A 57,671-nucleotide genomic window follows, 5' to 3' on the forward strand; every position below is an offset into this window, starting at 1 on the left:
AAGCACCGCCTTTTTCGTTGCTTTCAGCTTTTTTTCTCGCCACTTTTAAGCATCGTGTTCTGAATAATAATATTAAACAGGGAAAGCAGAATGCTCGCTAGAAGGCTCATGCCAAAGCTTGAAATTTCAAAGCTGTCTCCCATTAGACGATCTGTTAATGAGAGTGTGATCGCATTGATCACAAATAAAAACAAACCTAACGAAAGTATTGTTACAGGGAGTGTCAATAAAATCAGGATAGGCTTCACCACAATATTAAGCAATGACAAAATGATACTAGCCCCAATTGCAGCTCCTATGCCTGACAGATAGAAAGAATCTTTGAACAAACCCGCCAATGCAATAAAAAACACGGCATTTATAACAATACCTAACAACCACTTCATATTTTCCTACACCTCATTTGGAAGAACAAATGTCATAATCAAATAAATCAGCACTAGCGAAAAGCCAGTTGGAATCAGTGCTAGAAGAAAGATTCCTCGCAACAGATTTGCATTAATATTGATACTTTCTGCAAGTCCGCCGATTACTCCTGCCAGTTTCCGATTATTTGTTGAGCGCATCAATTTCTTCATTTTATCTCCTTTCGAAGATTACTGTTGCTCCCGTTTCTTAATTTTGATGGAACCTGTTTTTGTGTTCGCTTCTATTCTTGTTCGTTTATCCAACGATTGAATAGACTGAAATTCCATCACTTTTTGGAGCACATCATTTTTTTCTTCTATTATTTGTATACCCTCAAGTTCAACATTAAATCCGCCAAAATTAGTCTTTAAGCTACCTGTTACGGCAAGCTCCTCTGGAAGCTGAACTTCAATGCTGCCTGTTGTCCCTTTTAACTCAAGCACCTCAATTTCTTCCGAATGGTCGATGCAAAGGATATTGCCATTAAAGGATTGAAGATCAACTTTTTTGAAAAAGCCTTCAGCCTTTATAGCTCCATTCAATGTTTCCCCGTCCAGCTCTTGAATCACACTGTTTTCAATTACTATACCGCCGTTTGCTGAATCTGCTTCCAGCTTTTCACTTTGCCCGGCATTTATTGTAATTTTCCCGTTTGCTGTTTTCGCATAAACCTGATCTGCGAAAAGATCATATGTTTTAATGGATCCGGTAAACAGTCTTACTTTTGCGATGTGGTACGTATTTTTTGGAACATATAGCTTCGTCTGCAGCTTCATCCATTTATGGTTCACCTTTATCTCTAGAGCATCTTCTTTCGCCTTTACTTTTACCTCTTTTAAAAATAAATCCTTCGCCTGCTCACTGGAATCGACCCTGTAGATTTTCGCTTTGCATTCAATCCGAATCTCCTGCTGATCCCAAGGAATAAGCTCTACTTCACCGTTTGGAATGTCAACATCGATATTTTTCGGGAATACCTCTGTAAACTGAAAAATATGCGATACTTCTTCATGTCTCGTAATATTTAACTGATCGAGATCCACTTCCTTAACCTTCTTTACGGCAGTATCTACAAAATCAAACAGTTTATCTTTAGCTGACTGGAATTTAAATGCCGATTGCTGATATGGTTCTTTTTTCTTTTCCTGAAATACAGACTCATCAAAACTCTCATCGTCGGTTTTTAGTGTTTTAGCTAAATCTGCTTCCTCTGCCTTTTCTATTAGCGACAGCGCCTCATCAATTGTCAGCTTGCCTTCCTCTAAAAGCTGCAGTATTCTTCTTTTTTCATCCGCCATTAATATTGCCTCCATTCTATCCCTAAGTGGTATATGTTTCCCTACTTGAGTAAAACTTTAAGCATAGCTATAAATGCAGCTGCTTTTTTCTGTCTGTGTATTTCTGTTTAGAACGTTAAGTAAATGTAAAACTAAGGAAAGCTGTGATACCTCTTGTTCTTCCCTTTCCTATTATTACGAATGAAACAATCTTAAAGTTTCATCTAAGCTGGGAATTGAGCATTTCTTTCTATCGTATGAGCATTATATAAAATTAAGAATAATGTCCACCTGGAAGTTAAGTATTAAAAAACCGGCCTCTGGAGTAATATCCAAAAGCCGGTAGGGCAGGATGCCTTATCCTGTTGTTATTTCCTCTGCATCTTTAATGCTTTGCTTCATACGCAGACAGTCTCTTTCCAGAATTGGTTTTAAATACTTTCCTGTATAGGAGCCTTCAAGCTCAGCGATCTTTTCTGGTGTGCCGCTTCCCAAAATAGTGCCGCCTTTGTCTCCTCCTTCTGGACCAAGGTCGATAATATAATCTGTCGCTTTAATAACGTCAAGATTATGCTCAATTACAAGCACAGTATCTCCATTGTCGACAAGACGCTGCAGGACACCTAGCAGCCTTGATATATCATCAACATGCAAGCCTGTTGTCGGCTCATCCAATATATAGAAGGTTTTACCCGATGATCTTTTGTGCAACTCAGAAGCAAGCTTAACCCTTTGAGCTTCACCGCCTGACAGTGTTGTTGCTGGCTGTCCTAATTTGATATATCCTAACCCTACATCGACAATCGTTTGCAGCTTGCGGTGAATTTTCGGGATATTTTCAAAGAAGGAAACAGCATCCTCGACTGTCATGTCAAGCACATCGGAAATATTTTTCCCTTTGTACTGCACTTCTAGCGTTTCCCTGTTATATCGTTTTCCATGACAGACTTCACATGGGACGTACACATCTGGCAGGAAGTGCATTTCAATCTTGATGATTCCATCTCCGCGGCAAGCCTCGCATCTTCCGCCTTTAACATTGAAGCTGAATCTGCCCTTTTTATAACCGCGAACTTTCGCTTCATTCGTTGTAGCATAAACATCCCGGATATCATCGAATACGCCAGTATATGTGGCAGGATTGGATCTAGGTGTGCGGCCGATAGGAGATTGGTCGATATCAATTACTTTTTCAAGCTGCTCAATTCCTTTTATTTCTTTATGCTCACCCGGTTTTGCCTTTGCCCTGTTCAATTTTTGGGCAAGGCTTTTATGAAGAATTTCGTTTACGAGCGTGCTTTTTCCCGATCCGGAAACGCCTGTGACTGCTGTAAACACCCCTAACGGTATTTTCACACTGACATTTTTGAGATTGTTTTCTTTTGCTCCGATAATTTCCAGAACCCTGCCGTCATTTTTTCTGCGCTCAAGCGGCAGTGGAATAAACTTTTTACCTGATAAATATTGACCGGTTATGGAATTATCATCTTCCATTACTTCCTGTGGAGTTCCCGTTGAAATTATTTGTCCGCCGTGAACCCCTGCTCCCGGACCGACATCGATTAAATAATCTGCTTCCATCATTGTATCTTCATCATGCTCTACAACAATTAGCGTATTTCCGATGTCCCTCATATGCTTCAATGTATCAATCAATTTGTCATTATCTCTTTGATGTAGCCCAATAGACGGTTCATCTAGTATATAAAGTACGCCTGTCAGCCGTGAACCGATTTGCGTAGCAAGTCTGATTCGCTGCGCTTCTCCGCCGGATAAAGTTCCTGCAGCTCTGCTAAGTGTCAAGTAATCCAAACCAACATTATTAAGGAAACCAAGACGCTCTGAGATTTCCCGCAGAATTAGATTGGCTATTTGTTGTTCCTTTTGTGTTAAAGTAAGATTTTCGAAGAAGTTCTTCCCTTCAAGGACGGATTTTTCCGTCACTTGGCCGATGTGCAAGCCGTTCACAAATACTGCCTGAGCTTCCCTTTTTAAACGGTAGCCTTTACAAGTAGGACAATCTTGCTGCCCCATATACTTCTCCATTTGTTCCCGGATGAAATCGGAGCTTGTTTCCTTATATCGTCTTTCCACATTGCGAATAACACCTTCAAACTGGATATCATTTTCCCTTACTTGGCCAAAATCATTTTCATAACGGAAATGGATTTTTTCTTTGCCTGAGCCGTAAAGAATTTTATCCAGCATTGGTTTCGGAATATCTTTAACAGGTATATTCATGTCAATGCCATAATGGTTGCAGATACTTTCCAAAAGCTGCGGATAATATTGGGAACTGATAGATTCCCATGGTGCTATCGCGTTTTCCTTTAATGTGAGATTCGGATTAGGAATAACCAGTTCAACATCCACCTCTAACCTCGATCCAAGACCGTCACATTCAGGACATGCCCCAAACGGACTGTTGAAGGAGAATAATCTCGGTTCCAGCTCTCCGATGGAAAAACCGCAGATTGGGCAGGCATGATGCTCGCTGAACAGGAGCTCTTCCTCTCCAATCACGTCAATAATTACTTTTCCGCCGCCAAACTGAAGAGCAGATTCAAGGGAATCAGCAAGACGCTGAGAGATCCCTTCTTTAACGACAAGGCGGTCAATTACCACTTCAATATTGTGCTTTTTATTCTTCTCAAGCTCAATATCATCGCTCAGCTCATGCATTTCTCCATCTATTCTGACACGAACATAACCTTGCTTCTTAATATCCTCCAGCACTTTCACATGTGCGCCTTTTCTGCCGGAAATGACAGGTGCAAGCACTTGAAGTCTGGTTCTCTCAGGGTATTCCAATATGCGGTCAACCATTTGTTCTATTGTTTGCGAAGTGATTTCAACCCCGTGCTCCGGACAAACCGGCCTGCCGATTCTGGCATACAGCAACCGCAAATAGTCGTATATTTCTGTAACCGTGCCGACAGTTGACCGCGGATTTCGGCTCGTTGTCTTTTGGTCAATGGAAATGGCAGGAGACAAACCTTCAATTGAATCAACATCCGGTTTATCCATCTGCCCAAGGAATTGGCGTGCATATGCTGATAAAGACTCAACATAGCGCCTTTGTCCTTCTGCATAGATAGTATCAAAAGCAAGAGAGGATTTCCCTGAGCCTGACAGTCCTGTGATTACAACAAGCTTATCTCTTGGTATAGTAATATCAATATTTTTCAGATTATGTGCCCTTGCACCTTTAACAATCAATTTATCTTTTGCCATTTCAGCCTTCACCCCTCTGCCTTAAGCTCAAGCAGCAAATCGCGGAGTTCTGCAGCTCTTTCGAAGTTGAGAGCTTTTGCAGCTTCCTTCATTTCTGCTTCCATTTGTGCAATCATTGCTTCTTTGTCTTTTTTCGTCAACTTTTCCAGCTTAGCAGATGCTGTATACTCTTCCGGCTCCTCTGCCGCCTGTGTTGCTCTTATTGTGGCTCTGATTCCTTTTTGGATCGTCTGTGGCGTAATGCCGTGCTTTTCATTATATTCTTCTTGGATAGCGCGGCGCCGTTTTGTTTCATTTATCGCTATTTCCATCGAGTTTGTCATTTTATCTGCATACATAATGACATGGCCATTCGAATTTCTCGCCGCACGGCCGATTGTTTGAATCAATGAACGCTCAGAACGGAGGAAGCCCTCTTTATCTGCATCCAGAATAGTAACAAGAGATACTTCCGGTATGTCCAGTCCTTCCCGCAACAGGTTGATTCCGACAAGTACATCATATTTGCCTAAACGAAGCTCCCGGATAATTTCAATCCGCTCTAAGGTCTTTACCTCAGAATGGAGATATTGAACCTTTATGCCGATTTCCTTCAAATAATCCGTCAAGTCTTCGGACATTTTTTTCGTTAAGGTAGTTACAAGTACCCTTTCGTTCTTTTTAATGCGTTCCTGAATTTCACCAATCAGATCATCTATCTGTCCTTCAATCGGTCGGATATCAATCGTCGGATCAAGCAAGCCAGTCGGTCTGATAATCTGCTCAATCATTTCCGGAGTATGCTCCAGCTCATATGGTCCCGGAGTTGCTGAAACACAAATCATCTGATTGATATGCTCCTCGAATTCACCAAACTTTAATGGCCTGTTGTCCATGGCTGACGGCAGTCGGAATCCATGTTCAACAAGCACACCTTTGCGCGCTTGGTCTCCGTTATACATCCCTCTGATTTGCGGCAATGTAACATGGGACTCGTCAATAACTAGCAAGAAGTCCTTCGGAAAGAAGTCTAATAATGTATATGGTGTCGAGCCTGGAGGTCTTAATGTTAAATGACGGGAGTAGTTTTCAATTCCCGAACAGAAGCCCATTTCCCTCATCATTTCCAAATCATATCTGCAGCGTTGTTCAAGTCGCTGTGCCTCTAACAGCTTATTGTCCTCCCGGAGCTTTTCAAGCTGCTCTTCCAGCTCTTTTTCAATATTTTCTATTGCTATTCTCATTTTCTCTTCTCGTGTAACGAAGTGGGAAGCTGGGAAAATGGAAACATGATTTCTTTCTCCAAAAATCTCTCCTGTCAATGCATCCACTTCACGGATGCGATCGATTTCATCTCCAAAAAACTCCACTCTAATGCAGCGCTCGTCACGGGATGCTGGGAAGATTTCGACGACATCTCCCCTTACGCGGAACGTTCCCCGCTTAAAGTCAATGTCATTACGGTCATACTGGATATCAACGAGCCTGCGAAGGAGCTGATTGCGTTCAATCTCCATACCTGCTCTCAGAGACACCACCATTTCCTTATACTCTTCAGGAGAACCTAAGCCATAGATGCAGGAAACACTAGCAATGATGATGACATCTTCCCTCTCAAACAGCGAGGCAGTCGCTGAGTGACGAAGCTTATCAATCTCATCGTTTATGCTGGCATCCTTTTCTATGAAAGTATCTGTGCTCGGCACATATGCTTCAGGCTGATAATAATCATAATAGCTGACAAAATACTCAACCGCATTGTTCGGAAAAAACTCCTTGAATTCACTGTAAAGCTGACCTGCCAATGTCTTGTTATGTGCAATGATCAATGTCGGCTTTTTTACTTCCTTAATAACATTGCTGACAGTAAATGTTTTTCCTGTCCCTGTTGCACCAAGGAGTGTTTGGATTTTTTTGCCCGAATTTATTCCAGAAACGAGCTGTTTAATTGCCTCGGGCTGGTCCCCATCAGGGGAATATTTAGAAACTAATTCGAATTCTTGGGTCACTGTAATCCTCCTGTTTCTTCCTTCTGTACTATAGGTTTCATTGATTTTCCTAATGATTAATAGGGGCTGTATATGTAAATGTAATTCAAAAATCTATTTAAGACACATCTTATAAACTATCCAAATTTAAGATTTGATATATCACCATTCTACCACAAACTTCCCTATTCAAACCAATAATATGCGAACGAATATTCCCCTTTTTTTATTTTTTGTTGTTTTTTAAATAAAAAAAGAATGCCCTTCCTTAGGATGATTCTCCACGAAGGAAACATTCACCTGTTTAAAGAAGGTCATTCTTTTCATTATTTATTCAGCGGCTTTAGCACTCTGTTTTTTCAGTCTGCCGCTAAGCCAAAACCCCACAGTCAGGGAAAATGCATCAATCACAATCAGCAAAAAGGAATTCGTATATCCCTTATACGCGGAGGCAGCGATCAACGCAACCGTAAGCACTAAAGCAACTACTCGATTGTAAGCCACCCTTGTAAAAAGCATAACTAATAATCCGGGAAAAATAAGTGCAGCTAAATAGATCATCTTATATTGATACACCTCTTTTTTGCTTGAGCGTTATTATCCTTCAATAACCGTAATGCCAAGTCTGGATAAAGCACTGGCAAGATTATTAAAGATTGGAATCCTGCTGAAGTCTACACCGAGCTGAATCGCAGTCTGTGCCACTTCTGGACGCAGGCCTGAAAGGTAAGCTGTAACACCAATCAGGTTTAAAGCATGGATAACATGAAAAATTTGCTGTGCTACCATTGTATCAATAATTGGTACGCCAGATAAGTCAATGAACAGCTTTTCCATATTATTATTATTACACTGCTTCAATGTAGTTTCCATAATAATATTAGCTCTTTGCGTATCGATATCCCCTAACAACGGCAGCACTCCAATTCCCTTTGTAATCGGGATGACAGGGCTGCTCAGTTCATAGATGGTCTCCTGCTGTGCAGAAAGCTGCTGATGCTTAAATTTATCGTAGTATTCTATAAAAATATTTGTAAAAATATCAAAGGCATAATTTGTTAAACGCAACCAATTGAACATGTTGCTGATACTGAAATTCTCTTGAGACTCCTCTGCGAATTTCTGAATATATTTAATTAAGATAGATTTGACGCATGTCAGCTGTTCAATCGACTCTAGTATCGGTACAGCGTCCTGAGATCTTTGTTTGGCGACCTTTACAGCCCACTCCGAAATACTTGCTTTATAAACAGTTTCCTCCGAATGAAAGACATGCAGTACATTCTTTACAAGCGTATGATAGCTGTTAACCAGCTCCTCTTTAATCGGCTGGCCCTCTTCAATCCTGTAGAATGCTGATTTATTTGTACTTAACGTCTTTAGCCATTCCTCTGCCATACTTTCTATCTGTTCATTTAAATAATTATATAATTCTTTTTTGCAGTCAGACACGTAATTCTCCTCCTAAAGGTAAGCGACAGTTCAATCTCTCAAAATAACAAGCTTTTAATTCCGCCAGTTTCATAGCAGCCTGTGCATTCACTATGTGGAAGGATATAACCAATAGCAATTGTACTATATATGGGCAGTATCTAACAGCAAAGCAGCTTGACTATCAATGAATCAAATGGCAGCTTTATTAAGCTATTGACCAAACTATTAGAAAGGGAATCCCTAGAATGCAGCTTGCAGCTTTATATCAAACAGGTAGGTTATGTGGAACTATTTTTCCAAAAGACCTGTCTTTAGTTTTTTATCAGTCCAGTGGCAATTACTTGAAAAAGAGGCTTCACGGACGAAGATCTTTTTTTGGCATTGCTCACCATCACAATTATTTCATTCAATTCTTGCGGAGTAAGTTCTTCTATGATCCATTCCGCCAATTCATGATGGCTTATAGATATATTCTTATACGGAATTTTAATTGTCCGACATTGCATTAACTCTTTCCTCAGAATATTTACATGATATTCATATCTTGATAATCCACTTTGTCTAGTATTCATCCCTTGTGTCCAATCCTCTTTATACATAGTTGCACCTCACTTTAGTTACAAACACTTGCAGACCTTCAAAATTAGAAACTTTTTATTTAAGTGTAAATATATCTACTTGATTAGTAGAGGTCAATCACGAAAGGCATTATCCTCCTATTATGGAAGGAAATTAGGAACAATGTCGTATACATGCTAGGGAAATAGTCTATTCCACTTCCCCGTTTTGTAAGGTAAAATTTACTACATAATGTATATACAAATATTTACCCCGTTTCCCATTTCATACACTGCTAAATGCTTCGTGATTTACTATGAGGAGGAATCAATATGGATATTGAAAAAATAAAAGCACAATATATCGGAACCCAATTAAAAGAAGATATCTTTTCAAATTCCATCGAAGGTCTTTTGCTGCTAAAAAAAGGCGCTGTTTTGGAAGATACCCATATTGATCTTCTTTTAAACCACAAAGTTGATGTTTCTAGTTTGACTTCTATTTCCGAAACTAGTGAGGCTTTGTCTGCTGAACAAGCTTACTTTGCTATTTTTACACAAGTGGAAGAAACTTTTGCCTCATTAATCAACAAAAGTGAAGAAGGTCTTGAGGAGTTACTCTCTGACTATAGGATTCTTATCGACCTTGCCTTACATGACATTACCATTTTAGACTTTATTCTCGATGATACGCATACCAGCAACTCTATCTACAAGCACAGTATCAATGTCGGCATTATTTCCGCGCTCATTGGACAAATACTAGGCTATTCTAATAGAAACTGTCACTTACTAAGCCAAATGGGTTTATTTCACGATATTGGAATGCTCCTAATCAAAGATGAAATTCTTAATAAGAAGACAAAGCTGACTCATTCAGAATATAAAGAAATCCAAAAACATACGACTTTAGGAAAAAGTATTCTATTCTCGATTAACTCATTAGATATCATCATCTCAAGAACAGCTCTGCTTCATCATGAAAAAATAAATGGCAAAGGATACCCACTTAACCGGCAAGAAAAGGATATACCATTTATGATTCAAATTATTTCCGTTGCCGACATCTTTAATAGTATGTGCTCAAGTACGTGGCATCAAAAGAAAAAGACATATTTCGAGGCCATCAATGAGCTAATTGATGAGGCCCATGGAAATGCCATCAATCCCGCAATCGTCATTCCTTTTGTTTCGTATCTTATGCGAAAGCAGCTCTTTAAAAAGGTGAAACTAAATACAGAGCAAACAGCGGAGATTATCTTTATTCATCCAAATGAGCCCCATTTACCTCTTGTCCGTATTGAGGATGACTATTTGGATTTGCGTAAATCAGCTTCTACTAAAATAATAGATAGGCAGGCATAACAAAAGACCACAGATAAGCTGTGGTCTTTTGTCTTTACTTATACTCCTTTATACGCTTTTCGATAAATATCGGCCAAGTCTGCAACTAATGGCAGCTTAGGATTTGCTGTTGTACATTGATCTTCAAAGGCTCGATCTGCCAAATAGTCCACCTTTTCTTCAAAGGCTTTTGCATCAACTCCATTAGCAGCAATGCTCATTGGGATATGGAGCTCTTTTGCCAAACGGATGACTGCTTTAACAAAGCTGTCTACTCCTTGTTCTGTTGTGTTGGCAGGAAGCCCAAGTATTCTTGCCAATTCAGCATAGCGCTCATCTGCCTTGAAATGCTCATATTTAGGAAATGCTGTGAATTTTTTTGGTTTTTCCGCATTATAGCGAATAACATGCGGCATTAGTATCGCATTTGAACGGCCATGGGCAATGTGGAACTCTGCCCCCAGCTTATGGGCTAGGCTGTGGTTTATTCCTAAAAATGCATTTGCAAACGCCATGCCCGCAATGGTAGAGGCATTATGAACCTTTTCACGCGCTTCCTCGTCAGATCCGTTGCGATAAGCTCTTGGCAAGTATTCAAAAATTAATTGCACCGCCTTAACAGCCAATCCATCTGTGTAGTCATTAGCCATATTGGAAACATAAGCCTCTACCGCATGTGTCAGTACATCCATGCCTGTATCTGCTGTAACAGCAGGAGGAACTGTCATTACAAATTGCGGGTCAACGATGGCAACATCTGGTGTTAACTCATAATCTGCCAGCGGATATTTAATATTATTTTCTTTGTCTGTAATAACGGCAAAGGACGTGACCTCAGAGCCTGTTCCAGATGTTGTCGGTATCGCTACAAATTTTGATTTGCCTTCAAGACTTGGATACTTGTAAACTCTTTTTCTTATATCAAGGAATTTCTGCTTAAGTCCGAAGAAATCCTCATCGGGATGTTCATAGAACAGCCACATTCCTTTAGCCGCATCCATCGGTGAACCTCCGCCTAATGCAATGATGCAGTCAGGCTGGAATTTAGCCATCATTTCCGTTCCTCTGACAACAGTATCTAAAGATGGATCTGGTTCAACATCAGAGAATACTTCGACTTGAACAAGGTCTGATCTTTGTCTTAAATGATGAAGCACCTTATCCACATAGCCGAATTTGACCATATAGGGGTCTGTTACGATAAAGACACGTGAGATATCCTTCATTTTTTGTAAATACTGAACAGCATTTTTTTCAAAATATATCTTTGGCGGAATTTTAAACCACTGCATATTCACATTCCTTTTAGCAAGTTTTTTTACATTCAATAAATGCACATCTGTTACATTAGTGGCAATTGAGTTTTTCCCATATGATCCGCATCCCAGCGTTAAGGACGGCATAAACGCATTGTATATATCCCCGATTGCTCCTTGGGAAGATGGCGCATTGCAAATTATGCGGCATGCCTTCATTCTTAAGGCAAACTCTTTCGTTACATCTTCATCCTCTGAATGAATGACAGCAGAATGCCCTAATCCGCCGAACTCAAGCATCTCTTCAGCTCGCTTCAGTCCCTCTTCTGTTGATTCAGCTTTATAGCATGCAAGGACAGGACTTAGTTTTTCTCGGGAAAGAGGATATGCTGGTCCGACTCCTTCCAGTTCAGCGATTAAAATCTTTGTATCTTTATGAACTTGCACTCCAGCCATTGCTGCAATTTCATAGGCAGGCTTGCCAACAATATCCGGGTTTACTGCACATGTATTTACATTGATAACTAGGTTTTCTACCTTCTTTTGCTCTTCTGGATTTAAGAAGTGGCAGCCATTTTGGATAAGCTGACCTTTCACTTCCTCATAAATTTCCTGATCGACGATAACCGCCTGTTCAGATGCACAAATCATTCCATTGTCGAAAGTTTTGGATAAGATTAAATCATTGACTGCTCGTTTTACTTTAGCTGTTTTCTCTATATAGCAAGGTACATTCCCAGCTCCAACACCTAAAGCTGGTTTTCCGCAGCTGTATGCGGACTTAACCATGCCTGGTCCGCCTGTTGCTAATATCATAGAAATTCCTGGATGATTCATTAATGCCTTTGTCGTTTCAATGGATGGTTTTTCAATCCATTGGATGCAATTTTCAGGTGCACCTGCTTTAACTGCTGCATCCCTTAAAATTTTTGCTGCTTCACTGCTGCAGCCCTGTGCAGATGGGTGGAATGCAAAGACTATCGGATTGCGTGTCTTAATAGCAATAATGGCTTTAAACATCGTTGTGGAAGTTGGGTTTGTCACAGGTGTGACACCTGCAATAACACCGATTGGGTCAGCAATTTCAAAGATTCCGGCCGCATCATCCTCACTGATTATTCCGACCGTTTTGTCATATTTTAAACTGTGATAAATATATTCAGTAGCAAAAATATTTTTCGTAATCTTATCCTCATAAATCCCTCTTCCAGTTTCTTCAACTGCAAGCTTTGCCAAGTACATATGCTTATCGAGTCCTGCCAATGCCATTTCCTTGACTATATGATCAACCTGAGCCTGATTAAGCTTATAAAATTCATCCAGCGCCTGTTTGCCTTTCTCAGCAATCTCATCAATAATTGCCTGCACATCTGCAGCTTCCTGCTTTAGCTTTACATCCTTTTCGACAGTTGACATCTTTTAATCCCTCCAGAATTTTTCCTTTTTCGAAACAAATATAATTTGTGAACAATTTCACAAATTAACTTTAAAAGAAAAACCGAATTGTCAGCTTTATGACCCGGTTTATCTTTTAAAGGATAACCACAAAGAATTTGGATATTTATCCCTTTAGAACCAATAATTTTTACTTACAAGCATATCTTAATCACTTTCCAATCAAACTGCAATAGGTTCTCTTCGATTTGTTCAGTATTTCACAAGCTTGTTCACCTATTGTTCACAATTGCATATTTTTTAAATTTCTCTTATACTTATCGAGTGATAAATCATTTTATTGGGTAATAGAAAGGAAACAAAATGAAAAGGGATCACGAAGAGCTGCAGTCACAGACAATGGATACACATCATTTGATTATTAAGGCAGCGACTACCTTATTTATGGAGCTTGGTTATCGTGCTGTAAGCACAAGGAAAATTGCAGCAGCCTGTGGCATTACTCAGCCTGCTTTATACCATCACTTCCAAAATAAACAAGAGATTTACATTGAGGTTCTGAAAGCTTCCATTCTTCAGACAGAAAACTATCTTTACAAAATAGCCGCCGATTATCCAGATATTAAGCAGCGCATCTTTCATCTAGCCAGCTATTTCATGCAGAATTACGAAGAAGATTTAATGCAAATGTTTCATGATCTTCATCATGAAATGCCGGAAGATGTCAAAAAAACCATTAACTCCCATTGGCAAAAAGGCTTTCTTGCACCTATTATGAGAATGTTTGAGGAAGCTGTCGCTAATAAGGAAATTGGATCATTTGAAAAGATAGACAGCAGCAGCTTTGAAGTATCTCTTCTATTATTGAATATGATAAAGTCTGCTCTTTTGCCTGAATATATGAAACGCTTATCAGAGACTGAGCAAAAAGCTATCATAGATAAAAAAGCTAAGCTCATTGTCCAAATATTTTTAAGCGGTATTGCTTAACCCTATATTCATTGCTGTTTCTTATTCTAACAAGAGCAGCATTATATTTTTTTGATTCCCTTATCAGTTGATAAGCTATTATTTTTCTTCCAGCTTATCAATTGATAAGTTCATCATAATAACAATGATAAAGGAGCTAGAAAAAGTGAAAAATTTTATCCCTACCGTTTTCCGATTTGTTTCAGGGAAAAAAGGAAGATGGATTACACTGTTTGCCTGGATCTGTCTTGTCCTTGTCCTAAGCTTAACACTGCCGCAAGCAAGCTCACAAAAAAATGAGAATGCTGCAAACTTGCCTGAAGATTCACCTTCTCAAGAAGCAGAAGCTATTATTAATAAAGAATTTCCAAATGAACAAGGAACACCGGCCCTGATTACCTTTCATCGAGATACCGGCCTCTCAAATGATGATTTAACGCAAATTCAAGAGCTGGCAGGTAAATTAACGGAGGAACCGGTTGTCCACCAGCAAAGTGTTATCCCACTTCACCAGCTGCCGATTGAAGCAGTTCAGCAGCAAGTATCAGAGGATGAAACAACCATTGTCCTTCCCGTATTGTTCGAGAAGTCTACAACAACAGCAGAGCTGGAAAAAAGTCTGGAAGAGCTACAAACTGCAGCGTCTGACACTTTCAGCACAGATCCTTTTAAAGCAGATATAAATGATGAAGATACACTGTCTGCCAGAACTACAGGTCCTGTGGGGATTGCTGTTGATGCAGCCGCACTATTCAGCCAAGGCGACTTGTCCTTGCTGATTGGTACAGTCGTTATTGTGCTTATTTGTCTTTTAGTTATCTATCGTTCTCCGATATTAGCAATCATCCCGCTGATTGGAGTTGGGATAGCTTATTTAGTAATTAGTCCTGTATTAGGCGGAATGGGCAAAGCTGGCTGGATTGAATTCGATTCACAAAGCATCGCAATCATGACGGTTCTTCTCTTTGGTGCTGGAACTGATTATTGCTTGTTCCTCATAAGCAAATACCGAAGCTTGCTAAAAGTGGAAACGAAGAAGGAAATCGCCATGGCAAATGCCCTGCGCCGTTCAGGTGGAGCAGTTGCAATGAGCGGATTGACCGTTGTGTTCTCCCTGATTATTCTTTTGCTCGCAGAATATGGTTCGATACAGCGCTTTGCTGTGCCTTTCAGTCTTTCCATTTTAATCATGATGGTCGCAAGCTTAACACTTGTGCCAGCAATTTTGGCTATTTTCGGAAGAGTTTCTTTCTTCCCATTCATGCCTAAAACACCAGAGATGGAAAAAGCAAAACCAGTAAAGAAGAAGAAAAAGTCTCGTTCTCTTGGCGAATTCATCGGCAAAATTGCTGTAAATCATCCATGGAAAGTAACCATTATTACAACAGTATTTTTAGGTGTTTTTGCTTTACTGTCATTAAAGATGGAATCCACTTATGACACATTATCCTCTTTCCCTGACGATATGCCATCAAGGGAAGGATTCACGATTATTTCTGAGCATTTCTCAGCTGGTGAACTAGCTCCTGCAGAGGTTGTTGTCCAAACAGAAGGTAGTGATATTCCTGTTGAAGATGTATTAAATGACCTTCCATTTGTTGCAAATGTTTCAGAAGGAGAACAAGCAAAAAATGATTCGGGCTTGTTTAAATACTCTGTTGAATTAAACACAAACCCTTATTCTAATGAAGCAATGGAAGAGCTCCCTGACTTGCGTGCAGCGGTTGAAAAAACTCTTGCTGACAATGGCATCACTGAAAGCAGTGAGAAAGTCTGGATTGGGGGCATAACAGCAGAACAGCTTGATACGAAGGAAACGACTGACAGTGATGCACGTCTTGTCATTCCAGTAATTGTTGCTATGATTGCCGTCCTTCTGCTTGCCTACTTACGTTCAATCACTGCTACAATTTATTTAATTGCAACAGTGCTGTTGTCTTATTTCAGCGCATTAGGCTTAGGTTGGGTTATTCTTCACTACGGTTTTGGAGTAGAGGCAATCCAAGGACTTATTCCGCTTTACGCCTTTGTCTTTATTGTGGCACTCGGGGAAGATTATAATATTTTCATGATTTCGAGCATTTGGAAGAAAAGTAAAGAAATGCCTCTTAGCCAGGCGATTAAAGAAGGGGTTGCAGAATCCGGCGGAGTCATTACTTCAGCAGGGGTTATCTTAGCCGCAACCTTCATGGTCTTAACAACATTGCCAATTCAAATATTGGTTCATTTCGGAACAATCACAGCTATTGGCGTGCTTCTCGACACGTTTGTAGTTCGTCCATTTTTAGTTCCTAGCATCACTGCTTTATGCAAAAAAGCTGCCTTCTGGCCAGCAACGAAACATTTGCACGAAAGCAATGAGCAAGAGTTAGAAAAGCAGAACAAAAATCAAACAGTCTAAGATTAATAATAGAAGAGACCTAGTAGAAGCAATCTACTAGGTCTCTTTTTATCACTCTTTAAGCATGTCTTACTTTTCTATAAACCAGTACTCCAATACCAACCACAAACAGCAGTCCACCGACTAACAGCATCGTATAATTGTTTGTAGCAGTATTCGGAAGTGCATTTCCAGCTGTATTTCCAGACGTTGCTTTATCGTCTGATGTTTTGTCTGGAGTTACATTTTGGTTTTGATTATTGTCAGAACCTGGTGCTGCTCCATTGTCTGCACTGTCATCAGTCTTGCCATCATCTTTTGCTGGAATGTCATCACCATTATCGCTATTGTCGTCTGTAACTGGAGTCTCTGAACCATTATCATCATCTGAATTATCATCACCATCGTTAACTGGTGTTTCTGGTCCATTGTCATCGTCTTGATTACCGTCGTCTTCATCAACCGGTGTTTCTGGTTCCACTGCTTTTCCTAGTGTATCAATGATACGTCCTTCCAATTGAGGATCTACTTCTCCATTTAAGTTATCAACCATATAATCGCGTAGCTGCTCCCAATCGATTGCACCCATATCTTGAACTCGGCCTTCTTGATAGGCTTTAGCAAATACTTCATAACCATCTCCGCCTTTTGCGGTAAAGTTGTTTGTAGTTACTAAGTACGTTTGGTCTGCCTTAATGTCTTCATACTGTTCATTTACTTTTACTTGCATCGAAACTACGCGAGAACCAGCTTCTTTTGTGCTGTCATACGTAAATTTCATTCCAGATACATGGAGGAATCCACCGCTTTCCGCTGGCGCTAAACGCACACTATATTCTAAAATTTGTTTAATTTCCTCACCTGTCAGCTGGACAAATGCAGGATCGTTCCCAAATGGCAATACGGCAATAACTTCGCCTGTAGTAATAGGTCCTTCATCAATTGCAGCGCGGATTCCGCCCCCATTTTGCATGGCAATGACAACATTTTCATTTTTTTCTTTCGCTTTTGCAAGCATAGCATCTGTTACAAGATTTCCAAGTTCTGTCTCATTTGCCCGCACACTAACTTCACTGTCTGTTAAACGTGGGTTTAATAAAGGTTTTTTGGCAACTGCCCCTGTTTCTTGATTTGTTAAACTATCAATTTCCGCTTTATATGGCGCCAGTACAGCTGCCGCTTCTGCATCTGCTGCTTTTGATGCAACATCAATTAATTGACCAGCTTGACCGACAACTATCCCATTTTCATCAAAGTCTACCTTTAATTCTCCCAGCAATGTAGAATACTGGTATGCTTGTACAATTACAGTTGGATCCTTTGCAGCACCAGCTTCATCCGCTGTAATAACTACAGGCTCATTCAATTGTGTATGAGAATGTCCACCCACAATAACGTCAATTCCATCAACATATTTAGCTAATTGTAAGTCATTGCCCATTTCTGGATTACTGTCATAACCAATATGTGTTACAGCAATAATTTTATTAATTCCCTTACTTTCAAATGCTGCAACTGCTTCTTTTGCTTTCTCTATATAGTTTTGGAATTTCACATTAACAGGACTGGAAATATTCGCTGTGTCCTCTGTTGTTAATCCAAAGATACCAACTTTTTCTCCATTTACTTCTTTAACCATACCGTTATAAACAATTCCATCTTCAGGAGATTCTGTATAAGAATTATTTGTTTTGCTTGCCATATACGCATCACCAGAGAAATCTACGTTAGCACTTAAAAAAGGAAAATTTGCTTTTGAAACAAATTCAGATAAGGACTTATGGCCATTTTCCCCTGAACCTAAGTCAAATTCATGATTTCCAAAAATCATTGCATCAATATCCATTAAATTTAGTAGTGCTAAATCTGCTTGGCCTTTAAACTGATTGAAATATAATGTTCCTGAAAAAACATCTCCTGCGTTAAATAGTAGTGCATTTGGATCTGCAGCTCGAACCTCTTTAATTGCCGTAACCATATTTGGCATAAGGTCTGCGTGTGCATGTGTATCATTCATATGCATAATCGTTAAGGAATAATTATCATTTGATTCAGCAGCATATGTACTTGTTGGTAGAATTATAGATACCAATAATGCTAATGTTGAAAAAATACTTGCCAGTACAGCCATTTGATTCCTATCTTTCATTCTAAAATTTCCTCCTTTTTTTATCGTTAACACGACATTTATCGCATATTTTGTCAACGATTCTCCTATATTGTAGATATACTGTATTAACCTGTTGTTAAAAGTTTGTAAAACTACGTAAATCTACAATATCCTTTCAAATATTCTCTATAATACGACCTTTTTCCTCCCTTATATTCTATTAATTAAATATGTTAATATAAATGAATGACTAAAATTGTTTTGCCAAAATAGCCAATCGTGATAGCTTAGGAGTGTATAAAAATCATGAACAAGAAAGACGTAGGAAACATACGAAAACAATTCAAGATAAACAATGATAAATTGAAAATCTCTGATATTTTTAATGTCTATATCATGAAAGAATCAAGCGAAATTTTTCATTCCCAAAGCCAGCCATTCGCTATGCTTGATCAAGATCAGCAAGAGCTGTTTTTAAATAATTTTAAAAAAATGCTCGCAGGTCAAATGGATGAAAAGCTCTTTGAACTCAAATTTAAGAGAGATGCTGAGAACAGCAGCCAGCTTATTCTCCATCAAGGACTGCTAAGCAGTGAGGTCGATGATTGGAAAGACCAAATGTTAAAGATTGTAGAAAAAATGCTCGCAATCAGACAATATGAAAAAGATATTGTTGTCACTTTCATTCGCGGAGAGTATATAAAGCCGATGAAACGCCGCAGTGAAGAGTCGGAGGAAAATGAACGGGATACTGTTTTCTCTCATTCGTTTATTTTATGCAGCATCAATAACACACAAGATCCTAAAAAAGAGCTGTTGTTCGATTATGTTGATAGAGAATTTAAATACAATATCGTATTAGATCCAATCATTAATCTTCATGCTCCAATGGGCGGCTTCCTTTTCCCATGCTTTACAGACAATGCAGCGGATGTTAACCATATCCTCTATGCAGCTGGCAAGGTTCATGAACCTGACTATGCATTTATTGAAGAGGTTTTAAACGGAGAAGAAATTATGACTGCACAAGATGATAAAATTGTGTTCGAAGAAATCATAAAAGATGTAACTGGTGACCAATTAAATACCTCCACCCTCTCGAACGTTTATGAAGAGATAAACCGCATGATTACAGAAAATGAAGAAGAAGAACCGCCTAAATTGGACTCTAAAGACGTGGAACAAGTCTTGAAGATGAGCGGAGTAGAAGATATAAGCACAGAAAAAGTCGAATTTGCCTTTAAAAAGATTATCGATGATGACAAATACGAGCTCAAAGCAAGCAATATTTTGCCTAAATTCACCTCTAAATCTATTAAAATCAGTACGAAAATTGCTAATATCGCTATCAGCCCGCCAGATTTACGCTATGTTAAACAAGTAGAATTCAGCGGCAAACGCTATTTAATGATTGAAGTAGAAGAAGATACGGTGATTGAAGGATTTACGATGATTCCAGAGGCTTTTGTAGGGAACCCGAAGGATGAATGATTGAAATAATTTAGGTTCTGACTGTGCAAAGCTGCCGTCGGAACCTAAATTTTAAACTATATTATCTTTTAGTAGTCTCGACTCCTAAAATCGTTAGGAAAACTATTAGTTTTGAAAAATTCATCTGATAATTTCTAACTAACCATTCAAAAAAAATAAAAAAGACGCTTTTTCCAAAGAAAATACGCCTTTCTGAATGAAAACCAACCTGCCTATAGATTGGTTCCTCTCCTATTCATTTGCATTGGCTTCTGCTGCCACCAAATATTTGTCTAACAGTGTATCTAGGTCCTTTTCCACCCTGCCATCTTCTGCAAGCTGGCTTGCTTTTGATAAGGCGTCACTCCAGTTGCCGTTATCAATGGCAGATTTAATATCCATTAATCCAGCCACTCTTTTATGTAGATTCTGTGCTGTTTCATCCTTTGGCTTCTGCTCAAGTGCGAGTTCCAGTGACAGCAGAGCTTTTTTTAAGTCCCCGCTCTCAATTGCTGTTTTTGCTGCCTTCATGTCGTTTTCATATGTTTCCGAGCTGCAGCCCGCCAGAAACAGGGCCATTATGCCAATCACAGCCCATTTTCTCATCCGATACCCCTCCACTGCCTGATGTCCTGTCATCAACCAGCAAGGACTAAAGGCAATCTATTTTCCCATATGGCACTTCACCTTTTTTGAGAGTGAAGCATGTCATAATAACGCTTTATTTCTCCCACTATTAATGTTAACAAATAATACATGGGGGTCAATACTTCGGGTACACTACTTTATTCCTATCTATATGGTAAAAATAGCGAATAATGAAAACGTTTGTAATTTTAAGGTAGACTAACTTAAGCCGAAGGATGCTCTCCTTCGGCTTTTTCCTTATTAATAAGCTTTTGCCCAATAGACAAGTGCATCTGCTTTTTTGCCGCAGCATACACATGTATCACTGATTTTTTCTTGTTCGAAAGGCATGCATCTCGAAGTTGCTCCAGTTTCTTCCTTGATTAAATCCTCGCACGCTCTGTCACCACACCACATCGCTTTTATAAAGCCGGTTTTTGGTTGGTTTGCTCGGTTCTTAAATGCTTCAAAATCAAGGGCTTGATGGGTGTTAGCTTCGCGATGCTCGCTTGCTTTTGCGAGCAGGTTTTTCTGAATATCTGAAAGCAAGTCTTCCAATGTTTTCTCCAAGCCTTCCATTGGCACCGCCAGCTTTTCGCCTGTATCTCTCCTGACAAGCACGACTTGTTTTTGCTCGATATCCTTTGGGCCAACTTCAAGGCGGACAGGAATTCCTTTCATTTCATACTCGTTGAATTTCCAGCCTGGCTTTTTATCACTTGCATCCAAGCCTGTTCGGAAACTGCCTGCTAGCTTATCTTTTAGCTGATAGGTAAAATCAAGCACACCTTCTTTATGCTGAGCAATCGGAATAATCATCACTTGAGTTGGAGCAATCCTTGGAGGCACAACTAACCCTCTGTCATCACCATGCACCATAATCATTGCTCCGATAATTCTCGTTGTAAATCCCCAGGAGGTTTGCTGTACATAGCTTTGAGCACCGTTTCGGTCCGTAAATTGGATTCCGAATGCCTTGGCAAAATGATCGCCTAAATTATGAGATGTGCCTGATTGCAATGCCTTGCCGTCATGCATCAGACTTTCAATTGTATATGTGTATTTTGCTCCAGCAAATTTTTCCTTTTCTGTTTTCTTCCCTTTAACGACTGGAATGGCTAATATCTCCTCACATATCGCTGCATAAACATGAAGCATTTGTACTGTTTCTTTTTCTGCATCTGCTTCTGTTTCATGACAAGTATGTCCTTCCTGCCAGAGGAATTCTAATGTGCGCAAAAATGGTCTCGTTGTTTTTTCCCATCTAACAACATTTGCCCATTGATTATATAGCTTTGGCAAATCACGATAAGAATGGATAATATCTTTATAATGCTCCCCGAACAGCACTTCAGAGGTTGGACGGACACATAATCTTTCTGCAAGCTCTTCTTCTCCTCCATGCGTCACCCAAGCCACTTCAGGAGCAAAGCCTTCAATATGGTCCTTTTCTTTTTGAAGGAGGCTTTCTGGAATAAAAAGTGGCATATATACATTCTCATGGCCTGTTTCCTTAATGCGCAAATCCAATTCATTTTTAATATTTTCCCATATAGCAAAGCCATATGGCCTGATGATCATTGATCCGCGTACGCTCGAATAATCAACCAGTTCTGCTTTTGTTACTACATCGGTATACCATTTCGCAAAATCATCTTCCATATTCGTAATTTTTTCTACAAAATTGCCCTTCATCTTGTCACTCCCTTTTTTTAAAACACAAAAAGCCCTGCTTTATTAGGGACCGAAAATCGGCGGTACCACCCTAATTTAAAGCAAGGCTTTACACTCAAACATGATAACGGTTTAACACCGCTGCAGCTTATGCAGAACGAAAAAGGCAGGTTCAAAGGCCGTGCTATAGGTCCCTTTCAGCATAAAAGACCCTCTCTTCTAATAGCCGCACCGTTTTACTAATCCTTTTTATTGTTTCGTTATTTTTTTAACATGATAATCAATAGATTCATTATTGTCAATTTTCTAGAAAAATATTACGAATTTATGAATGATTTTTCTTTCTCATATGCATTTAGTGAAGCTTGAATTCCTTCTCCTGCTGAGATTTTTGCTCCATGTCTGATTAAGGCTGCTTCAAGGCTTGCCAATGCAAACAAGACATTTTCTTTTCGGCAGCTGTAGCCCATCGTTCCGATTCTCCAAATTTTCCCGTGCAGAGGACCGAATGAACTTGCAATTTCTACTCCGAAATCATTAAGCATCATGCTTCTGACTGATTCTGCCTCAATGCCTTCAGGAATCTTGATACATGTTACTGTTGGCAGCTTCGAGCCTGCGTCTCCGAACAGTTCTAAGCCCATTCCTTCAATTCCGGCAATTAATGCTTTCTCATGAAGTTTATGGCGCTTGAATCTTTGCTCTAATCCTTCTTCAAGGACAATTCTCAAGCCTTCATGAAGTGCATACAGCATAGATGTAGCCTCTGTATGGTGGTTAAGCCTTCTTGGTCCCCAGTAATCTTGAAGCTGGGCCAAGTCGAAATAATTAGTGCGGATCGCAGAAAATGCCTTTCTTTCTGCTAATTCTTGTTCTGTCGCAATGCCTCGCTCGACCTTTTTCCGTTGATTAAGGATGCGTTCCACCCGCTCATTATACGTAATTGGTGCATTTCCTGACGGGACAGATAAGCATTTCTGGTTTCCTCCGATTATAGCATCAATATACCAGTTATCTGTCTGAACATCTGTGCCGCCAATCGTTGCAACTGCATCAACAATAAACAGGACATCCTCTTCCCTGCATGCCTTGCCTATTTCTGCTACCGGCTGCATGCAGCCGGTAGAAGTTTCGCCATGGACCATCGCAACAATCTTCGGTTTCACCTTCTTCATTTCCGCAATTACTTCTTCTGGATCAAAAACCGTGCCCCAGTCCCGATGAAGCAAATGGATTTCAGCACCATATCTTTCTGCGATTTCTGTCAGCAAATGACCAAACCGGCCGTAAATCGGGATAAGCACTTTATCGCCAGGCTCGATCACACTTGCCAGTACTGCCTCAAGTCCAGATCGGGATGTACCGTCAATTGGAAATGCCCATTCATTATTTGTCTTGAAAAGTTGTTGGAGCATTTTCATCACATTGTTCATAATGTCCGTAAAGGCAGGGTCAAATTGTCCTAGAATAGGATTGGACATTGCCCGAAGCACCCTAGGGTCCACTTCGACTGGACCTGGGGTCATGATGGTTCTTAATGGTGTATTGAGTTCGCCAAACATTATCATCTCTCCCTTTCTATTAGTAAGCCAGCTTATGCAGCAACTCTATTAATACGGTAACGCCATTTTTCAAGTCTTGAAGATTGGTAAACTCATCTGGAGAATGGCTGATTCCATTTGTACTCGGCACAAACAGCAAAGCTGTCGGACAGTAGGGTCCAAATACCTGTGCATCATGACCAGCACCGCTTGTCATTGTTTTGTATGGAAGACCGGTGTCCTGCAGCACTTCTTCTGCTTGCAGCTGTAATTGGCTGTTCATGGCTACCGGCTTTACATCCAGCCATTGGTCTATCTCAATCTGAAGCCCTTTTTCATCACATTTTTCATGAAAGAATGCAAATAGACTCTCACAATATTGCTGGATTGCTTCTTCTTCATGATGACGAACATCCAATGTAAACACTACTTCCTTAGGGATAACATTCGGCACATTCGGAGAGGCCGTAATACTTCCGACCGTTGCTACTAAACTGTCAACAGCACTAGCCCTGTCCATTGCATGAAGAATTAGCTGTGACGCAATATGCAGGCTGTCTTTTCTGTACATCATCGGTGTTGTACCTGCATGATTACTTTCACCTGTAATCTTTATCGTAAAGCGGCGCTGTCCGACAATATGGGATACTACTCCAATTGATTTTTCTTCTTTTTCCAAAACCGCGCCTTGTTCAATATGCAATTCTATGAAGCAGCCAATATCCGTTCGTTTGAGACTATCACTTTCCGGGATAAACGGAATTTTATTAAGGGCTTGAGCCATAGAAATATCCGCCGTATCAAAAAGTGTCAAGCTTTCGTCCTTTTGATACCTGCCAGTGATTGACCCTGATCCCCAAAAAGCCAGCGGAAAACGGCTTCCTTCCTCCTCGCATAAAGATACTACTTCTATCGTTTTCAGCGGTTTTCCATATTTCCCAGCAAGATAATTAACAGCCAAGCAACTTGCGATAATTCCATATCCGCCGTCATATTTGCCGCCATTGACGACCGTATCGATATGAGAGCCAGTCAATATCGATTTTGCTGATTCATCTGTGCCTTCAAGCTTGCCGAATAAGTTTCCGACCCCATCAAATTGTGCAGATAAGCCAATTTGCTCCATCCTGATCTTTAAGGCTCCTTGTGCTTTTGCCCAATTTTCATCATAAAGGAGGCGCGTTACTCCACCATCTTCCGTTTGCCCATATTCAGACAGCCATTGAAGCCAGCTGTCTATTTCTTGTTCGTTCACTTGAATGGATGTTTTCATCATTATGCCTCACTTCCTCCTAGCCTTCCTACCAAGTTTTTAACTTTATCGCCTGCAAGTTAGTTTTTATTAATTAATGATAAAGACGATATTTCCTGAATTCATTAGAGACTATGTTAGAATTATCTAAATTTTTTGTGCAAATTAACTAAGTTGCCGTTATAATAAAAAGAAATAAAACGGCATATCAGAAGGAGGCTAATATGAAACTGATTGATCTTCTTAATAAACCTGCATTTCATGACATTGAAATCCTTGCTGGAAAAAACGGTTTAGGTAGGGAAATTAAAAATGTCACCATGATGGATGCGCCAGACATCATCGACTTCCTGTTTGAAAATGATTTTCTCGTCACGACTGCCTACCACTTGAAGGAGGATCCGGCACTGCTGTTGGGGCTCGTTCAATCTATGCATAAACAAAAATGCGCCGGATTGGGTATAAAAACACACCGCTTCTTAGAAAGTATTCCGGAAGAAGTTATCCAATATGCTGATACCCATCAATTTCCCGTCTTACAAATCCCGCTGGAGAAATCGCTTGGAGAAATTGTCAATACTACACTGCAATATATGCTAAATGAACGAACGTCTGATTTACTGACTGCTTTTGAAACGCATAGGAAATTTACACAGCATATTTTAAAAGGCAAAGGCATAAAAAAATTGCTTGACGATTTATCTAATATGATTGGTCAGAGGGTCATTCTGCTTGATCAGCATTTCCAAATCCATGCTTCTTCCCATTCGAAACACCCAATCAGTGAAATGATCATGAATTTATATGCAGAGGATTTCCGCCTGTTTTTAAACAGCACTTCCTGTACATGCTTTTCTTCCAGATATACAGAAGAAGTATTTGCGGCTTTTCCAATCCATACACCTATCGGCAAACCAGCATTTTTGATTGCGCTTGGCAGCCTGCCTATTCACGATAAAAATTTACTTTTGACAATTGAACAGGCTACAAATGTCCTCACCTTTGAACTTATGCGGGAAAACACGGAAAGACAATATGCCAGAAGAGCACGCAATGAGTTCTTTTTAAACATGGTAGAAGGACGAATAACTTCAAAAGAAGAAATCACCAGCAGAGCCAAAGAGTTTTCCTTAACAAACGAGCTCCCCTCTCTGATGATTCTTGGCAAGGTTGATCAAAGCAATGTCCATAAAACATTCGCACAGCACCAGCTTGAAACAGATTATCTGTATGAATTCCTCGAGACAGAAATAATAAAGGCACCTTTTCTCACGCAGCTGTTTGTAAAAGGAGATCATTGTATTCTCATCATGGAAGCCGGCGATTCTAATGTAGAATTCCGTTCACAGGCAATCGACTATTTAAAAGATCTTCAAGGTAATATAGAAAAAATCTTCAAAAAAACGATGTCATTTGGGCTCAGCAACATCAGTCACCAGCTCGTTAATATGCAGAATGCTTATAAAGAGGCATTGAGTGCTTATCATACAGGTTTGCTGTCAGCAAAATCACAGTTTATTCAAGTGCACCGTCCGAAGGATGTTTCGGAAATGCTGCGAATTATCCCAGAGAAGGATTTACAGGAGTTTTGTGATCATATCTTTCAAGGGCTGTCGAATAAGCAGCAGGAAGAAGATGCCCAAATTCTGCTTCATACATTGTCTGTTTATTTGGAAACACATTGTCAAATATCAGAAACAGCGAAAAGGCTATTTGTTCATCGCAATACTGTTATTTACCGGTTGGAGAAATGCGAAGAGCTTTTAGGAAGAAGCCTGAAAGACGCAGATACAACCTTCCATTTACGCTTGGCATTTCGAATTAAATCGATTTTGCAGGTACAGCAGCCAACTGCAGGTGTAAAGTAAACTATATTTTCTAAATATTTTGTACATTATAACCAATGACTTATTTTTACCCACTCTTTAATATGTTAATTAATATAACCTAACATGTTAGATTAATTAACATTAAGTATGAGAGAGTGATAATGATGACAAAAACAAAACTGAACAACGGGAAAATTTTTTCCTTAGGTCTTCAGCATGTGCTGGCGATGTATGCAGGAGCTATCCTCGTGCCATTATTAGTCGGGAGAGCCTTAGAGCTGACAGCAGAACAGCTTGCGTACTTAGTCGCAATTGATTTGCTTACATGCGGTATCGCCACACTATTACAAGCATGGAAAAACAAGTATTTAGGGATTGGACTCCCTGTAGTATTAGGGAGCTCCTTCGTTGCCGTCACGCCGATGATTTCTATCGGCACTAACTATGGCATTACTGCCATATATGGAGCCATTATCGTAACAGGTTTGTTCATCATCATTTGCGCACCGCTCTTCAGCAAAATTGCGAAGCTTTTCCCGCCTGTTGTCATCGGAACAGTCGTCACAATCATCGGGTTATCGCTAATACCATCAGGAATAAAAAACATGGGAGGCGGAGCTGCAAGTCCGGACTTCGGTTCTATCGAGAATCTCGCCTTATCCTTTAGTGTATTGCTTTTCATTCTTATTTTAAGCCGTTTTTCAAAAGGCTTTGTTCAGTCACTATCTGTATTAGCAGGTATTATCGTTGGAACAGCCGCAGCTGCCTTCATGGGAAAAGTCGACTTTTCTCCAGTTGCAGAAGCAAGCTGGTTCCGTTTGCCGAGTGTTTTCTATTTCGGGACACCTACATTTGAAATCGGTCCGATTTTAACGATGCTGGTGGTTGGAATTGTTATTGTCATTGAATCCACAGGCGTTTTCTTCGCCCTCAGCAAAATATGTGAAAAGCCGCTGTCTGACAAAGACTTGACTAGAGGGTATCGGGCAGAAGGTGTTGCCATCACACTCGGAGGGATTTTGAATGCCTTCCCATATAATACCTTTGCTCAAAACGTCGGCCTTGTACAGCTGTCCAAGGTAAAGACCAAAAATGTAGTAGTTGCAGCTGGCGGTATCCTAGTATTTCTTGGTTTGATTCCAAAAATAGCGGCATTTGCAACCGTCATTCCGACACCCGTTCTTGGCGGAGCAACAGTCGTGATGTTTGGAATGGTTGTATCATCAGGTATCAAAATGCTCAGTACTGTTGACTTCAGCAAACAAGCAAATCTGCTAATAATGGCTTGCTCTGTTTCGATCGGTCTTGGCGCCACTGCTGTTCCTGACTTATTTGCCCAACTTCCTTCCTTCTTGCGCATCATCGTCAGTGACGGCATTATTTCCGGAAGTCTTGTTGCCATCCTTTTAAATCTGCTTTTCAGTATGAAACCGAAAAAAGAAAAAGCTCTCCAAGAAGCAAACCCTGTTCTGGAAGGCCAATCTTCCTAAACAAAAAGGCTGCAGCTCATGCTGCAGCCTTTCATTATTAATTGCCGATGCTTGTCAGCTCAACAGTTCTGTTTAACACTTGCTGAGGATCAACTGTAATTCTTGCTACCTTTGTGTCCATCGCGGCACTAGCTACCGCTGCAGCTACTGCAGGGGCAACACGCGGATCGAATGGACTTGGGATAACATAATCTGGATTTAATTCGGACTCTTCTATCAAATCAGCAATTGCACCAACTGCAGCTCGCTTCATTTCCTCGTTAATATCTGTCGCACGCACATCTAATGCTCCACGGAAAATTCCCGGGAATGCTAGCACATTATTCACCTGGTTCGGGAAGTCAGATCTTCCAGTTCCGACAACGGCAGCTCCTGCAGACTTCGCCTCAGCTGGAGTAATTTCTGGAACCGGGTTTGCCATCGCGAAAATAATGGCATCCTTATTCATTGTTGAAACCATCTCACTCGTTAATGCACCAGCAACTGATACGCCAATGAATACATCTGCGCCTTTTATCACATCACTTAAAGAACCAGATTCTTTGTTTATATTTGTATAAGCAGCAACAGATTCCTTCACTGCATTCATCCCTTCAGGACGACCTGTGTAAATTGCCCCTTTTGTGTCACACATAATCATATTTGTAACCCCGTATGAGTAAAGCAGCTTTGTAATAGCAATCCCTGCAGCTCCTGCTCCATTTAAAACAATCTTAATATCTTTCCATTCCTTCTTAACAATTTTTAAGGCATTCAGCAGTCCGGCAACTGTGACAATCGCTGTTCCATGCTGGTCATCATGAAAAACAGGAATGTCCAATTTCTGCTTAAGACGCTCTTCGATTTCGAAGCATTGTGGTGCTGCAATATCCTCCAGGTTGATTCCGCCAAAGCCGGCAGCCATTAACGAGACTGTCTCCACGACCTTATCTGGATCTGTAGTGTCTAGAGCAATCGGGAATGCATCCACTCCTGCAAAACTTTTAAAAAGAATAGCTTTCCCTTCCATTACAGGCAAAGAAGCAGCTGCTCCGATATTGCCCAAACCAAGAACTGCAGTGCCGTTTGTTACAACACCAACCATGTTTCCTTTCATTGTATAATCATAAACCGTCTCAGGCTGCTCATGGATTACCTTGCAAGGTTCTGCCACACCTGGTGAATATGCTAAACTCAAATCCTGTGCATTCTTCACCTCTACCTTTGCGTTCACTTCCAATTTACCTTGTTTTTCTTGATGCATTCTTAAAGCATCTTCTCGTAATGACATAGAATTCTCTCCCTTTCGCTTATCCATCAGAAGCCTTTCCCAAATAAATACGGAAGCACTTCTGACCATTTTTCCTTTTATAAATTATCCATGTAACGATGATATAACTTACAAAATGAAATGGAAACTTTAATAAAGTAAAAAAAACGGAGATATTGTGAGGATTTTATGAACATTCTTAGACAGCAGGAAAAAACCTCTAACAAAGTTAAAGGTTTTGGTTGGAAGCAGACATTTCTTACTTCTTAAAATAGATTATTCCAGCTTGTCCAAAAGGATTGCCTGTTTATCCTCGCCGATTGTAATTACATGCTTGACCATATCGACAAACAGGCCGTTTTCAACAACACCTGTTATGTTATTCAATTCTTTTTCCAGCTGTTCCGGGTCTTTTATTTCACCGAATCGGCAATCAATGATATAGTTGCCGTTATCGGTAACATAAGGACTGTCCCCTTGCATTCTTAATGCGGTCTGACAGCCAAAGCTTTGAATATACCCTTCTGTTTTACCAGCTCCAAACGGAACTATTTCAACAGGAAGCGGAAATTCCCCTAAGCTTTGCACCACTTTTTTGGAATCAGCAACCACTACAAACTGTTTGGAAGCCTTTGCAATTATTTTCTCTCTCAGCAAAGCTCCGCCTCCGCCTTTAATCGCATGAAAATAATGATTTATTTCGTCCGCTCCATCAATCGCTACATCAATCGTTTTTACCTCATCTAAAGACAGAAGCGGTATACCTTGCTCTTTGGCCAGTTTTTCTGTTTGGACAGAAGTCGCCACACCTGTAATCTTCAGCCCTTTCCGGACCATTTCGCCTATTTTTAAGATTGTATAGTAGACTGTTGAACCTGTACCTAATCCAACTACCATGCCATCTTTAACATAATCAACTGCCGCCTTTTCACCTACTGCTGCTTTTTCATTCATTGCTTTCACCCCGTTAATTGGTAAGAATGCTTGTCTCCATCGTAATACAAAAAAAGAGGAATTTCCATTAACTCCTCTTTTTTCATTAGATTATCTAACAAATATCGCATCTTTTGAAACATCCACAAGGGGTTTATCGTATAATCAATGATAAGACAATTTCTAGAAGGAGGTTCATAATGACAGGACTAGTCGCAGTAATCATGGTATTCGCCATTCCTATTATCGCCATTGTTACAGAACACTCAAAGGATAAACTCAAATTAAAACGAAAAATGATCCAAGATGAAATCACCCTTGAAAAGTTGAGGCATGAGAATTTTTTGCTGGAAACAGATAAAATGAAGCTTGAAGTTGAAAAAATGGAAATCGAAAATAAAAAGCTTTTAAAATAAGGTAGCACCTTGCTGCTATGAATCTTAAATAACTAGCAGCAAGCTGACTGCCATAACAGCCATACCCGTAACTAGACCGTAAATCGACAAGTGGCCTTCGTCATATTTCTTTGCGGCAGGCAATAATTCATCCAAAGATATGAAAACCATGATTCCTGCAACTGCTGCAAATATTAAACCAAACATAAGATCATTCAAAAATGGCATCAAAATCAAGAATGCCACGACAGCGCCGACCGGCTCTGCAAGACCAGATAAAAAGGATAATTTGAATGCCTTTTTTCTGTCTCCTGTTGCAAAATAGATTGGTACGGAAACGGCAATTCCCTCAGGAATATTGTGAATGGCTATTGCGATAGCGATGGCAACTCCAAGTGCTGGATCCTGCAAGGCAGCAGTAAATGTAGCAATACCTTCCGGAAAGTTATGAATTGCGATGGCAAGCGCTGTAAATGTCCCCATTTTCAACAGAGCTGCGTCTGTCGTTTTCTTAGGAGATGTCAAATCTTCAACCTTCTTCAATTCATGTGGATTCCCCTGTTCTGGTACAAACTTATCAATTAATGCTATCAGTAAAATCCCTGCAAAAAAACCACCGACAGTGAGCCAATTCCCCTGCTGTTCCCCTAAATAACTGACGAGTGAATCCTTCGCTTTTACAAAAATCTCAATCATCGAAACATAAATCATTACACCTGCAGAAAATCCAAGCATCCATGACAGGAATTTAGTATTCGTTCTGGAAGTAAGTAATGCAAGCAAACTTCCGATACCTGTTGCAAGACCAGCTAATAAGGTTAACCCAAAAGCTAGCAGTAAATTATCCGGCATTGTCATTCCCCTTTATTGAAGTTTTTTAAGCATTCAGCTAATTGGCAATTTAACGTTTGTTTACTCCATTTAAAAAAGTTTCCCTTAGGAAAGATTTTAAATGTATATCAACAATACGTCAATTAATATATATGCATTTTTTAGGCAAATGTTCATATATTGCGCAAAAAGGACAAGTTTCTCTAAAAAAAACGCTTTTCCTAAAAGTAAGCCATGCACCTTTAGAAAATAGTACCAGCTAATTAATTTCCTTATTCTGTGGGAATAACCTATATTTTCGTTTATAATGAGACAAAATACCCAATTAATAGTCGTGAGGAAAAAGGATGAGCAAGTTGAAAGTTACATACAGAATCGGTATCGGAGTTTTTATTATTGTCAGCTATATATTAATCTATTATGGTGTTTTGCTGTTTGGAACAGACAGTCACATAACTGTGCTGAGCAGTAATATTTTATCGGCTGCAGGTGCGCTCATTTCCACTGCTGTGTTGTTCTTTTCTTATCGAAAAAGCAGCACACCTGAAAAAATTCTTTGGTTTTGGCTTGCCAGCGGCACATTTACGTACTTTATCGCAGAGCTGATTTGGTTGTATCAGGAAAGTATTTTGCGTCAAACGGTTCCATTCCCAGATTACAGCGACATCTTCTACATGCTGCAGATTTTCTTTTATTTAACTGGTTTCCTCCGTTACTTCAGCATGCAAAGAACCTTGCTCCGCAGTGTTCAGCTAATTTTTGAATTAATGATTGTAATGATTGTTGCATTCTGTTTAAGCTACTACTTCCTTCTTGAACCTTTGCTGAAAACAGAAGGTTATACAGGAATTTTTCTGGCTACAGCAATCGGATACCCATTAGGTGATCTTGCCTTATTGATTGGAGCCTTATTAATCCTATTTTCCATTAAAGAGCTGCCACTCAGAACAAATTTAACGGTAATTTTAATAGGAATACTCGTGCAAATTGCCGCAGATACGGGCTATATGTATTTGCTGTTTGTCACTAAATACAATACGGGAAGCTATTTTGACCCTTTATTTATTTTATCTTTGCTGATTATCGCATTAGCGAGCATTGCTGCAAAAAGGACTCCAGCAGCAGCTATGACCAAAAGACGGAGATACGATTTTTTACAAATATTTATTCCATATTCTGCCCTCTTATTTTTTATATGTTTTATTATTATCGTCGATCATCATCATCCTGTTTTGGCAATTGGAGGCCTCTTATCCGTTTTCCTTATCATGGCAAGACAGATTATCATTTTGGCAAATTATAAAAGGCTGCTTAAAACTGCGAGCACAGACAATCAAAAATTCATGTCCTTGTTCAAGTTTCATCCAGATGCTGCAATGACACTTGATTTACAAGGCAATATTATTGAAATAAACAACGCTTTTGTCAGGATGGCTTATGAACCTATAGAATCCTTTTTAGGAGCTTCCTTTTTTCATATATTCAAAGAAAAAAGACAGGTTGTTGAGAAAAGCTTTCATATCGCTCTTCAAGGCCTGCATCAAAGCTTTGAAGTGGATTATCGGGATGATTTTGGCAAAAGATATTTTTATTATATAACCTTCATTCCAATGTATATAAACATGGAAGTTGCCGGCGTATTTGTCATCTCAAAAGATATTACAAACGCTATTGCAAGCAATGAACGAATCCAGTTTTTAGCTTATCATGATTCACTGACCGGATTAGCAAACAGAGCTTATTTTGAAGAGTCGCTGCGAAAAGGGATTAAATCAGCAAAATCAGGCTTAATGGCTGTTATTTTCATTGATTTTGACCGTTTTAAAGTGATTAATGACTCGTTAGGGCATGATGCTGGTGATGAATTGCTTGTATCAATCTCAACAAGGCTGAACTCTGTCATCCACCCTGGTGACATACTCGCCAGATTGGGCGGTGATGAATTTACGATTTTGTTAAAAAACCGTAAAACAGAGGACGAAATCATAGAGCTGCTTGAACAAATGATGAAAGCATTAACACCCGCTTACTTCATTAAAGAAAATTATGTTGTCACAACTCCAAGCATGGGCATTTCTTTATCAGAAGGAACAGAAAAAAGCGCAGTCACCATGATGAAACAAGCAGATATTGCGATGTATTACTCAAAAAAGAATGGAAAAAATCAATATAATTTCTATAAGCCTGGAATGGAGGGTGTGTCTGAAAATCACTTAAGACTAGAACAGGATTTGCATCACGCTATTCAAAATGATGAGTTCGTCCTTTATTATCAGCCGCAAGTGGATACTCAGGAAGATCTTATATACGGTGCAGAGGCGTTAATCAGATGGGAGCACCCTAAATTAGGATTGCTGACACCATTTCATTTTATTGATCTTGCAGAAGAAACGAACTTAATCATTCCGATTGGAGAATGGATCATAAAAGAAGCGTGCAGACAAGGCAGAGTTTGGCATGACAGCGGGAATTTAATTCAAGTATCGATTAATATTTCACCGAAACAATTTCAATCAAGTGACCTTGTTGATTTCATTGCTGCTTCAGTAGCTGAATCAGGCTTTGATCCAAACTACTTAATTATCGAAATTACAGAAGCGATTGCCATGAACCAAATTGAAAAAACAGTGGCCACCATGCACAGGCTGAAAGAATTGGGTGTCCGAATTTCAATAGATGATTTCGGCACAGGTCATTCCTCCTTGTCCTATTTAACGGAGCTGCCGATTGATGCCCTGAAAATCCCGAGAGAATTTGTTCAAAATCTTGGGACAGAAACGAATAACGCCATCGTTCATACCATTATCACTTTAGCTAATAACCTGAATCTCAACCTTGTAGCAGAAGGTGTCGAACTGAAGGAACAGCTTCATTTGCTGCAAGAAATGGGTTGCTACAGCATTCAAGGTTTCTTATTCTCCAAGCCTGTTAAAGCACAGGAGGTATTAATGCTAACTGAAAGTCGACAGCTATACTAAAAAAGGAAAATCCATCGAAAATGATGGATTTTCCTTTTTTTTAATGAGCTAATTGCTTTGCAGATACCGCAGAATTAACTGCTTTTTCTTTTTGTGCTGCCAGTCTGATAACCGTGATAGCAAATGTCACAATCAGTATAAGCACAAGGTTCACTGCGAATGATGATACTGAATCTCCTGTATAAATCAACTTCGTGAATCCTTGCACCCCATTAGAAGCAGGCAAGAAGGCACCGAAATGCTGGTAAAACGGTGCAAGCATATTTGCTGGAATAATATTGCCTGCTGTCATTAACTGCAATGGAACCATCGCTACATTAAAGAGCGGTCCTGCATTGCCAAATAAGCTGAAACTCATTTGTGTGAAGCTGATGCATGCTGCTGCTGTTAACACATGGAACAGCCATAACTTCCAGTATGGCGCAGCCACATCTTGAAAGCTGACCGCAAGACTGACAATGATTGTCGGAACAACGAGCGCTACGATGACCAGCAACAGCTGCCTGCTCCAGAAAATTTGCCATTTTGAGTTATGTTTTTTCATGATTTGAGAAACAAGATTAAATTGGATATTCATCGTCATTACAGCTATATAGGTGATAAAGCCAAAAATCATCGGAAGCATAGATGCTGCGAAATTATGAACCTCGTTTGTTTTCACAATATCTGCTTTAACACCGCTATGAACACCTATATTTGCACTGATTTCGGATGCTGCTTTTTCCATCATAGACACAGCTACTTGTGAGTTTGCCTCATTAACATAGAAAGTCAGTTCCCCATTGCCACTGCCCATTTCCTCTGCGAATTTGGCAGGAATAACGATAAGCATTGCATAATTGCCTTTATCAAGCTGCTCCTTCGCTTTTTCAAATCCCGAATTGGTCACAATATGGAAAGGGCTGCTTTTGGCAATTTGTTCTTCTAACGCTTTGCTTGCCGCTCCATCTTCGTTAACAATGCCAACATTAAGCTCATCCAGTCTTTCTGTTGCATGATTATATCCAGTCATCCAGACGATCATAAAGAACACAGGCACAAAAATAGCAAATACTAAACCAATTTTTGTCTGTGGAATTTTCATCATATTTTTAAAACCTTGTAAAATCTTCATTCCTACTCCCCTTTACTACTGTTCACAAAAAAAGTTGCACATGCATGTATATTCTTAAAAAAAATTACGAAAGATTATCATACATTTTATTTAATATGTGGATGAAGCTCTCAACTTCCGATTCCTTAAGACCTTTATATGTCTGGTTTTCAAGCTGCTCGAGCTCTGGCCATATTTGCGCATGCAAATCGAGACCCTTTCTCGTGATATTTAACCGGACCGCTCTCCTGTCAGACGGATCTGCAGAACGACTTACAAGCTCTTTTTTTATAAGCTTATCCAGAATCTTACCAACTGTTGTCTGGTCTCTTTCTGTCAGCTCTGCCAGCCGCTTTTGGGAAACTCCCTCCGTCTTGCTTAATTCGCTCAGCACAGAAAACTGTTCTGGTGTCAGTCCAAAGCTGCTCATCTGACGGGTAGCTGCTCTTTTAAAAGCTAAATAAGTCCTCGAAAGTATCAAGCCTAACTCTTTATTATCCATATACTTATCTGACATATCGGTATCCTTTCCACAAAAAATAGTTGCACTACTTATAATTGCACATGCATGTAATTTTAAATTAGAAGATGCTTACATGTCAATTACTTTTTTATGTAAACACAATTTAAACACTATAAAAGAAACAAAGCTGGCTGTTCTTTGGTGAGTATATTCTTCCAAGTCTTTATAGTAATTAATCGGAGTTATCAATAACCTTTAGGGCTTTTTAGGGCGAGGCATATTAGGCTCTTGAAAACTATCGGTTATCTAAAAAATAATGGTTTGAGTCCCAGAAATTCAGACTTCAAGCCACACTGTTATCTTTTACAAGCAAAGTGCATCCTTCAATAAAAAACAACGAAGGGAGCAAATATTGCTCCCTTCGTTGTTAGATAACTTTAGGTCTATTATTTTTCAGGAATTTCACAGTTATCATCTGTGCAAGCTGCTCCTGCATTTCCTCCTGAAAGGTCTTGCAGTTTAGGTGCGTTTCCTTCTTCTTCCCAAACTTGCTGAAGAGCACGTTTGAATGTTTCAGTCGGCTGTGCGCCTGAGATAGAATACTTTTGATTAATAACAAAAAACGGAACTCCAGTCACTCCCATTTGCTGTGCTAAAGCTTCATCAATTCTGACATCATTTGCATATTTTGTAGAGTCATTTAAAACAGCTAAAGTTTCTGCTTTTTCTATACCTGCAGATTGAGCAATTTCTACTAATACGTCATGGTCGCTTATCAGCTTTGATTCTGTAAAGTAAGAAGCTAACAGCTTTTCTGTCATTTCCTTTTCTTTGCCGACAGTTGCCGCAAACTTCGCCAGGCGATGAGCGTCAAATGTATTTGTTGGCTTCATATCATCAAAGTTAAATTGCAAACCGACACCAGCAGCCTGGCTGCCAATTCCTTCATTTGCTCGTTTTGCTTCCTCAATGCTCATGCCGTATTTTTTTGCCAGCGCTTCATTGATTCCTGTGCCGGAGTAAGGTTTTGCATTTGGGTCTAATTCAAAGCTTTTGAACTCAACCTCTACTTGATCTTTACCAGGAAACTGAGCAATAGCTTCCTCTAAACGGCGCTTGCCTATATAACAAAATGGACATACAAAATCTGACCATACCTCTATTTTCATTGTTTTGACCTCTTTTCATCGAGTACTTTGGAATTCCTTCCTAGTCTTTCTGTTCTATTATAAAATAATCACTTTAAATAAAAAATTAATACGCTCAAAAGAAGTCAAAACTCAATTAAACAGAAGAAGAGCACCATCACGGTGCTCTATCCTTTATTTCGCGTTCGTAAGATTACTTGCCTTCAAAACTTCCTTCTGCATTTTCCCTTTTGCAGTTACATAGTTATTCTTAAACCAAGCAATTGCAGCTGCTATAACTGTAAATGCGTTAGTCAGGTAGTTTGTCCAATCCTCACTTGTCCCAGGAATTTCGTATAAACCAAAGGAAACTAAGACTTGGTTGACCAATGCGATTGCCAACACTAATGTACGAATGAGTGTACCTCTGTCCATTACCATTCACTCCTTGTTATTAATTTTGCCATTCACCTTATAATATGTTAGCTTGTACTATTCTGGTACCGGCATTTGTATTGGGAGAAATGAGGCTTTTCCGCAAAAAAAAGATCCCTGCTATTTACAGGAATCTTTTTTACCTATGTTTATTGTAAAACACAAAATGTTCCCGGAATATTTTTAAACCTATACCTAGTCCAATAATGTTACTCATCTAGTCAATATATTCTCGTTAATTGCTTCCCATATTACATATTTTTCACAAATAAAATCCTATAAAAAAGAGCATCATTAGCTCATTTTTTTATAGGGTTTATTTTATTTTTAACCGTTCTCTTTTTAACCTGTTTTCTTCATCTTGGAGTGCACTTAAAAGATGAAATTGATCATGCATAAAAGGATTAGTTGCAATCTTCTCGCTGAAACTTTAACACGGTTATAAGCTAAATTTAAATCAATCTCATCAATTGAATCTTTTCCAGATTTTAATGCAAAAACTGTCGCTTCTACCAATATCTTTTTAATTAGCCCCCTTTAATTAGGGAATACTAGCAATATTATTTTTATTTGTCCAAAAACATTTCATTTTTTGGTGGTTTCTAACATAACTTTGCAACAAAAAAACTCGTTTAACCAAACGAGTTTTAAATATATTTAAGCAGTTTTTTAGAAATGATATTTAAGAAAAATTAAGATATTAATAATTTAAAAAACTCACTCAAGTTCATCCTTTTATTTTAAATTTCTCTTTGATCATCTGAAGGTACTCGGTTACCCATTCCCTATCTTTTGGACGTTTTTGCAGATACTCCTCACAATCTTCTAATAAGTAACGATAAAATGTCTCATAATCTAATGTAATTTCTATATCTTTTTCTACAGCAGGATAATCGAGGTAATATCTCACTCCCTCTGTCCCGAAATAATCTTCTTCCCAATCTTCATAAATACTAGCAAATACATACCAAGCGTATTCATCTCCATAACCCCACTCTATGGAATAGTGATGTAAAATATTTAAGAACCTACCGTCTCCCATAAGAAAATAATAATACTTAATTAGTTTCTTTTCTTCCATTTCTGTTAGTTCCGACATTTTAACTCCCTCCTTTTTCTATTCTCCGTTAGAGTGTCCCCTATGGTTAAGTACTTCTTACATACCTGCAATCGGATAAAAACTCGAAGGATATTCCCTCCGAGTTTATTCTTGTATGTTGTATTTTTCTTTTATCTTTTCAAGGTAGTCATTTACCTCTTTTGAATCATTAGGGTGTCTTCGCATATACAGTTCGCAATCTTCTAATAAAAATTGGTAAAACGTTTGGTAATCTAATATTACTTCAGCATCTTCGTCTACAACTGGATTGTCGATGTAATAAGCGATACCTTCTTCTCCGAAATAATCTTCTTCCCACTCTTCATAATAGTTCGCAAAAACAAATCGTGCATATTCATCTCCATATCCTTGACCTTCAGAGTATGCTCTTAGTGTCCTCAGGAATTTAGCATCACCCATATGTATATAAAAAAGGTTAACTAGCTTTCTATATTCTTGAGTATTCATTAGTACACCTTCAACCTTATTTATTGGTGAATAGGGGAAGACCTAAAGGGATCTTCTGAATATTTATGAAAAACGTGTATATATACTCGGAGGAACCCCCTACGAGTCTAGTCTTCGATATTAAATTTTCCTTTAATTTTTTGGAGATATTCCTGTACTTTCTCTCTGTCCTCTGGACGTTGCTGAAGATAATCTTCACAGTCATCTTTCAAATACTGATAAAAAGTTTGGTAATCTAGTATTATTTCCGTGTCTTCATCTGCAGCTGGAGCATCGATATAGTAGGCTATACCCTCTTCACCGAAATAATCTTCTTCCCAATCTTCGTAATAACTAGCAAAAACATATCGTGCGTATTCGTCTCCGTATCCCCACCCCTTAGAATACTGTTCTAATATGGTCAAAAATCGGCCAATCCCCATATGTGCATAATAAAATCTGATGAGTTTCCTTTTTTCCTCTTTTGTTAATTCAGTCATAATCAATAACACCTCATTCTTTATTCAATAGATGGGAAAAAGTTCTTAATATTGCCTGTCTCTTTGTCTATGTAACCAACAAACTTGATAGCAAACTAGCTCCCATTCTTTTTTAAAGAATGTCTTTTCTTCCAGACACTTTGGACAATATTTTTTTTACCTTGCTGTGTAAGCCCCTTTTTTTTAAAATAATTTAATATTATCGAAACATCAGTTTGAGTAATACTACCTAAAATTACTCGATGATATGTTAAATTAAGTAAACTCTCTTCACTGACCCCAGTTAGCCTTGAAAGTATACCAAAACTTAAGTCATTAATCTCTTATTTACATTTCCAATATTTTTATTTAAACGAGCATATCCATACAGATAAGATGTTCCATCATAGAGGTTCTTTTCACTCAATCGTGACAGAAAGCTATCAAAACTTTCTCCATTATATGGGTTACAAAAAACTATTAGTTCTTGTGGTTCTTTGTTCATATAATAATCAACCCTTAAAAAAATTTAACCGCTTATATAAATTACTAAGCGGTTATATCTCAATATTCTCTATTATTTACTTATTTTATTCCGGTTGTTTTTTACGCAATTCCGTTGAAATTTTGGGTTTAACACTTTATACTGCTTGATTGCCTTTCGCCTTTTCATCCTGAATCATCAGAATGCCAAGCTTATGATAGTCTCCTTCGTACAATGCCCTCTGAGTAAAACGAACCTCATGATTTGTATCGAGAACTTCCATTTTGCAATGAGCTGAGTTTTTTTGCAGTGCAGTGTAAAGCTGAATTTCGTCCTGCACTGGAATGCTGTTCACTTTTGTGATAATTTCACCGATTTTAAGCCCCATCTTATCTGCTGGAGAGTCAGGAACAACACCTAAAATCATGATGCCATTATTTTTTTTCGTGAAATAAAAGCCTTTATTTTTTTCCTTCGCTTTTTGACCTGCCGTAATCCATTCACGGCCGATAATAGCCACAATAACACTACCTATAGCCGCAAGAGGGAAATAATAAGCAGCTGCCGCACTTATTGCAATAAACAGCCCGAGCCAGAACACCCTTTTGCCGACTGCTCGCACTGCAACTGTAGGATGTACTGCTTGTACAGCTTGTCTGAATCCTAGCAAAAACGGCACAAGGATGATGGAGTATGTTTGATCACCAACAGTAAAGACCGGCCATCCTTCAACAGGAATAGACAGCACTCCTTCCGGGAGAAACAGAAACAATGGCACAAGCCAAGCTCTTTCTGACAAATGGATGCCGATTGCTTGTCCCCTGCTGCTTTTTGTCAGGCGAGGTGATGTTCCTTTGCTGCCATTCTTCTGAATCAGCAAGCCCTCTGCTGCAAGCAGCAAGCCTAACACCACAACAGCAGTTGGAAAGATATATGTATCTCCGCCAATTACGCTCTCAGAAAAGAGGAAGAAATCCCATCCCATATACAGAGAAGCGATGCTTGCCAATATTCCAAGACCAACAGTATACACGGGAGAAAGCAAACGTGTCTTCCAAATTAAGCTTAGAAGCAGAGTGAAGATGCCTGTATAGATAACCATTTCCATCGGCACTACGAGAACTAATCCAATCGATATTATCGATAGGCACAATCCTATAATAACGCCAACAGGCAGAAGCTGTTTCAGCTCAAAATAAGCATTCAATGCCCTGATGGTGAAATCCTTTCGCTCCTTCTTCACCCTTGAGACACCTAAATAGGCTGCTAACAAAAAGGAAAGATAAAACAAAGGATGAAGAAATAGTTTTCCAAACCCCTTTAATAATTCAATTAGCCAATCTTGCCACATGAAGAGTCCCACCTTTTTTTAAAACTAGTTGAAATTACTATATGCACAAGAACGTGATATTCCTCATAATATAAATCTATTATATTCTACTAGCAAACTAATAGAAAGCCCAGGAGAGATAATTTCATATAAGAATAATCAAAACCAATAAATAAAGCCTGCCAGAAACGGCAGGCTTCTATTGTTATTTCGCAGCTTCTATAGCTGCTTTCATTTTCGCCTTCACATTCTCTACTGTGAAGCCGTATTCTTGGAAAAGCTTATCAGCTGGAGCAGATGCACCGAAATGATCGATTGTAATATGCTCTCCTTTAGCACCGATATACTCTCTCCATCCTAATGAAGCACCTGCTTCGATTGCTACACGAGCTTGAATGCTGTCTGGAAGCACGCTGTCTTTATAGCTTTGAGACTGCTTTTCGAACAAGTCCCAGCTTGGCATGCTGACAACACCTACAGAAATTCCGTCTGCTTCAAGTTCTGCTTGTGCTTGAATGGCTAGAGACACTTCAGATCCGCTCGCAAGCAGCAAACCTTGCGTCTCCCCTGTTGCGGCAGAAACGGTATAAGCTCCTTTACTTACGCCATTAAATGCCTCAGCCTTAGTTAAATCCAATGTAGGCAAGTTTTGGCGAGTCAGCACTAATGCAGTTGGAGTATCCTTGCTTTCCAAGGCAATTTGCCATGCGGCTGCTGTTTCCTTAGCATCAGCAGGACGAATGACAGACAGACCTGGCATTGCACGCAAGGAAGCAAGCTGCTCAACCGGCTCATGCGTTGGTCCGTCTTCACCGACAGCAATACTGTCATGTGTGAAAACATATGTGACAGGAAGCTTCATTAATGCTGCAAGACGGATAGCAGGACGCAGATAGTCAGAGAAAACAAAGAATGTCGCTCCAAACACCTTCACACCGCCATGCAATGCCATACCATTAATAGCTGCACCCATCGCAAATTCACGTACGCCAAACCAAATATTTTTAGCTGCATAGCCATCCAGACCAAAGTTCTTTTCATGACCGATCAGCGTTTTATTAGAGCCTGCCAAGTCAGCTGAACCGCCGATGAATGCTGGAATTGCTTTTGCCGCTGCTTGAATGCTCTTTCCAGAAGAATCTCTTGTTGCCATTGCGCTTCCAGCTTCGAAATCAGGCAAGCTTTCTTGAAGATTCGCTGGCACTTCCCCTTTAATTGCTGTTTCCAGCTGAGTTGCAAGCTCCGGATATTCCGCTTTATAAGCTTCATACATTTTATTCCACTCATTTTCCTTTGTCTGACCTTCAGCAGCTAAACCTGCATAGTGCTCAGCAACCTCAGTAGGCACATGGAATGCTTCTTCATATTCCCAGCTGTAAGCTTGCTTTGCAAGCAATGTTTCGTCAGCTCCAAGCGGTGCACCGTGGGAAGCTGATTTACCGCCTTTATTCGGCGAACCGTAGCCAATAACTGTCTTAACTTCAATCAATGTCGGCACATCTGATTTCTTCGCTTGTGCAATAGCTGCTTGAATTGCCGCGCTATCATTGCCATCCTCAACACGAAGAACCTCCCAGCCATATGCTTCAAAACGCTTTTGCACACTTTCTGAGAAGGAAAGATGAAGATCACCGTCAAGAGAAATATCATTGGAATCATATAGAACAACCAATCTTCCAAGCTTTAGATGTGCTGCAAGGGATGCTGCTTCTGCTGAAACTCCCTCCATTAAATCACCGTCGCCGCAGATGCTGTATGTATAATGATCAACAACTTGATAGTCGCCTTTATTGTATGTCTCAGCAAGATGTCTCTCTGCCATTGCCATACCTACTGCCATCGCAATCCCTTGTCCAAGCGGACCTGTTGTTGCTTCCACTCCAGGAGTGTGGCCGAATTCTGGATGTCCAGGTGTTTTGCTTCCCCATTGACGGAAGTTCTTCAAGTCGTCGATGCTCACTCCGTAGTTGAACAGGTGAAGCAGGCTGTATAACAGCATAGAGCCATGTCCTGCAGATAAGACGAAGCGGTCACGGTTAAACCATTCAGGATTGGCAGGGTTATGATTCATTTCCTTTGCCCAAAGCGCATACGCCATCGGTGCTGCACCCATCGGCATTCCTGGGTGGCCAGAGTTGGATTTCTCGATGGCATCAATGGAAAGTGTTCTAATAGTATTGACCGCCATTTGTTCAATATTTGTCTTCGTCAATTCGCTCATCTATACCAGTCCTTTATCAGGTTTTTATTATTTCTTTATAAATGCAATTTCGTCCGTTTGTACAGCCAATTGGCCTGTTTCTTGCTTTTGCTCTAACCAAGAAAGAATCCCGCCTGTCAGTCTGTTAGCTAAAATTCGGTCAGCTGCTGTCGGGTTTGTCCCCATACAAAGTGCCTCATCGATTTCCGTATATTTAAAATCTACTTTCAGATGGTCAACAACTTGTTCTATTGCTGAAGCATGTGCAGCAGCACTATATACAAGGACAGAAGAAGTGTTCCATTCTGTAAAGCTTGCTTCGATGCGTTCCTTTAGTGCGTCCATTTCATCTGCTCCAAATTCAGGAGCAAAGAAATGCCCGTCTCCTGCACTCGAAATGTCCTCCAGCATTTTAATGGAGGGGCTTCCATCTATAGAAAAACCGAATAACCGCGGATTGTCATATTTCAAGGAGTTAATTGTATCCTTCACTCTAAGAATATTATCGACGATGCTGTTCACCGCTGTATCATAACCAAGCGTGGTTTCAGAACCTTCTATATCATTAAAAATTGACACCGGAACAAATAAAGAGCGTACGGAAGAATGGTCAGCCAAATAGCTTGTCCATTTTTCTTTCGCCTCTGCATTTCCAATGACAACAGCAGTATCTACTGCAGAAAAAATTTCTTCCCATTTATCATCTTCAGGATATGCAGACATCATAAGCATTGAATCGCTCAAGTAAGGAGAGTCGCTGTTTATGTTAAGCTCCTTATATCTTGCTGTTCCCGTTCCCTTTTCTATCTCCATTCCAACCAATTCGTGCTTAGGAGTTAAATGAAGCTGCAACTTATACACTATTTGTTTGACCCCTGCAGGCAAACTCCCAAAGACAATTACTCCAACTTTCAAAGCATTTTACCCCCTAATTAATTGCATGCGTTTTTAATTTCATATAATGGTATTATATAGGATTATGAGAGCAATGGAAAAAAACTTGTCTTTTTAGGGGATTTTTTCTGGCAGATTTTTCAGAGTTATCCCTTAAATTATAGCCCTGCCTCCAGTTCACCGATAGCATTGACCCTTTGGGCATGCCTGCCTCCTAAAAACTCAGCATTCAGCCATGTTTCTACTATCGTCAACGCTAATCCTTCACCGGTTACACGCTCGCCAAGACAGAGAACATTGCTGTCATTATGCTCTCTTGTCGCTTTTGCTGTGAATACATCTCCTACTGCAGCAGCACGAATACCTTTGATTTTATTAGCGGCAATGCTCATCCCAATTCCTGTACCGCAACAGAGAATTCCTAAATCAACTTCTTTACAATTAATAGCATCTCCTACTGTTTTCGCATAACCAGGAAAATCAACACTATCTGTGCTCGTGCAGCCAAAATCGAGAACTGTCACACCACTACCCTCCAAGTAGGCCTTAACAGCCTCCTTTAAATGAAAGCCGCCATGGTCGCTTGCGATCGCCAGCTTCATTCACCTATCCCCTTTCCAACTGATTATCTTTTTCTATGGTAAACTTAATGACACGTACATTCTACCATATATTCGTACGTACATGTATAGGTAAATTGGTGAATTAACTTAAAAGTTATCCTTACAACCTTTGTTGGTCTGTACATGATAAGAATAGATGGTGATATTAAATTTAAAGCCTTTTACCACTAGCTAATCAATAAAGGCCTGCTCCCATAGTGGAAGCAGACCTTTTTCGTATTAAAAATCAAAATTATCTGGATCTGGACCTACTCGCAGATTTTCGTTCAACTCAGTGATTTGCTCCATTTCTTTATCAGTCAATATGAAGTCAAACACATCAGCATTTTCAATAATTCGATGCTCTTTAATAGATTTAGGGATTGTGATAATCCCATTTTGCAAGTCCCAACGGATGATAACTTGTGCTACAGATTTATTGTACTTTGCCCCAATGCTTTTTAACAGCTCATGATCCAGGAGCTGTCCTTGCATTAATGGCGACCATGCTTCCACTTGGATACCGTGAAGTTGGCAGAAGGCTCTTACTTGTGTTTGTGTAAGTTTTGGATGGAACTCGACTTGATTAATCATCGGCATTATTTCTGCGTCCTTCATTAAATCTTCAAGATGGTGAACCTGAAAGTTGCTGACACCGATTGCCTTAACTTTTTTATTCTTATAAAGAGTTTCTAGCGCTCTCCATGCTTCCTTGTACTTTCCAGCCTTTGGCCAATGAATTAAATATAAATCCAAGTAATCAAGACCTAACTTCTCTAAGCTAGCCTCAAATGCGGCCAATGTTTTTTCATACCCAAGGTCATCATTCCAGACTTTCGATGTAATGAAGAGATCTTCCCGGCTAATTCCAGCAAGCTCGATTCCCTCCTTGATTCCTTGGCCGACACCTGCTTCATTTTGGTAAATAGCTGCTGTATCAATACTGCGGTACCCGTTTTTAATCGCGGCACGAACAGATTCTACAACGGTTGCTCCATCCTCAACTTGAAATACTCCTAATCCGAGCCATGGCATTTTTACTCCATTTGCTAATGCGACTGTATCTTGTAAATGTTTCATATTATTTACCCCATTCCTTTTTATTTGCTTTTTTCTCTAACACTAAGCTCCAGCCAGTCAGCAGTACTGCGGCTGCTACCATTACTCCGCCGACCCAAGCTGTATGAATTAAACCTAATGAGTTAGTAACAACTCCACCTAAATAAGAACCAATCGCGATACCTGCATTGAAGGCAGCGATATTAATAGCAGAGGCGACATCAACTGCTCCAGGCACATACCGCTCTGCAAGCATCACAACATAAACTTGCAGTCCAGGCACATTCATAAACGCCAACAGACCCATTAATATAATCATCGCAAGGCCTGCACCTTTATACGGCAAGGCAAAGATAAGCAAAAATAGGATGATAGCTTGTGCTATAAACATGTAAAACAGAGCTGTGAGCGGCTTTTTATTAGAAAGCCTGCCTCCAATCATATTCCCTGCTGCGATGGCCATTCCATATAAAAGCAGGATGCCTGCAACTGTGCTTTCCTTGAAACCAGTGATTTCATGAAGAAGCGGTGAAAGATACGTAAAGACAACAAATGTCCCCCCGTAGCCTAATGCTGTGATAATGAACAAAAGCAGCAATCTGCTCTTAGTCACTAACGAAAGCTGATCTTTAAACGTAGAAGGCTTGGCCTTTGAAAGATTCTTCGGGACAAGAATGCTATTGGCAATAAATGCGATAATACCAACAAGCACTATTGCAACAAATGCTAATCGCCAGCCGAATTGCTGGCCGATAAATGTTCCAATTGGCACACCAGTTATGGTTGCTACTGTTAGTCCTGTGAACATAATTGAAATAGCACTTGCTCTTTTATCCTTGCTGACAAGATCTGCTGCAATCGTTGAGCCGATTGACATGAAGATACCATGTGATAATGCAGAGATTATTCTTGCTATTAACAAGACAGTAAGGCTGCTCGCTGCTGCAGCAATGCTGTTACCAATAATAAATACGATCATAATCCATAATAATAATGTTTTTCTGGAAACTCTTGAGGTGATGGACGTCAAAACTGGCGCACCGATTGTAACACCAAGAGCGTAAATGGATACTGTCAATCCTGCTGCAGTAATGCTGACATTCAAGTCTGCTGAAATTAAAGGCAGAAGACCGACACTAATAAATTCTGTTGTACCAATTGCGAAAGCACTGACTGCCAATGCAAGCAAGGCATACACGCTTCCATTCTTACGATTACTCATATGTCCTCCTTCTTGATGCTTGATATATAATGATCCACTAGTGGAATGAATTTTTATCAGCTTGCTTTTCGGCCGGCAAATGTTATTATGAATCATATAGATATCTTTGAAAAGTACGTACTTTTTTGTGATATAGGCACCGCAAAGTACTATAGGTACTTTTTAGTGCCTATAATATCATCTGGAGGTTACAGCATGGAAAAGAAGAAATACAATATTTCTGTTGAGGCAACCCTTGAGGTAATCGGCGGCAAGTGGAAATGTGTAATCCTATGCCATCTTACACATGGTAAAAAACGGACAAGCGAACTAAAGCGATTAATGCCTAATATTACCCAAAAAATGTTAACACAACAGCTTCGTGAATTAGAAGAGGACGGCATTATTAACCGAATCATTTATCAGCAAATTCCACCTAAGGTAGAATACGAGCTGAGTGAATATGGTCAAAGCCTGCAAAGTATTCTTGATGCACTATGTAATTGGGGAGAAAGGCATATTACGAAGGTCTATGGCGATAAAACACTCGTGCTGGAGGACAGCATTTTAAATAAGTAAACAACACGAAAAAGCACACCTTCTTTAAGGTGTGCTTTCTCTAATTCACGATATATCGCAAAGCTGTTTGCAGCTGCATATCGTTTTCATCTTTTTGCATTTCCGTTCTGACTGCCTGCTGCATCTTTTCGGCTGTATTTGCGTCTATCGTTCCTGTTTCTGTCAAATTATTGCTTCCTTGAAAAGCCTTCACAGCAATCTCTGTCTGGCTGCTGAAATAACCATCCTGCCTGTCTGTCCGATAGCCAAGACTTGTTAAAATCTCCTGCGCATACTTGACTTGCTCGGTGTTCATTTCCCGCTTCAACGTCTTTTCTATTTGAAGTGGATGAGTTTTGTATAAAGCCGATTTCTCCACTTCCAAGTTTGGTTCTATCCCTTTTTTATGAATCCAATTCCCATCAGGTGTGAGCCATTTGAATAAAGTTAATTTAATTTTGCTTCCATCCTCCATTGGCACAGCTTGCTGAACTGTCCCCTTACCGAACGTCTTTTCACCAATAAGTGTGTAGTTTTCCGCTTCTTTCATAGCACCAGCCATTATTTCTGATGCTGAGGCACTTCCATTATCTACAAGCACAACAACTGGATAATCCTTCTTTTGTTTTAAGTCAGAGTAGAATTGTTCGGTCTCTCCATCTCGATGCTCAATTTGCACATAAGGCTTGTCTGAAGTCACAAACTCTCCTAAAATCTCATTCACGCTTGTAAGCAGTCCCCCTGGGTTGCCTCTGACATCCAATATCAAGCCGGCAATTCCTTGCTGCTCTTGCTCCTGTAATGCCTTATGAAATTCAGAAGCTGTCTCCTGTGAAAAGGAGGTAATTTCAATATAACCGATATTTTCTCCGCCCTCTCTTTTAACAGAGGAATGAACCGTTATTTGCGGAACCTCATCACGGACAACGGCTATTTGCAGCGGCTTTTCCAGCCCTTGTCTGACAATCTCCAATTCTACCTTCGTGCCTTTTTCTCCCCTAATCTTTTGCGTCACATCATACAGATCAAAGCCTTGTACACTTTCTCCGTCCACCTTAACAATTTCATCATTTGCTTTAATACCAGCCTTTTCTGCAGGAGAATCCTTTATTGGCGACACAATAATAACCTTATCGTCTTCTGCGCTTATTTCAGCACCAATGCCTTCAAAAGAGGAATCAAGAGCTTGTTCAAACTGTTTTGCGCTGTCCTTGTCCATATAAACAGAATACGGATCATCGAGGGTAGAAAGCATGCCCTTAATTGCACCCTCCTCTAATTCAGCCTTATCTACTTTTTCCACATAATTGTTTAAGATCAGGTTATACGCTTTGTCAACCTTCGATAAGACTGTCGCATTGCTGCTTGCTGCTGAATCAGACTTCGTTTTATTCTCTTCCCATATATTCATTCCAATATAAGTGCCGCCGGCTCCAACTATGAGGGAGCTTGTCATGCATATCACCAGCAATTTTCGATTCATCTAAGATCGTCCTCTCTTCCTTCTTCATGAGAATAGCCTTACTGAATCTATATGCCGAGAGCAGACAAGTTATGATGACAGCTTTTGCTGTACGCTATTTAAAGTGCACCTATTTTCCCTAGTTGAATAACCTATACAGACGAAAGGGAGGAATGCCTAAAATGTTTTATCATATAAAAGAACTAGCATACCAAGCAAAGCCAGAAAAACCAGATCCACTTTTCGCTAGAAGAATTCAAGAACTAATCGGCGGCCAATTCGGAGAAATGTCTGTTATGAATCAATATTTATTTCAAGCATGGGGTACAAGAGGACATGCAAAATACAGAGATTTACTGTTAGATACAGGTACGGAGGAAATAGGTCATATTGAGCTATTGTCCACAATGGTTGCCCGTCTCTTAGATGATGCACCTGTAACCGAACTGGAGTCTGCAGCTGCTACTAATCCTGCGTTAGCGGCAATTATCGGCGGGATGGACCCACAGCACGCTATCGTATCCGGCTTATCAGCAACTCCAAAAGACAGCAACGGAGTGCCTTGGAACAGCGGCTATATCATTGCGAGCGGCAATCTGCTTGCAGATATGCGTTCTAACCTGCATGCTGAATCACAAGGAAGATTGCAGGCAGTAAGAATTTTTGAACAAACAGATGACAGAGGTATTAAAGATATGCTTTCCTACCTTATCGCAAGGGACACTATGCATCAAAATCAATGGCTTGCTGCTATTTATGAACTCGAACAGCAAGAAGGGGTTGTTGTTCCAAGCACGTTCCCGAAGGAATTGGAAAAAAGAGAGGTTTCTTATTTATTCTTGAACCATTCGATGGGAGACGAAAGCAGCAAAGGAAGATGGGCATCTGGTCCAAGTATGGATGGTATGGGCACATTCCAATACGTAAAGGACGTACCTCCATTCGGTCCTGCTCCAAAATTAAAGCCTGCACCGCCGGCAGAGCATGGTACACCTCCAAATGTAATGTAGCATAAAAAGAGCCACTGTCTAAAAGACAGTGGCTGACTATTTTCATGGAAGATTTTTTATAGATAAGACTCTCATTGCATTCAGCACAGCAATTAAGGTAACTCCAACATCTGAAAACACCGCTTCCCACATTGTAGCAACTCCAAAGGCCCCAAGCAAAAGGAACAGCGCTTTAACTCCTAACGCAAACACAATATTTTGCCAAACAATTCTGCGTGTTTTTTTAGCAATGGAAATGGCAGAGGCAATTTTTGAAGGTTCATCTGTCATAATGACTATATCAGCTGCTTCAATGGCTGCATCTGAACCTAAGCCGCCCATCGCCATGCCTACATCTGCCCGCGCTAATACAGGTGTATCGTTAATCCCGTCTCCTACAAATAAGATCTTCTCTTTTGGAGATTTTCTTTTATCCAGTTTTTCTATCTCTTCTACCTTATCCTGTGGAAGGAGCTCTGCATGCACAACGTCTATATTCAGAGACTTAGCAACACTTGCGCCCACCGCAGCAGCATCCCCTGTAAGCATGACCGTTTTTTTAATGCCAGCTTGCTTCAATGCTGCAATAGCCTGCTTGGCATCCTCCTTCAATTGGTCGGATATGACAAGTGAGCCAATAAACTCCTTGTTTGCTGCTACATAGACAATTGTTCCAATCTCTTCTCTTAACTCGAAATCAATTCCTTCCTTCACCATCAGCTTGTAGTTACCAGCTAATACTTTTAAACCATTAACAGCTGCAATGATTCCGTAGCCTGGGATTTCCTCATAATCATTTACATCTGCTTCTGAAACTGCGCCCCCATAAGCCTTTCTGATTGATTCGGCAATCGGATGGTTAGAATGAATCTCTGCACTTGCCGCATTCCGCAGAACATCTTGGTCTGAATAACCGTTAGCAGGATGCACAGACACTACTTCAAATACTCCCTTCGTAAGGGTACCTGTCTTATCAAACACCGCATACTTAACATCATTCAAGGCCTCCAAATAGTTGCTGCCTTTTACAAGAATTCCCGCTTTAGATGCAGCACCTATTCCGCCGAAAAAGCCAAGAGGAATAGAAACAACGAGCGCACATGGACAAGAGATAACTAAGAAAATCAAGGCACGATACAGCCAATCAGAAAATACAGCACCCTCCAAAAATAGAGGAGGCACTACAGCTAATAATGCTGCAATGATTACCACAACCGGTGTATAGTAACGAGCAAATTTCGTGATGAAGTTTTCTGTCGGCGCTTTTCTGCTGCTGGCATTTTGAACAAGTTCCAAAATTTTCGCAACAGTAGACTGACTATATTCCTTCGTTACCTTGACAGTGAGCACTCCATTTTTATTGATGAAGCCGCTGAGTATATCATGTCCCGGCTCTACATCTCTTGGCATGGACTCCCCTGTCAATGCCGAAGTATCAACGCTTGATTTACCCTCAACGACAATACCGTCAAGCGGTATCTTCTCTCCAGGCTTGATAACGATAATATCACCGATTGTCACCTCTTCTGGAGACACCTTTTCAAGGGTCTCCCCTTTCATCACATTGGCATAATCTGGTCTGATATTCATTAAGCTGCTAATCGACTTACGTGAACGGTTTACAGCAGCTCCCTGGAACAGCTCGCCGACTTGATAAAACAGCATGACAGCAACGCCCTCTGGATATTCTTGAATTGCAAAAGCACCTATTGTGGCAATGGCCATTAAGAAATGCTCGTCAAATACTTGGCCGCGGACGATATTTGTACAAGCCCGCCATACAATGTCTCCGCCAATAATAAGATAGGCAACAACAAAGGCAGACAGCTTTATAACACCATCCAGCGGAAGAAAATAAGCAAAAAGAGCGATTATCGTCCCGATTACAAGCCGTGTTATCATTCTTTGCATGCTCTTGCTTCCATGGTCATGTGAATGTCCATGGCTGTGACTATGACTGTGACCATGCTGATGATGAGCATGATCATGCTTGTTTGTTTGCCGATTTTCCCCCGCTGTTTTTTCTTTTAATTTTACATGCGGTTCCAACCGTTTTATTGCCTTTTCCGCTTTTGCGATTATCGGGCCTTCTTCGTCACTGAACTGTAAGGACAATGTCTGTGTCGCAAAATTGACTTGGCATTCATTCACACCCTCTATCGCGGCAACACCCCGCTCAATTTTCATGGCACAATTCGCACAGTCCAGCCCTTCTAATATAAAGTCTTTCCTTTGCAGCTGTTTTCCTTCCTCCATGGTTTTCCCCTCTTTCATTAATTGTCTTAAATGAAATTCTTCCCTGTCAGAAAAGGATTGATTTATTTAATATCACTTAATTATCGAGAAAATCATTATATGAACAATTACTCATATATTCATATTATATGTAAGCAGGCTCGAAAGTGTCAATGTTATTTCCAATATGGGTATAGAACAGCAGCAGCCAAACGAGTCTGGCTGCTGCTGTTCTATACCCATATTAATGATGTCTTGCATGGTCAATCATCTGCTTTAAAACACTCATAACATGCTCATCATCGCAAGAGTATATCATCGTTGTTCCTTCCCTGCGATATTTAACAAGGCGAAGGTTTTTCAAAAACCGCAGCTGATGAGAAACTGTCGACTGAAGCATCTGCAGTCTTTCTGCTATTTCATTAACAGAATGCTGCTTTTCTGACAATAGATGGAGAATCTTAATTCTTGTCGGATCTGATAAAGCTTTAAATGTTTGGGAAACAATAAATAATGTCTCCTCATCAAGGATTGCACCAGCACCGCTTATTGGGTTCAACTCTTCATTATCTTTATTATCATTGCCGCTCATTTTCATTGCTCCTCTTTAAAAAACTCATATCTTTATTATAGCATAGTAATATCTGGATACATCCTTACGACCGCTTATGGAAAAACAAAAAAGCTTGTCCATATTGTGGACAAGCTTTTTTAATCTATTAGATTGGAACAATACCAATCGGGTTGATTGCGTTGGATTTAGCTGCATTCCATTCGCCTTTATGCAATTCAAAATGCAAATGCTGTCCTTGGGAATCACCAGTATTACCCATTGTACCGATACGCTGGCCTTTTGAGACAACCTGACCTGCACTAACTTTTCTGCTTCCTGATTTCATATGAGCATAAACAGTTGTGTACTGTTGGCCATTAATAGAGTGTGCAACAAATATCGCTTCACCATAACTGCTTGATGTGTAAGAACGAATAACAACACCGTCTGCTGCTGCAACAATTGCAACATTATCACCTGTTGCTGCTAAGTCAATTCCCGCATGGAAAGTTCCCCAGCGTTGACCTAAGCCAGAAGTAAGCACTCCATTAGCTGGTTTTGTCCAGTTTCCTGAAGATACACCAGGTGTTGATGCTGCAGAAGATGAACTTGAACTGCTTGAGCTTGAGCTTGAGCTTGATTTTGAACTAGAACTAGAACTAGAGCTTGAACTAGATTTAGAACTTGAGCTGCTCGACTGTGCTGCCTTTGCTTTAGCAGCTGCTGCTTCTGCTGCTGCCGCCGCTTCTGCAGCTTCTTGTTTCTTTCTTTCTTCCTCTGCTTTTCTTGCAGCTTCCGCTTGACGCTGTTTTTCCAGCTCAATTGCTTTTTCCATTGCTACCTTTTGGTCTGCCAAGATTGCTTCTTCTTCTTCAAGTGAAAGCATTTCTGCATGGACATGACCCTCTTCCTCTTCAAGCTGTGCCATCACTTTATCTTTTTCTTTCTTTTTGGAATCCAAATCTGCCTTCATGTCTTCCAACTCACTTAGCATTGTTTCCAGTGAGCTTAGTTTTTCTTTTAACTCAGCCTTTGAATCTTCCAGAAGCTTTTTATCTGCTTCCTGCTCCTTTAAGATAGCGCGGTCTGCTTCCACAATTGTTGCCACAGCACCGACACGGTCAATTAAATCACTGATGCTTTGAGCGCCCATAAGCACATCCATGTAGCTGACTGCACCGCCAGTTTCCTGCATAGCTCTTGCTCTGTCTTTCAGCACTTCATTTCTTTCATCAATTCTTTTTTGTGTTGCTTTAATTTGTTTCTCCAGCTTTGCCACATCATCTTTTGTTGTTTCAATCTGTTCTTTTTTCTCAATAATGTTAACTTGTGTAGTAGAAATCGCTGTGTTTAATCTCTCCAGCTCTTCTTCAACCGATGCCTGTTCATCATGTATGCTGTCTAGTTCTTCGTTTTTGTTGTTCTTTTCACTTTCTACATCTTGCTGCTTGCTTTCGATCTCCTCTTTTTGCTTGTTAAGATCGCTTACGCTTGCTGCATTTGCCGTAGAAAAAGGTCCTTGAGCAACAATACCACCAATGCCTAAAGTAGTAACGACTGTCCATTTAACTATTGTATTTTTCAAGCTCTCATGCCTTCCCCTCTAAAAAAATAGATACGTAGGTTTAACTACTTGTAAACTAGTATTTTAGTACTATACCATTGAAAATAACGCCAATTTAATAGCCTGGCCTTTTATCCAGGCTATTAAGTAGCAGTATATTGTGTTTCACAGGAAGAAGGGACTACTTCTTCCTGTTTTCACCTTACACCTTCAAGAATTTGCGAATACTCATGACACTTCCCCATATACCGATCAATGCACCCATTAGCAATAGCAATGCTCCCACTTGATAAACAAATGGCGTATAATCAAGTATTTGGATGTAGTTGCCTGCCAATCTCGGATTCAAGTATTCATATGCATAATAATAAATGACCGATACAATGCCGATTGGAATAATCGAACCAATGACGCCAAGCCACATACCTTCCAAGAAGAACGGCCAGCGGATGAACCAGTTAGTTGCACCGACAAGTCTCATAATTTCTATCTCTTTACGTCTGGCAACAATGGTGATTTTAATTGTGTTGGAGATTAGGAACATTGCTGTAAACAGAAGCCCTGCAATTAGGACAATCCCGACGTTCCTGCTGACATTAATGACCTTGAACAGCCTGTCGACCGTACCTTGTCCGTATTTTACAGTTGCCGCATTTTCAAACTTCTCAATTTGCTGTGCGACTTTTTTTGTGTCATTTGGATTTTTTGTTTTAACAACAAACACATCACTTAATGGGTTATCCTGCTGAAACAGCTCATAAGCATCCCCATCGTCACCGAAGCTTTCAATCAAGTTGTCTAATTCCTGCTGTTTCGTAGAGAATGTTACGCTGTCGACATCTGATATGCCCTTAATCTTATCCTCTAAGGCAGCCTGATCATCTTTTGAAGCTGTCTGATCAATATGAACACGAATTTCCACGTTCTCTTCTATTGTTGTGGCAACCTCGTTCAAATTCATCATAATGACGAAAAACACACCAACCAAAATTAGCGTTATCGCCACAGAACTTATCGAAGCGAATGTCATCCATCCGTTTCTCCATAAACTTTTAAAACTTTCTCTAGCATGTCTTTTTACTGTTCTAGCCTTCATATCCGTAATCACCTCTCTGCTCGTCACGAACAATTCTTCCACCTTCGATGGCGATTACACGATGTCTAATCGTATTAACAATTTCCTTATTGTGGGTAGCCATCACAACGGTAGTTCCCCGATTGTTGATTTCCTCAAAAATATTCATGATTTCCCAAGAGGTTTCAGGGTCAAGATTCCCAGTTGGCTCATCGGCAATGACAAGCTTCGGGGAGTTTACAATCGAGCGGGCAATGGATACACGCTGCTGCTCTCCGCCTGATAGTTCAGTAGGCAGCATTCTTGCTTTATGCTTCAACCCTACTAGTCCTAAAGTGTCCATCACACGTTTTTTAATTGATTTAGGGTTTTCTTCAATTACTTCCAATGCAAATGCCACATTTTCAAATACAGTCAATGTCGGCAAAAGCTTAAAGTCCTGAAAGACGACTCCCATATTTCTTCGCAGCAAAGGAACCTTGCTGTTTTTCAATTTTGCTAAGTTTACACCGTTTATCAAGATTGTTCCTTGTGTCGGTTTTTCCTCGCGATGCATCATTTTAATGAATGTTGATTTTCCGGCACCACTCGGTCCAACTACATATACAAACTCACCTTGAGCTATTTTTACATCTATCCCATTGGCTGCAATAACGCCATTGGCATATTTCTTTATTACATTTTTCATTTCAATCATCTATTATCACACCTGAATTTTATTTGTAAGAACATGAGAAAAGTGCAATGCGTCTAAGGCAAACATGGTAGACGAATCACATCTGCGAATTGCTATTTATATTTATGCTATACATCCAGAACTTTTCTGACTTCCGTTAACCACCAAAATTCGACATTTACAAACCGACGGAAAGAGACAGCTTTTTTAAAAATAAAAGCTTTCCTTCTAATTACTTACATTATTATAACATTATAGGACAGTAATTTAACGGATAAAATTATTACATTTTCTTTTCAAACATCGCAAAAAGTACTATTATTATCTTGTCTTACCTTTATTTACTATTATAATAGTACTACAATTCGACCATATTCCCCTTTTTTTTTTATTTTTTTCATTAAATTAGGCTTATATACCTAAAAATAATTACGTTTTATGGAATTATTTTCATAATAATTTCCATTCATTACACTTCGACATTATTTATAAAACGGTTACATTTTTAGCTTCTGTTACAAATCTTACAGAAGCTCAACATAATTAATAAAAAAAACCGCCCTTTTCAAAAAATGGGCGGTTGCTTCTTATGCTTTTTTCGCGCTGAATCCTCTTCCATGCACCTCAGATGCATCCATGACAATAACGAATGCAGAAGGATCAATTGTTTGAACAAGAAGCTTCAACTTAGTGAATTGAGCTTGATCAACGACACACATTAAGATAGGACGCTCAAAATCAGTGTATCCTCCGTGAGCAGTAAGCTTTGTGACGCCTCTGTCGATTTTTGTCAAAATTCCTTCTCTTACTTCCTCTTGCTTGTCTGTTATAATCAACGCCATTTTGCTGCTTCCGAATCCAACTTGAACAATATCAATCGTTTTGCTTGTAACAAACAGAGCAAGCAATGCATATAAACCTTGTTCAATACTAAATACAGCCGCAGCCGTGATGACAATTACTCCATCGATTAAGGCAACACTTTTCCCTAATGACATACCGGTATATTTAGTGATAATTTGCGCAGCAAGGTCTGTCCCGCCTGT

At 39.8% G+C, this 57,671-nt stretch carries 47 protein-coding genes (1 of these 47 running past the window's edge); 10 read left to right on the top strand and 37 right to left on the bottom strand.

The window, feature by feature from the left end; all coding sequences use genetic code 11:
- Positions 1-23: 23 nt before the first annotated feature.
- The 8 genes from ACLIJJ_RS23560 to ACLIJJ_RS23595 all read right to left on the bottom strand — a co-directional run bounded on the left by ACLIJJ_RS23560 (position 24) and on the right by ACLIJJ_RS23595 (position 8,919).
- On the bottom strand, positions 24-386 hold the full coding sequence (locus tag ACLIJJ_RS23560) for a phage holin family protein (protein WP_233319465.1): 363 nt from the start codon (positions 384-386) through the stop codon (positions 24-26).
- Between the two features lie 6 nt (positions 387-392).
- Positions 393-578 (bottom strand): PspC domain-containing protein, encoded by a 186-nt coding sequence (locus tag ACLIJJ_RS23565; RefSeq protein ID WP_237941899.1) that lies wholly within the window; start codon positions 576-578, stop codon positions 393-395.
- 18 nt (positions 579-596) lie between these two features.
- A complete protein-coding gene (locus ACLIJJ_RS23570) occupies positions 597-1,706 on the bottom strand; it encodes a DUF4097 family beta strand repeat-containing protein (RefSeq protein WP_237941900.1) in 1,110 nt (369 codons plus the stop codon).
- A gap of 336 nt (positions 1,707-2,042) precedes the next feature.
- Complete coding sequence (gene uvrA / locus ACLIJJ_RS23575; protein ID WP_411411785.1) at positions 2,043-4,919, bottom strand: excinuclease ABC subunit UvrA; 2,877 nt, start codon at positions 4,917-4,919, stop codon at positions 2,043-2,045.
- A gap of 8 nt (positions 4,920-4,927) precedes the next feature.
- On the bottom strand, positions 4,928-6,907 hold the full coding sequence (gene uvrB, locus ACLIJJ_RS23580) for an excinuclease ABC subunit UvrB (protein WP_251644742.1): 1,980 nt from the start codon (positions 6,905-6,907) through the stop codon (positions 4,928-4,930).
- Positions 6,908-7,216: 309 nt separating this feature from the next.
- Positions 7,217-7,447 (bottom strand): CsbA family protein, encoded by a 231-nt coding sequence (locus ACLIJJ_RS23585; RefSeq protein WP_233319475.1) that lies wholly within the window; start codon positions 7,445-7,447, stop codon positions 7,217-7,219.
- A 36-nt stretch (positions 7,448-7,483) separates the two neighbouring features.
- Positions 7,484-8,338, bottom strand: coding sequence for an STAS domain-containing protein (locus ACLIJJ_RS23590; protein WP_233319477.1), 855 nt, complete (start codon positions 8,336-8,338; stop codon positions 7,484-7,486).
- Positions 8,339-8,631: 293 nt separating this feature from the next.
- Positions 8,632-8,919, bottom strand: coding sequence for a hypothetical protein (locus ACLIJJ_RS23595; protein ID WP_237941903.1), 288 nt, complete (start codon positions 8,917-8,919; stop codon positions 8,632-8,634).
- 291 nt (positions 8,920-9,210) lie between these two features.
- Between ACLIJJ_RS23595 and ACLIJJ_RS23600 the strand changes: the two genes are divergently transcribed.
- Positions 9,211-10,242, top strand: a complete 1,032-nt coding sequence (locus ACLIJJ_RS23600) for an HD-GYP domain-containing protein (RefSeq protein WP_233319481.1) — start codon at positions 9,211-9,213, stop codon at positions 10,240-10,242.
- A 38-nt stretch (positions 10,243-10,280) separates the two neighbouring features.
- Here the strand turns inward: ACLIJJ_RS23600 and adhE are convergent, their stop codons facing one another.
- Positions 10,281-12,893, bottom strand: a complete 2,613-nt coding sequence (gene adhE, locus ACLIJJ_RS23605) for a bifunctional acetaldehyde-CoA/alcohol dehydrogenase (RefSeq protein ID WP_411411786.1) — start codon at positions 12,891-12,893, stop codon at positions 10,281-10,283.
- Positions 12,894-13,235: 342 nt separating this feature from the next.
- Between adhE and ACLIJJ_RS23610 the strand changes: the two genes are divergently transcribed.
- The gene (locus tag ACLIJJ_RS23610) at positions 13,236-13,862 is read left to right on the top strand and encodes a TetR/AcrR family transcriptional regulator (RefSeq protein WP_233318541.1); all 627 of its coding nucleotides are present in this window, start codon (positions 13,236-13,238) and stop codon (positions 13,860-13,862) included.
- A 124-nt stretch (positions 13,863-13,986) separates the two neighbouring features.
- On the top strand, positions 13,987-16,242 hold the full coding sequence (locus ACLIJJ_RS23615; protein WP_411411787.1) for an MMPL family transporter: 2,256 nt from the start codon (positions 13,987-13,989) through the stop codon (positions 16,240-16,242).
- A gap of 58 nt (positions 16,243-16,300) precedes the next feature.
- On the opposite strand, the gene ACLIJJ_RS23620 is transcribed toward ACLIJJ_RS23615, so the two are convergent.
- Positions 16,301-18,370 (bottom strand): 5'-nucleotidase C-terminal domain-containing protein, encoded by a 2,070-nt coding sequence (locus tag ACLIJJ_RS23620; RefSeq protein WP_341078624.1) that lies wholly within the window; start codon positions 18,368-18,370, stop codon positions 16,301-16,303.
- Positions 18,371-18,637: 267 nt separating this feature from the next.
- On the opposite strand from ACLIJJ_RS23620, the gene ACLIJJ_RS23625 reads away from it, so the two are divergent.
- A complete protein-coding gene (locus tag ACLIJJ_RS23625; protein ID WP_233318536.1) occupies positions 18,638-19,822 on the top strand; it encodes a DUF4317 domain-containing protein in 1,185 nt (394 codons plus the stop codon).
- 231 nt (positions 19,823-20,053) lie between these two features.
- Here the strand turns inward: ACLIJJ_RS23625 and ACLIJJ_RS23630 are convergent, their stop codons facing one another.
- From ACLIJJ_RS23630 to allC, 4 genes are all read right to left on the bottom strand, one after another.
- Entirely contained in the window at positions 20,054-20,407 is a 354-nt protein-coding gene (locus tag ACLIJJ_RS23630; RefSeq protein ID WP_251644746.1) for a hypothetical protein, read from the bottom strand.
- A 282-nt stretch (positions 20,408-20,689) separates the two neighbouring features.
- Positions 20,690-22,123, bottom strand: a complete 1,434-nt coding sequence (gene proS, locus ACLIJJ_RS23635) for a proline--tRNA ligase (protein WP_237941908.1) — start codon at positions 22,121-22,123, stop codon at positions 20,690-20,692.
- A gap of 296 nt (positions 22,124-22,419) precedes the next feature.
- Positions 22,420-23,670 carry a pyridoxal-phosphate-dependent aminotransferase family protein gene (locus ACLIJJ_RS23640; protein ID WP_285854693.1) on the bottom strand — a complete coding sequence of 417 codons (1,251 nt, stop codon included), beginning with the start codon at positions 23,668-23,670 and terminating at the stop codon, positions 22,420-22,422.
- Between the two features lie 13 nt (positions 23,671-23,683).
- The gene (allC, locus tag ACLIJJ_RS23645) at positions 23,684-24,919 is read right to left on the bottom strand and encodes an allantoate deiminase (RefSeq protein WP_349238804.1); all 1,236 of its coding nucleotides are present in this window, start codon (positions 24,917-24,919) and stop codon (positions 23,684-23,686) included.
- Between the two features lie 200 nt (positions 24,920-25,119).
- Between allC and ACLIJJ_RS23650 the strand changes: the two genes are divergently transcribed.
- Positions 25,120-26,763: a PucR family transcriptional regulator gene (locus tag ACLIJJ_RS23650; protein WP_233318528.1), complete on the top strand. Its 1,644-nt coding sequence runs from the start codon at positions 25,120-25,122 to the stop codon at positions 26,761-26,763.
- Between the two features lie 125 nt (positions 26,764-26,888).
- The gene (locus ACLIJJ_RS23655; protein ID WP_396953781.1) at positions 26,889-28,214 is read left to right on the top strand and encodes a nucleobase:cation symporter-2 family protein; all 1,326 of its coding nucleotides are present in this window, start codon (positions 26,889-26,891) and stop codon (positions 28,212-28,214) included.
- 37 nt (positions 28,215-28,251) lie between these two features.
- Here the strand turns inward: ACLIJJ_RS23655 and ystJ are convergent, their stop codons facing one another.
- Together ystJ and rpiA are read right to left on the bottom strand one after the other, a co-directional pair.
- Entirely contained in the window at positions 28,252-29,484 is a 1,233-nt protein-coding gene (gene ystJ, locus ACLIJJ_RS23660) for an NADP-dependent malic enzyme (RefSeq protein ID WP_411411788.1), read from the bottom strand.
- A gap of 255 nt (positions 29,485-29,739) precedes the next feature.
- Entirely contained in the window at positions 29,740-30,417 is a 678-nt protein-coding gene (gene rpiA / locus ACLIJJ_RS23665; RefSeq protein WP_411411789.1) for a ribose-5-phosphate isomerase RpiA, read from the bottom strand.
- 179 nt (positions 30,418-30,596) lie between these two features.
- On the opposite strand from rpiA, the gene ACLIJJ_RS23670 reads away from it, so the two are divergent.
- Positions 30,597-30,812, top strand: a complete 216-nt coding sequence (locus ACLIJJ_RS23670) for a hypothetical protein (protein ID WP_233318520.1) — start codon at positions 30,597-30,599, stop codon at positions 30,810-30,812.
- A 24-nt stretch (positions 30,813-30,836) separates the two neighbouring features.
- On the opposite strand, the gene zupT is transcribed toward ACLIJJ_RS23670, so the two are convergent.
- On the bottom strand, positions 30,837-31,643 hold the full coding sequence (zupT, locus tag ACLIJJ_RS23675; protein WP_233318518.1) for a zinc transporter ZupT: 807 nt from the start codon (positions 31,641-31,643) through the stop codon (positions 30,837-30,839).
- Positions 31,644-31,969: 326 nt separating this feature from the next.
- Here zupT and ACLIJJ_RS23680 point away from each other — a divergent pair, with 326 nt between their 5' ends.
- Positions 31,970-34,600: an EAL domain-containing protein gene (locus ACLIJJ_RS23680; RefSeq protein ID WP_411411790.1), complete on the top strand. Its 2,631-nt coding sequence runs from the start codon at positions 31,970-31,972 to the stop codon at positions 34,598-34,600.
- Between the two features lie 40 nt (positions 34,601-34,640).
- Here the strand turns inward: ACLIJJ_RS23680 and ACLIJJ_RS23685 are convergent, their stop codons facing one another.
- From ACLIJJ_RS23685 to ACLIJJ_RS23745, 13 genes are all read right to left on the bottom strand, one after another.
- The gene (locus ACLIJJ_RS23685; protein ID WP_411411791.1) at positions 34,641-35,687 is read right to left on the bottom strand and encodes a YhgE/Pip domain-containing protein; all 1,047 of its coding nucleotides are present in this window, start codon (positions 35,685-35,687) and stop codon (positions 34,641-34,643) included.
- A gap of 91 nt (positions 35,688-35,778) precedes the next feature.
- Complete coding sequence (locus ACLIJJ_RS23690) at positions 35,779-36,210, bottom strand: MarR family winged helix-turn-helix transcriptional regulator (RefSeq protein WP_237941913.1); 432 nt, start codon at positions 36,208-36,210, stop codon at positions 35,779-35,781.
- Between the two features lie 392 nt (positions 36,211-36,602).
- Positions 36,603-37,325: a DsbA family oxidoreductase gene (locus ACLIJJ_RS23695; protein ID WP_233318509.1), complete on the bottom strand. Its 723-nt coding sequence runs from the start codon at positions 37,323-37,325 to the stop codon at positions 36,603-36,605.
- A 153-nt stretch (positions 37,326-37,478) separates the two neighbouring features.
- On the bottom strand, positions 37,479-37,718 hold the full coding sequence (locus ACLIJJ_RS23700; protein ID WP_233318507.1) for a phage holin: 240 nt from the start codon (positions 37,716-37,718) through the stop codon (positions 37,479-37,481).
- Positions 37,719-38,445: 727 nt separating this feature from the next.
- Positions 38,446-38,817 (bottom strand): ribonuclease toxin immunity protein CdiI, encoded by a 372-nt coding sequence (gene cdiI / locus ACLIJJ_RS23705; RefSeq protein WP_251644754.1) that lies wholly within the window; start codon positions 38,815-38,817, stop codon positions 38,446-38,448.
- A 105-nt stretch (positions 38,818-38,922) separates the two neighbouring features.
- On the bottom strand, positions 38,923-39,285 hold the full coding sequence (gene cdiI / locus ACLIJJ_RS23710; protein WP_251644755.1) for a ribonuclease toxin immunity protein CdiI: 363 nt from the start codon (positions 39,283-39,285) through the stop codon (positions 38,923-38,925).
- Between the two features lie 107 nt (positions 39,286-39,392).
- A complete protein-coding gene (gene cdiI, locus ACLIJJ_RS23715; protein WP_411228812.1) occupies positions 39,393-39,764 on the bottom strand; it encodes a ribonuclease toxin immunity protein CdiI in 372 nt (123 codons plus the stop codon).
- 620 nt (positions 39,765-40,384) lie between these two features.
- A complete protein-coding gene (locus tag ACLIJJ_RS23720) occupies positions 40,385-41,578 on the bottom strand; it encodes a PDZ domain-containing protein (RefSeq protein ID WP_411411792.1) in 1,194 nt (397 codons plus the stop codon).
- A 184-nt stretch (positions 41,579-41,762) separates the two neighbouring features.
- Positions 41,763-43,778, bottom strand: a complete 2,016-nt coding sequence (gene tkt / locus ACLIJJ_RS23725; protein ID WP_411411793.1) for a transketolase — start codon at positions 43,776-43,778, stop codon at positions 41,763-41,765.
- A 27-nt stretch (positions 43,779-43,805) separates the two neighbouring features.
- A complete protein-coding gene (locus ACLIJJ_RS23730; RefSeq protein WP_233318501.1) occupies positions 43,806-44,672 on the bottom strand; it encodes a 6-phosphofructokinase in 867 nt (288 codons plus the stop codon).
- A gap of 137 nt (positions 44,673-44,809) precedes the next feature.
- Positions 44,810-45,253 (bottom strand): ribose 5-phosphate isomerase B, encoded by a 444-nt coding sequence (gene rpiB, locus ACLIJJ_RS23735; protein ID WP_411228809.1) that lies wholly within the window; start codon positions 45,251-45,253, stop codon positions 44,810-44,812.
- A gap of 240 nt (positions 45,254-45,493) precedes the next feature.
- The gene (locus ACLIJJ_RS23740) at positions 45,494-46,333 is read right to left on the bottom strand and encodes an aldo/keto reductase (RefSeq protein WP_411411794.1); all 840 of its coding nucleotides are present in this window, start codon (positions 46,331-46,333) and stop codon (positions 45,494-45,496) included.
- A gap of 1 nt (position 46,334) precedes the next feature.
- Complete coding sequence (locus ACLIJJ_RS23745) at positions 46,335-47,534, bottom strand: MFS transporter (protein ID WP_411411795.1); 1,200 nt, start codon at positions 47,532-47,534, stop codon at positions 46,335-46,337.
- A gap of 195 nt (positions 47,535-47,729) precedes the next feature.
- Between ACLIJJ_RS23745 and ACLIJJ_RS23750 the strand changes: the two genes are divergently transcribed.
- A complete protein-coding gene (locus ACLIJJ_RS23750) occupies positions 47,730-48,092 on the top strand; it encodes a winged helix-turn-helix transcriptional regulator (protein WP_233318481.1) in 363 nt (120 codons plus the stop codon).
- A gap of 40 nt (positions 48,093-48,132) precedes the next feature.
- Here the strand turns inward: ACLIJJ_RS23750 and ACLIJJ_RS23755 are convergent, their stop codons facing one another.
- Positions 48,133-49,554 (bottom strand): S41 family peptidase, encoded by a 1,422-nt coding sequence (locus ACLIJJ_RS23755; protein WP_237941917.1) that lies wholly within the window; start codon positions 49,552-49,554, stop codon positions 48,133-48,135.
- Positions 49,555-49,715: 161 nt separating this feature from the next.
- On the opposite strand from ACLIJJ_RS23755, the gene ACLIJJ_RS23760 reads away from it, so the two are divergent.
- Positions 49,716-50,543 carry a manganese catalase gene (locus ACLIJJ_RS23760; protein ID WP_233318477.1) on the top strand — a complete coding sequence of 276 codons (828 nt, stop codon included), beginning with the start codon at positions 49,716-49,718 and terminating at the stop codon, positions 50,541-50,543.
- Between the two features lie 42 nt (positions 50,544-50,585).
- Here the strand turns inward: ACLIJJ_RS23760 and ACLIJJ_RS23765 are convergent, their stop codons facing one another.
- The 6 genes from ACLIJJ_RS23765 to ACLIJJ_RS23790 form a co-directional block, all read right to left on the bottom strand.
- Complete coding sequence (locus ACLIJJ_RS23765; RefSeq protein ID WP_411411796.1) at positions 50,586-52,778, bottom strand: heavy metal translocating P-type ATPase; 2,193 nt, start codon at positions 52,776-52,778, stop codon at positions 50,586-50,588.
- Between the two features lie 223 nt (positions 52,779-53,001).
- Entirely contained in the window at positions 53,002-53,349 is a 348-nt protein-coding gene (locus ACLIJJ_RS23770) for an ArsR/SmtB family transcription factor (protein WP_396953779.1), read from the bottom strand.
- Positions 53,350-53,476: 127 nt separating this feature from the next.
- A complete protein-coding gene (locus tag ACLIJJ_RS23775; RefSeq protein ID WP_411411797.1) occupies positions 53,477-54,895 on the bottom strand; it encodes a murein hydrolase activator EnvC family protein in 1,419 nt (472 codons plus the stop codon).
- 181 nt (positions 54,896-55,076) lie between these two features.
- Complete coding sequence (ftsX, locus tag ACLIJJ_RS23780; protein WP_233318546.1) at positions 55,077-55,970, bottom strand: permease-like cell division protein FtsX; 894 nt, start codon at positions 55,968-55,970, stop codon at positions 55,077-55,079.
- Entirely contained in the window at positions 55,960-56,646 is a 687-nt protein-coding gene (gene ftsE, locus ACLIJJ_RS23785) for a cell division ATP-binding protein FtsE (RefSeq protein ID WP_233318469.1), read from the bottom strand. Before ftsE ends, ftsX begins: the two co-directional genes overlap by 11 nt.
- A gap of 566 nt (positions 56,647-57,212) precedes the next feature.
- On the bottom strand, positions 57,213-57,671 hold the 3' portion of the coding sequence (locus tag ACLIJJ_RS23790; RefSeq protein ID WP_245399891.1) for a YitT family protein. The gene runs 366 nt beyond the window's last position; the window shows 459 of its 825 coding nt (coding positions 367-825); its start codon lies beyond the right edge, outside the window — the gene reads right to left on this strand; the stop codon is at positions 57,213-57,215.

The sequence above is a fragment of the Niallia laureatilytica genome, assembly GCF_046613985.1.
Classification (GTDB): Bacteria; Bacillota; Bacilli; order Bacillales; family Cytobacillaceae; genus Niallia.

What these genes read in the sequence shown, in the direction of transcription:
- cdiI (WP_411228812.1), bottom strand. Translation starts at nt 39,764, where the DNA reads ATGACTGAATTAACAAAAGAGGAAAAAAGGAAACTCATCAGATTTTAT.
- proS (WP_237941908.1), bottom strand. Translation starts at nt 22,123, where the DNA reads ATGAAGGGCAATTTTGTAGAAAAAATTACGAATATGGAAGATGATTTT.
- ACLIJJ_RS23695 (WP_233318509.1), bottom strand. Translation starts at nt 37,325, where the DNA reads ATGAAAATAGAGGTATGGTCAGATTTTGTATGTCCATTTTGTTATATA.
- ACLIJJ_RS23595 (WP_237941903.1), bottom strand. Translation starts at nt 8,919, where the DNA reads ATGTATAAAGAGGATTGGACACAAGGGATGAATACTAGACAAAGTGGA.
- ystJ (WP_411411788.1), bottom strand. Translation starts at nt 29,484, where the DNA reads ATGTCATTACGAGAAGATGCTTTAAGAATGCATCAAGAAAAACAAGGT.
- ACLIJJ_RS23640 (WP_285854693.1), bottom strand. Translation starts at nt 23,670, where the DNA reads ATGATAATGTTTGGCGAACTCAATACACCATTAAGAACCATCATGACC.
- adhE (WP_411411786.1), bottom strand. Translation starts at nt 12,893, where the DNA reads ATGTCAACTGTCGAAAAGGATGTAAAGCTAAAGCAGGAAGCTGCAGAT.
- ACLIJJ_RS23700 (WP_233318507.1), bottom strand. Translation starts at nt 37,718, where the DNA reads ATGGACAGAGGTACACTCATTCGTACATTAGTGTTGGCAATCGCATTG.
- ACLIJJ_RS23690 (WP_237941913.1), bottom strand. Translation starts at nt 36,210, where the DNA reads ATGTCAGATAAGTATATGGATAATAAAGAGTTAGGCTTGATACTTTCG.
- ACLIJJ_RS23760 (WP_233318477.1), top strand. Translation starts at nt 49,716, where the DNA reads ATGTTTTATCATATAAAAGAACTAGCATACCAAGCAAAGCCAGAAAAA.
- uvrA (WP_411411785.1), bottom strand. Translation starts at nt 4,919, where the DNA reads ATGGCAAAAGATAAATTGATTGTTAAAGGTGCAAGGGCACATAATCTG.
- ACLIJJ_RS23630 (WP_251644746.1), bottom strand. Translation starts at nt 20,407, where the DNA reads ATGAGAAAATGGGCTGTGATTGGCATAATGGCCCTGTTTCTGGCGGGC.
- ftsE (WP_233318469.1), bottom strand. Translation starts at nt 56,646, where the DNA reads ATGATTGAAATGAAAAATGTAATAAAGAAATATGCCAATGGCGTTATT.
- ACLIJJ_RS23755 (WP_237941917.1), bottom strand. Translation starts at nt 49,554, where the DNA reads ATGAATCGAAAATTGCTGGTGATATGCATGACAAGCTCCCTCATAGTT.
- allC (WP_349238804.1), bottom strand. Translation starts at nt 24,919, where the DNA reads ATGATGAAAACATCCATTCAAGTGAACGAACAAGAAATAGACAGCTGG.
- ACLIJJ_RS23570 (WP_237941900.1), bottom strand. Translation starts at nt 1,706, where the DNA reads ATGGCGGATGAAAAAAGAAGAATACTGCAGCTTTTAGAGGAAGGCAAG.
- ACLIJJ_RS23650 (WP_233318528.1), top strand. Translation starts at nt 25,120, where the DNA reads ATGAAACTGATTGATCTTCTTAATAAACCTGCATTTCATGACATTGAA.
- cdiI (WP_251644755.1), bottom strand. Translation starts at nt 39,285, where the DNA reads ATGAATACTCAAGAATATAGAAAGCTAGTTAACCTTTTTTATATACAT.
- rpiA (WP_411411789.1), bottom strand. Translation starts at nt 30,417, where the DNA reads ATGAATGAAAAAGCAGCAGTAGGTGAAAAGGCGGCAGTTGATTATGTT.
- ACLIJJ_RS23620 (WP_341078624.1), bottom strand. Translation starts at nt 18,370, where the DNA reads ATGAAAGATAGGAATCAAATGGCTGTACTGGCAAGTATTTTTTCAACA.
- tkt (WP_411411793.1), bottom strand. Translation starts at nt 43,778, where the DNA reads ATGAGCGAATTGACGAAGACAAATATTGAACAAATGGCGGTCAATACT.
- rpiB (WP_411228809.1), bottom strand. Translation starts at nt 45,253, where the DNA reads ATGAAGCTGGCGATCGCAAGCGACCATGGCGGCTTTCATTTAAAGGAG.
- ACLIJJ_RS23610 (WP_233318541.1), top strand. Translation starts at nt 13,236, where the DNA reads ATGAAAAGGGATCACGAAGAGCTGCAGTCACAGACAATGGATACACAT.
- ACLIJJ_RS23720 (WP_411411792.1), bottom strand. Translation starts at nt 41,578, where the DNA reads ATGTGGCAAGATTGGCTAATTGAATTATTAAAGGGGTTTGGAAAACTA.
- ACLIJJ_RS23745 (WP_411411795.1), bottom strand. Translation starts at nt 47,534, where the DNA reads ATGAGTAATCGTAAGAATGGAAGCGTGTATGCCTTGCTTGCATTGGCA.
- ACLIJJ_RS23615 (WP_411411787.1), top strand. Translation starts at nt 13,987, where the DNA reads ATGATAAAGGAGCTAGAAAAAGTGAAAAATTTTATCCCTACCGTTTTC.
- cdiI (WP_251644754.1), bottom strand. Translation starts at nt 38,817, where the DNA reads ATGTCGGAACTAACAGAAATGGAAGAAAAGAAACTAATTAAGTATTAT.
- ACLIJJ_RS23560 (WP_233319465.1), bottom strand. Translation starts at nt 386, where the DNA reads ATGAAGTGGTTGTTAGGTATTGTTATAAATGCCGTGTTTTTTATTGCA.
- ACLIJJ_RS23655 (WP_396953781.1), top strand. Translation starts at nt 26,889, where the DNA reads ATGACAAAAACAAAACTGAACAACGGGAAAATTTTTTCCTTAGGTCTT.
- ACLIJJ_RS23685 (WP_411411791.1), bottom strand. Translation starts at nt 35,687, where the DNA reads ATGATGAAAATTCCACAGACAAAAATTGGTTTAGTATTTGCTATTTTT.
- ACLIJJ_RS23750 (WP_233318481.1), top strand. Translation starts at nt 47,730, where the DNA reads ATGGAAAAGAAGAAATACAATATTTCTGTTGAGGCAACCCTTGAGGTA.
- ACLIJJ_RS23670 (WP_233318520.1), top strand. Translation starts at nt 30,597, where the DNA reads ATGACAGGACTAGTCGCAGTAATCATGGTATTCGCCATTCCTATTATC.
- ACLIJJ_RS23770 (WP_396953779.1), bottom strand. Translation starts at nt 53,349, where the DNA reads ATGAGCGGCAATGATAATAAAGATAATGAAGAGTTGAACCCAATAAGC.
- ftsX (WP_233318546.1), bottom strand. Translation starts at nt 55,970, where the DNA reads ATGAAGGCTAGAACAGTAAAAAGACATGCTAGAGAAAGTTTTAAAAGT.
- ACLIJJ_RS23740 (WP_411411794.1), bottom strand. Translation starts at nt 46,333, where the DNA reads ATGAAACATTTACAAGATACAGTCGCATTAGCAAATGGAGTAAAAATG.
- ACLIJJ_RS23680 (WP_411411790.1), top strand. Translation starts at nt 31,970, where the DNA reads ATGAGCAAGTTGAAAGTTACATACAGAATCGGTATCGGAGTTTTTATT.
- zupT (WP_233318518.1), bottom strand. Translation starts at nt 31,643, where the DNA reads ATGCCGGATAATTTACTGCTAGCTTTTGGGTTAACCTTATTAGCTGGT.
- ACLIJJ_RS23765 (WP_411411796.1), bottom strand. Translation starts at nt 52,778, where the DNA reads ATGGAGGAAGGAAAACAGCTGCAAAGGAAAGACTTTATATTAGAAGGG.
- ACLIJJ_RS23625 (WP_233318536.1), top strand. Translation starts at nt 18,638, where the DNA reads ATGAACAAGAAAGACGTAGGAAACATACGAAAACAATTCAAGATAAAC.
- ACLIJJ_RS23585 (WP_233319475.1), bottom strand. Translation starts at nt 7,447, where the DNA reads ATGATCTATTTAGCTGCACTTATTTTTCCCGGATTATTAGTTATGCTT.
- ACLIJJ_RS23600 (WP_233319481.1), top strand. Translation starts at nt 9,211, where the DNA reads ATGGATATTGAAAAAATAAAAGCACAATATATCGGAACCCAATTAAAA.
- ACLIJJ_RS23565 (WP_237941899.1), bottom strand. Translation starts at nt 578, where the DNA reads ATGAAGAAATTGATGCGCTCAACAAATAATCGGAAACTGGCAGGAGTA.